Origin of the sequence: Microbacterium enclense, assembly GCA_038182865.1 — a bacterium.
Taxonomy (GTDB): domain Bacteria; phylum Actinomycetota; class Actinomycetes; order Actinomycetales; family Microbacteriaceae; genus Microbacterium; species Microbacterium enclense_B.
This window is the reverse complement of the sequence record CP116226.1, coordinates 2,797,893-2,853,303: the sequence shown is the minus strand read 5'-3', so window position 1 is coordinate 2,853,303 and position 55,411 is coordinate 2,797,893. Positions and strand designations below refer to the sequence as shown.

The following is a 55,411-nucleotide window of genomic DNA, read 5'->3' as shown; positions in this document are numbered from 1 at the left end:
GCCGTGAGCGGGTACCACTGGCGATAATGGTTGCGGATGCCGTCGCGGAGCTCCCGGTAGCTCGCGGTGGCGCCGAACTGCTCGATCCAGGTGTGCTCGTCCGGGGGGACGGCCTGACTCGTCAGCTGCCCGCCGAGCCATTCGTACTCTTCGGTGAGGACGACCTGGCGTCCGTGTCGCGCCGCCGCGAGCGCCGCCGCGACGCCGCCCATCCCCCCGCCGACGACGAGGACTTCGGTGTGCAGTTCGCTCATGGGCGAGCCTCCTGGGCGGGCGCGCTCAGCGTGGCGCCGTCGATGATGGGACATGGGAGAAGGGTTCGCAGTTCGTCGGCCGACGGGTAGTCGTCGTCCGAGAGCAGACGCGCGAGAAGGTGGACCGCGCGCTGCCCGAGCTCGGTGCGCGGGGGGTTCAACCGCGTGAAGCTGACGTCGTCGGGGCTCACGCGCGGCGAGGATCCGAGAGCGATGATGCTCAGGTCGCGCGGGACCTCGTAGCCCTCGTGCAGCGCGCGATCATGCAGGCTCTGCGCCACCTCGGGCGACTCCGCGATCACGAGGGTCGGCTCGAACGTCGTGATCTCGCGCCAGTCCGCCGCGAGGTCGGAGCCGTCGCTGAGGCGATCCGCGAGGACGACGTCGGCACCAGCGGCGGCGTCGAGGACTCCCTGATAGCGATCACGCACCGATTCGCCGTCGCTGTCGAGGCGCAGGTACAGGACGCGGCGGTGCCCCATCGCGAGCGCCCGGCCGACCACCTCGGCGGTCGCCGCGGTGTAGTCGATACCGACGTACGGGATCGCCGGAGTGTCGCGGCGACCGACGGCGACCACGCGGAAGCCCTCGATGACCAGACGCGCGAGCTCGTTCGGATCCATCTCGACACCGAGCAGCAGAACGCCGTCGGCGAGGCGAAGGCGATTGCGCTCGTGGAAGAGACGGCGCCGGCCGTCGACCACCGGGGTGCTGGTGAACAGCAGCAGATCGCTTCCCAGCTCTTCGGCGCCGGCCTCGATGCCGTTCAGCAGCGGCGTGTAGAAGTCGAGGCTCCGGGTCGGGAACGCGGGCTCGTAGGTGAAGACGCCGAGGATGCGGTTGTCGACCCCGGCGAGGCGGCGGGCGGACGGATCCGCGACGTACTTGGTCTCCTCGATCACGCGGAGCACGCGCTCTCGCGTCTCGTCCGGGATGCGGATGTCTCCCCCGGTCCGGTTGTTCAGGACGAGCGAGACCGTCGCCTGGCTCACCCCGGCGAGCTGAGCGATCTGACGCTGAGTGACGCGACGTGACTCCGTGCGGGACATTCGTCCTCCTTGACGCAACCTGATTATGCGGATTATCAGGTGATGAATGCCACAGTAATACGCATTATCGTCATCCCGCAAGTTCTTCCGGCAAGCAACGAAGGTTGACAAGAGCCGACCTGTCAACCTAGGTTGCTCACATGCCCAGCCCCTCCCCCGTCGAACAGGCGAGCGACACCTCGGATCCGTTCGCGGGCCTGCGCGCCATCGCCTCGCTCCGACAACTCACCGACACTCTCGAGCTCCGACAGGTCGAGGCGGCGCTGCGCGCGGGGCTCACCTGGCAGAACATCGCCGACGCCCTCGGCGTCTCGCGCCAAGCCGTCCACAAGAAGTACGCGAAGCGCGTCGACTCGTCGATCGAACTCCCCCGGAGGAAACCGCATGTCTAAGCTGACGACCGCATTCGCAACGACCCACCGACTGTGGGTGGCGTCGATGGAGGAGGCCTCCCGCGGCGGGGGCAAGAACGCCGGCACGGACCACCTGCTTCTCGCTCTCACCCTCGACGACGGCACGGCCGGCCAGGTGCTCCGCGCGTCGGGCGTGACCATCGACCGCGCCCGCGAGGCTGTCGCGACCCAGCACCGCGAGCAGCTCGGCTCGCTCGGCGTCGACGTCGAGCCGGCCATCGCCGGGCCGATCGCTCTCGGCGACCCTGCGGGGTACGACTGGACGGAGCCCGCGCGCACCGTCATGACTCAGGCGACGACGGTCGGCGAGACCGGCGACTCCGTCGCGGTGCTGCGCGCTCTGCTCGACGAGCCGAGCGGGTTCGTCGCGGCGGTGCTCGAGCGTCTCGACACCTCGGCGGCATCCGTCCGCGAGCTCCTCAGCCAGGCCGCAGCTCTCCCTGCCTCGGCTGACGTCGCGACCTCTGACGACCCGTTCCACCGCTCGACGACCGCGTTCATTCCAGCGACCCCGGATGCCACCTGGGCACTCATCTCCGACGCTCGGCGCCTCGTCGAATGGGACGCGGTGGCCGACTCCGTGACCGCCGGTTCCGCCGGTACGTGGGTGGCTCACTCGAAGGAGGGCATGTCGGGCGACCTCGGCCCTCAACACTTCACGGTCGACGCCGATGATTCCCGCCGCGTCGCCCACTGGACGTTCTGGTGGCCGGCCTCGAAGCGTCGCACCAACACTCGTCACGTGATCCTCGCGCTCGAGCCCGCGGCATCTGGGACCTCACTCCGCGTGGACGCGACGTGGGAGACCGCGGGAGCGCGAAGGCGCTGGTGGCTTCCGATCGCGCGGCCGTTCTTCCGCGCCCTGCTGTGGTTCCAGGTCACGCGCGTGGCATCCTCGGTGAGCGCGGCGCTGCGCGGATGACGTGACGAAGCCCGCCCACGCGTGTGCGAGGGCGGGCTTCGTGGGTGGGGACCGGAACTCAGAAGTCCCAGTCGTCGTCTTCCGTCGCCTCGGCCTTGCCGATGACGTACGACGAACCCGACCCCGAGAAGAAGTCGTGGTTCTCATCTGCATTGGGCGAGAGCGCCGACAGGATCGCCGGGTTCACGTTCGTCACGGACGACGGGAACATGGCCTCGTAGCCGAGGTTCATCAGCGCCTTGTTGGCGTTGTAGTGGAGGAACTTCTTCACGTCTTCGCTGAGGCCGACCGCGTCGTACAGGCTCTGGGTGTAGCCCACCTCGTTGTCGTACAGCTCGTAGAGCAGCGAGAACGTGTAGTCCTTGATGTCGTCGCGACGGGCCTGGTCGACCGTCTCGAGACCGCGCTGGAACTTGTAGCCGATGTAGTACCCGTGCACGGCTTCGTCGCGGATGATGAGGCGGATCAGGTCGGCGGTGTTGGTGAGCTTCGCGCGGCTCGACCAGTGCATCGGCAGGTAGAAGCCCGAGTAGAACAGGAACGACTCGAGCAGGGTCGAGGCGACCTTGCGCTTGAGCGGGTCGTCGCCACGGTAGTAGTCCATGACGATGCGCGCCTTCTTCTGAAGGAACTCGTTCTCGGTGGACCAGCGGAACGCCTCGTCGATCTCCTTCGTCGAGCACAACGTCGAGAAGATCGACGAGTAGCTCTTCGCGTGCACCGACTCCATGAACGCGATGTTCGTGTAGACGGCCTCCTCGTGCGGGGTGATCGCGTCGGGGATGAGCGAGACCGCCCCGACCGTGCCCTGGATCGTGTCGAGGAGCGTGAGCCCCGTGAACACGCGCATCGTGAGGGTCTGCTCCTCGGGGGTGAGCGTGTTCCACGACTGGATGTCGTTCGACAGCGGCACCTTCTCGGGGAGCCAGAAGTTGTTCACCAGACGGTTCCAGACCTCGAGGTCTTTATCGTCTTGGATGCGGTTCCAGTTGATGGCCTGCACGTGGTTCAGCAGCTGCAGCTTTTCAGCCATGACGTCGCTTGTCCTCTATCGATGAATGGTCAGCGGGTCAGAGCATGCACGAGACGCACTCGGTCATGTCGGTGCCCTCGAGCGCCAGCTGACGCAGACGGATGTAGTAGATGGTCTTGATGCCCTTGCGCCACGCGTAGATCTGCGCCTTGTTGATGTCGCGGGTGGTGACGGTGTCCTTGAAGAACAGCGTCAGCGACAGGCCCTGGTCGACGTGCTGCGTGGCGGCGGCGTACGTGTCGATGACCTTCTCGTAGCCGATCTCGTACGCGTCCTGGTAGTACTCCAGGTTCTCGTTCGTCATGAACGGCGCCGGGTAGTAGACGCGGCCGAGCTTGCCTTCCTTGCGGATCTCGATCTTCGACGCGATCGGGTGAATCGAGCTCGTGGAGTTGTTGATGTACGAGATCGACCCGGTCGGGGGCACCGCCTGCAGGTTCTGGTTGTAGATGCCGTGAGCCTGAACCGAGGCCTTCAGCTCACGCCAGTCGTCCTGGGTGGGGATCTGAACGCCGGCGAAGAGTTCCTTCGCCTTGGCCGTCTGCGGCTCCCACGCCTGATCGGTGTACTTGTCGAAGAACTCGCCCGACGCGTACGTCGAGTTCTCGAAGCCGTCGAACGCGGTGCCGCGCTCGATCGCGAGGCGGTTCGAGGCGCGCAGCGCGTGGAAGAGCACCGTGTAGAAGTAGATGTTCGTGAAGTCGATGCCCTCTTCGGAGCCGTAGTACACGTGCTCACGAGCGAGGTAACCGTGCAGGTTCATCTGGCCGAGGCCGATGGCGTGCGAGCGGTCGTTGCCGTCTTCGATCGAGCGCACCGACGCGATGTGGCTCTGCACACTGACAGCGGTGAGGGCGCGGATCGCGGTCTCGACCGTCAGGCCGAGGTCGCCGCCGTCCATCGCGAGCGCGATGTTCATCGAGCCGAGGTTGCAGGAGATGTCCTTGCCGATGGTGTCGTACGAGAGGTCCTCGTTGTACGTGGTCGGCGTGTTGACCTGCAGGATCTCCGAGCACAGGTTCGACATGTTGATGCGACCGGCGATCGGGTTGGCCTTGTTCACCGTGTCCTCGAACATGATGTACGGGTAGCCCGACTCGAACTGGATCTCGGCGAGGGTCTGGAAGAACTCGCGCGCGTTGATCTTCGTCTTCTTGATGCGCGGGTCGTCGACCATCTCGCGGTACTTCTCGGTGACCGAGATGTCGCCGAACGGCTTGCCGTAGACCTTCTCGACGTCGTACGGCGAGAAGAGGTACATGTCTTCGCCGTTCTTGGCGAGCTCGAACGTGATGTCGGGGATCACGACACCCAGCGACAGCGTCTTGATACGGATCTTCTCGTCGGCGTTCTCACGCTTGGTGTCGAGGAAGCGCAGGATGTCGGGGTGGTGCGCGTTGAGGTACACGGCGCCGGCGCCCTGACGCGCCCCCAGCTGGTTGGCGTAGCTGAAGCTGTCTTCGAGGAGCTTCATGACGGGGATGATGCCCGACGACTGGTTCTCGATCTGCTTGATCGGCGCACCCGCTTCGCGGATGTTCGACAGCAGGAGGGCCACGCCGCCGCCGCGCTTCGACAGCTGCAGCGCGGAGTTGATGCCGCGGGCGATCGACTCCATGTTGTCTTCGATACGCAGGAGGAAGCACGACACGAGCTCACCGCGCTGCGCCTTGCCCGCGTTGAGGAAGGTCGGGGTCGCGGGCTGGAACCGACCCGAGATGATCTCGTCGACGAGCTGCACGGCGAGACGCTGGTCGCCGTCGGCGAGAGCGAGGGCGGTCATGACGACGCGGTCCTCGAAGCGCTCCAGGTAGCGCTTGCCGTCGAAGGTCTTGAGCGTGTAGCTCGTGTAGTACTTGAAGGCGCCCAGGAAGGTCTCGAAGCGGAACTTCGCGCCGTAGGCGCGGTCGTTCAGCTCCTGGATGAACTCCATCGAGTACTTCTCGAGCACGGTGGGCTCGTAGTACTCCTTCTCGACGAGGTAGTCGAGGCGCTCCTTGAGCGAGTGGAAGAACACCGTGTTCTGGTTGACGTGCTGCAGGAAGTACTCCCGCGCGGCACGCTTGTCGGCGTCGAACTGGATCTTTCCATCGGCGTCGTACAGATTCAGCATCGCGTTCAGGGCGTGGTAATCCAGGCCCTCGAAACGCGCTTCGGTCTTGAAGTCCACGTCGGTCAGCTCAACTTCCACCATCGTTCCAATCCTTCGGTGACGCGCTCGACGTCGTCGGGCGTGCCGAATACTTCCAGCCGATACAGGTGCGGCACGGCGCACTTGCGACTGATGATGTCGCCGGCGAGACAGAACGCCTCACCGAAATTCGTGTTGCCCGCGGAGATGACTCCGCGGATGTTGCGTCGGTTCTGCTCCTCGTTGAGGAAGCGGATGACCTGCTTGGGGACCGCGCCCTTCTCGACGCCTCGGCCGGCACCCCCGCCATAGGTGGGGGTGACCAGCACGAAGGGTTCGTCGATGACGAGGGGCGAATCGGTCGGCCGAAGGGGGATGCGCTGGGCTCGCATGCCCAGCTTCTCGATGAAACGCGCGGTGTTTCCCGACACGCTCGAGAAGTAGACGAGCAGCGGAGCCGTGGTCGCCGACAGGACAGCGCTCATGACGGGGGTCGGTGAGCCTGTCGGAGGGTCACGCCAGGCGCGACGCGAGCTCGTCGATCTTGTCGGGACGGAAGCCCGACCAGTGGTCCTCGTCGGTGATGACGACGGGAGCCTGCAGGTACCCGAGCGACTTGACCTGCTCGAGCGCGGAGGGGTCCTCCGACAGGTCGAGCACGTTGTACTCGATGCCCTTCGAGTCGAGCGCGCGGTAGGTGGCCGTGCACTGAACACACGACGGCTTGGTGTAGACCGTGATCGCCATTTTGTCCTCTTTCTCCCCTGGAAACTCATCTTCCGCACGAGCGGGGCTCGCCGGGACCTCAATACTACATATGGGGACCGACATCAGGTGGAACCACAAGGGGTAGTAGTTACACGAGTGTGATTTTCCACCGCTCTCCCCATATACAACACAGGTTGTCCACGATTTCATCCACAGGTTGCAAGGGTCTTGGGACCCACTCGATGCCCGCCATTACGCGGATCTCGCCGGGTCGACCGGCATCCATCCACAGCTCGCACGCTAGAGGGGGGTTCCGACATTGCACAGGCGGTGGATTTCGGCCTCCGGCGTGTCGCGGCGTGTCGCGTCGGTGACCCCCGAGACGCGCTCCGTCGATGTCGGAGGGGGGAGATAGCGTTGTGCCGTGGCCGGCTACCGCGAACTCCTTCAGACCCCCGGTGTGGGTCGCATCATTGCCGCTCAGCTGACGGCGCGTTTCCCCAACGGCATGACGAGCCTCGCCGTCCTGCTGCACATCGAGCACGTCACCGGTTCCTACGGGGCCGCGGGCCTCGTCCTCGCAGCCACGAGCATCGGCCAGGCCATCTCCGGGCCCGTCACCAGCCGATGGATGGGCATCTGGGGCATGCGCCGCGTCCTGACGGTCACGCTCCTCGTCTGCGCGGCCGCCATCGCGACGCTCGCGCTGATCGAGATGCCGCTGCCCCTGTACATGACGCTGGGACTCATCGCGGGCCTCTCGACGCCGCCGATCCAGTCAGCGGTGCGCACCATCTACCCGAAGATGGTCAATTCGAAGCAGCTCACGCCCCTCTTCTCCCTCGACGCCTCGCTGCAGGAGATCATCTGGGTGCTCGCACCCGTGCTCATCACCCTGGTCGCCACGCAGGTCGGCACCGTGCCCGGCCTCATCCTCGTCGTGGTCATCATGCTCGGCGGGGGCGCGTGGTTCATCCTCAGCCCCGAGGTCGGACGAGTCCGCATTCCCCGCAGTCGCCGGGGTCTGGGCCGCGTGCTCGGCAAGCCCCCGGTGCTGTTGGCGACGGCCACCGGGTTCCTTCTCATCGGAGCGTGCGCCGCCGTCGAGGCCGGAGTCGTCGCCACGTTCGACCACGGTGGTCTCGAGGCCGGCCTGGTCCTCGCCGTCTTCGCGGTCGGCAGCCTCGCGGGCGGGCTCTCGTTCGGTCACATCCCGATCGGCCCGTGGGCGATGGCCCGACGCCTCGCGATCGTCGCCCTCGGCCTGTCCCTCACCATCGTGTCGCTCAACGCCTGGTGGCTGGGCGCCACCCTGCTCGTCGCGGGAGCCGGCATCGCCCCCGCCCTCGCGGTGATGTTCGCCATGACCTCCGCGAGCGTCCGCTTCAGCGAGACGGCCGAGGCCTACGGCTGGATCAGCACCGGTCAGCTGATCGGGGCCGCCGCCGGATCCGCCGTCGCCGGTTTCCTCGTCGACGGCATCGGCCCCCAGGGCGCCTATGTCGCGGCCGCGGCGTTCGCCATCGCCGGTTTCGCGGTGGCGGCGGTGTTCGTCAAAGGCTTCCCCGACCTCCGGCACCGTGATTCGACCCCGATCCCCGACACGGAGCCGGTCGAGACCATCACCTGAGCCGTCGGGACGTCTCTCGCCGCGGTCTGCGCGCCCGTCGGCGATGCCGCTCGCGCAGACCGCGGAAACGCATCCGGAGCCGACGCGGCGACGCTCACTGGATCCGGCGCAACAGCTCCAACACCGCGAGCGCGTACGCGTCGGCCGGTTCGGGGTGGTCGAACACGACGCTCGCGCCGCCCACGGAGATCTCGACCTCGTACGTGTCCGAGAGACGCCGCAGCGACCGGAAGGCCGAACGCAGCATCTCACGCAGCTGCGACTCCGAAGGCAACCACAGCGCGTCCTCCGTGGCCACGGAGTCCAGGGCCCACTCGGTCGTCCCGTTGAAGGCGAGGATGCGCCCCGTCGGGTAGTCGCGCGGCTCGACCGTCATCTCGCTGACCGTGAAGACGTCCGCATCGAACTCCGGCTCGTCGAGCTGGAATCGGTCGCCGGATCGGGGATGCCACACCAGTCCGGCCTCGCGCAGGGCCAGGGCCATCTCGGTCGAGATCATGGCATCCATTCTGCGGGCATCCGCGACCCCGCGGCCGAAGCCGCCCCGCAGCCGGGGCCGCGACGAGAGAATGGATGCCATGACCACCCCGTTCGATCCCACTCGGTTCCTGCCCGACGACCTGCTCGCGCGCATCCGCGAGCGGGCTGCGACGCACGACCGCGACAACACGTTCCCGCAGGACGACCTCGACGACCTGCGGACGGCGGGGTATCTCGGCATCCTGGTCCCGGCCGATCGGGGCGGAGCGGGCCTCTCACTGGCCGAGGCCTCGGTGCTGCAGCAGCGTCTTGCCGGGGCGGCTCCGGCAACGGCTCTCGCGATCAACATGCACCTGGTCTGGACCGGCGTGGCGAAAGTCCTTCGCGACCGGGGAATCGACGATCTCGCCTTCGTGCAGCGGGGGGCGGCAGCCGGCGAGGTGTTCGGCTTCGGTATCAGCGAGGCGGGCAACGACCTCGTGCTCTTCGGCAGCGACACCGACGCGCGGCCCGACGGGGGCGGCGGTTACAGCTTCACCGGCACCAAGATCTTCACCTCGCTCGCGCCCGTGTGGGACCACCTCGGCGTGCACGGACTCGACACCACCTCGGCCGACGCCCCGCGCATGGTGTTCGCGTTCCTCGACCGCAGCGAGCAGGTGGTCACGCGCGACGACTGGGACACCCTCGGCATGCGGGCGACGCAGAGCCGCACCACCGAGTTGCACGGCGCCGAAGCCCCCGCCGACCGGGTGGTGCGTCGCCTCGCCCCGGGGCCCCAGCCCGACCCTCTGGTGTTCGGCATCTTCGCGGTCTTCGAGATCCTCCTCGCGTCGGTGTACACCGGCATCGCGCGACGTGCGCTCGACCTCGCCGTCGAGACCGCGGCATCCCGTCGCTCCAAGAAGAGCGGTACGACCTACGCGAACGACCCCGACATCCGCTGGCGCATCGCCGACATGGCGCTGGGGTACGACGCGTTGCCCCCGCAGTTGGCGTCGCTCAGCACCGACGTCGACACGCTCGTCGATCACGGCGGCCGCTGGTTCTCGCTTCTCGCGGGTGTCAAGCACCGTGCCGTGACGACGGCGAAGGCGGTCGTCGACGACGCGATCCTCGTGGGAGGCGGCTCGACGTACTCCGCGCACAGCGAGCTGAGCCGGCTCTACCGCGATGTCGTAGCGGGCATGTTCCACCCCTCCGACCTCGAGTCCGCGCACTCGGCAGCCGCCACGGCGTGGCTCGGACCGGTGGCGTCGTGATGGCACGCACCCCCACCGCGCTGCTGAGCCCCGCCGACCAGGAACGCCGTCGGGCGCTTCGACGGATGAAGGGCGTCGCGCTCGGCGCGCTGATCGGGATGGCCGTGATCTTCGCGATCGCGTTCGCCTTCCAGCGCGACGTGACGTGGCTGCAGTACGTCCGGGCGGCGGCGGAGGGCGGCATGGTCGGCGCCCTGGCCGATTGGTTCGCGGTGACGGCCCTCTTCCGGCATCCGCTGGGTCTGCCCATCCCCCACACGGCGATCATCCCCCGGCGCAAAGACGAGATCGGTCGCCAGCTGGGCGAGTTCGTCGAGACGAACTTCCTCGAGGGCGACGTGGTGCGCACCAAACTCGAGTCGACGTCCTTGGCCGCGCGGGCCGGCGCGTGGCTCGCCGATCCCGCTCACGCCGACCGGATCGCCGCCGAGGGTGCGACGCTGGCGACGAGTGTGCTCCGCGCGCTCAGCGACGACGACGTCCAGGGACTCATCGAAGACCTCGCCCGCGAGCACCTGCTCTCCCCCGACTGGGGCCCCTCCGTGGGGGGCTGGCTCGAACGGGTCGTCGGTTCCGGGGCGCATCACGGCGCTGTCGACCTCGCGTTCGACAACATCGCCGTGTGGCTCGGCAACAACCGCGAGGTGTTCCAGGGACTCGTGTCGCAGCGCCTTCCCGCGTGGGTCCCGAGCCTGGCCCTGCGCCTGGTCGACGACACGATCTACCGCGAAGCCGTCACCTTCGTCGACGCGGTGCGCGCCGACCCCCGCCACCAGGCGCGCGGCGCCATCGACGGATATCTCACGCGCCTGGCCGACAACCTTCAGCACGACCCGGCGACGATGGTGCGACTCGAAGAGGCCAAGGCCGCGGTCTTCGACAGCCCGCGCGTGCGCCAGCTCGCCGCCGACGCGTGGAACACGGCGAAGACGGGACTGCTCACCGCCCTCGCCGACCCCGAGAGCGCCCTGCGTCGTCGTGCCTCGGCGGCCCTCGCCGAGGTCGGCGGTCGGCTGCTGCGAGACGAGGCCCTGCAGCAGCGCGTGGACGGGTGGGTCATCGACGCGGCGGTGTTCATCGTCGGGCGCTACCGGCACGACATCGCCTCGATCATCACCGACACGGTCGAGCGGTGGGATGCCGAGGAGACCACCGAGAAGATCGAGCTCATGGTCGGCCGCGATCTGCAATACATCCGACTCAACGGCACGATCGTCGGAGCCCTCGCGGGCCTCGCGATCTTCACGATCGCGCACCTCTTCTGGGGGTGAGCGTTCCCGCGACACGAACGGGTCGATAGCCTGAGCGCGTGAGCGACGATCCGGGGCGGCAGGCTCTCTTCTCGTACGGCACCCTGCTGCTGCCCGACGTGCAACTCGACACGTTCGGACGGCACGTGTCGAGCGACGAAGACGCCCTCGCCGGCTACCGGCTCGAATGGACCGACATCGACGACGACCGCGTCGCCGGGCTCTCGGGTCTCGACGCGCATCCGATCCTGCGCCACACGGGCGACCCGCGGGACCGCGTGTTCGGACGCGTCCTCGACCTCACCCCGGAGGAGCTCGACGCGGCCGACGAATACGAGGTGGCGCTGTATCGGCGCACGTCGGTGATCCTCGCCAGCGGGCGCGCCGCCTGGGTCTACATCGCCGCCTGAACCCCGAGCACGCTCCGTGCGGGGAGCGCTACCCCCGCTCGATGTCGGACGCCGCAGATATCGTTGTCAGCGGTGGAATGCCGGCGACGATCCAGGCCGGCGGCACCTGCGTGACGCGGAGGAACGATGATCCAACTGGTGCTGGCGCGGCACGCGAAGTCGGACTGGGCCGACGAAGGTCTCGACGATCACGACCGGCCCCTGAACGACCGGGGGCGACGCGACGCCCCGCTCATGGCGCGGACGGTGAGCCGTCGCGGCGTGCGCCCCGAGGTGCTCCTGTCGAGCACCGCCCTGCGTGCCGCGACGACCGCCGAGGCGTTTGCCGCCGAGTTCGAGGTCGAGGTGACCGAGCGTGCTGATCTCTACCTCGCGGCACCCGCGGGGCTCCTCTCCGCGGCCCGTGAGACCGGAGCGAACGAGGTCATGGTCGTCGCCCACGACCCCGGCATGAGCGCGCTCGTCTCGCGCCTGGCCGACCGCGACGTGCGAATGGTGACGTGCGCCGTGGCGATCTTCACGTGGCACGACGGCACGTGGGACGACGTGGATGCCACGGCGCCCGACGAGTTCGAACTCCTCGCACCGTAGCCCGTCGAGACTCGTCGCCTGCGTGCCTCGCGGGGCACCGCTCAGACGGTGGCCCGCGCCGCCCGCGCAACGTCGCCGGAGGCGACGAGCTCGGTGACCGCCTCGATCTCGGGCGAGACGAACCGGTCGCGGCCGGGGCCGGCGACACGCGTACGGACCAGGGCGCGCACGGCACCGGTGGCCGCGGCGGGCTGGAGCGGGGCACGCAGGTCGAGGGCGCGGCATCCGGTCATGACCTCGATCGCGAGCACCCGGGCGAGTCCGTCGAGCGCTCGACGGAGCTTGCGCGCGGCGGCCCATCCCATCGAGACGTGGTCCTCCTGCATCGCGCTCGAGGGGATGGAGTCCACCGATGCGGGGGCGGCGAGGCGCTTCAGCTCCGACACGATGCCCGCGGCGGCATACTGCGCGATCATGAGGCCGCTGTCGACCCCGACCTCGTCGGCGAGGAACGGCGGGAGGCCGTTGCTGCGAGAGACGTCCAGCGCGCGGTCGGTGCGCCGTTCCGACATCGAGGCCACGTCCGCCACCGCGATCGCGAGGAAGTCGAGGACGTAGGCGACCGGTGCACCGTGGAAGTTGCCGTTCGACTCGACGCGGCCGTCGACCGTGACGACGGGGTTGTCGACGGCCGAGACGAGCTCACGCTCCGCCACCGCCGCGGCGTGCGAGAGCGTGTCGCGCGCCGCGCCGTGCACCTGCGGGGCGCAGCGCAGCGAGTACGCGTCCTGGACACGCGTGCACTCGGGTCCTCGGTGACTCGCCACGATGGGGGAACCGGCGAGGAAGGAGCGCAGGTTCGCGGCCGAGGCCGCCTGTCCGAGCTGGGGGCGCAGTGCCATGAGATCGGCGGCGAACACGGCGTCGGTGCCGAGCTGCGACTCGATCGACAAGGCGGCGGCGACATCGGCCGTCGTCAGCAGCGTCTCGAGGTCGTGGAGAGCGAGCAGCAGCATCCCGAGCATCCCATCGGTGCCGTTGATGAGGGCGAGCCCCTCTTTCTCACGGAGGGCGACGGGGTCGATGCCGGACGCGGCGAGGGCCTCGGCCGCGGGAAGTACCCGGCCCGCGGCGTCGCGGACCTCTCCCTCCCCCATCACCGCGAGCGCGACGTGCGACAGCGGCGCCAGGTCGCCCGAGCAGCCGAGCGATCCGTACTCCCGGACGATCGGGGTGATGCCGGCGTTGAGCAGCGCCGCGTACGTCTCCACGACGACAGGACGAACGCCGGTGCGTCCGGTGGCGAGGGTCTGCAGGCGCAGCAGCATCAGCGCCCGCACCACTTCGCGCTCGACCTCCGCGCCGGTGCCCGCCGCGTGCGAGCGGATGAGACTCGCCTGCAGCTGCGCGCGACGGTCCTCGGCGATGAAGGTCGTCGCCAGAGCCCCGAAGCCGGTCGAGATGCCGTAGTGCGGCTGCGGATCGTCGGCGAGCGCCTCGATGAGCGCACGCGTGTCCGCGACCTGCCGGAGCGCATCCGTGTCGACGACCACCCGGGCATCATGTCGGGCGACCGCGACCACGGCGCTCGGGCTGAGGGGGACGTTTCCGAGGGTGACGGTCTGGCTCATACGCCGATTCCATCGCGTTCGACGACACGCGACGACGGGCATCTGGCATCCTGTGTCTGTCATGCCAGACATTCCGCGCCCACAGGTTCCCGCCGCCGACCAGACGCTGCGGATGCTGTCGTTCCTCGCGCGCCAGCCCGGGCCGGTCGCGGCCCAGACGATCGCGATGGCGCTCGACATCCCCCGGTCGAGCACGTATCACCTCCTCGCCACGCTCGAGCAGCACGGGTACGTCGTGCACCTGCCCGGCGACCGGCGCTGGGGACTCGGCACGGCGGCGTTCGAGCTCGGCGGCGGCTACGCGCGTCAGCAGCCCCTCGCGCGGCTCGGGCGGCCGGTCCTCGCCGCGCTGTCGGATCGCGTCGGCGAGAGCGCGCACCTCGCCGTGCTCGCCGGACGCGATGTGCTCTACATCGTCGAGGAACGCGCGCCGCGCCGCCCCGCGCTCGTGACCGACGTCGGCGTACGGCTCCCGGCTCACCTGGCCGCGACGGGGCGGGCGATGCTCGCCGCACTCCCCCGCGAGCAAGTGCGGGCGTTGATCCCGGATGCCACGGCGCTCACGCAGCGACACGGCACCGGTCCCGCGACTCCGCGCGAACTGCGCGACCTGCTCCGCGAGGTCCGCGCCGCCGGTTTCGCGAGCGAGGACGGGGAGATCACCCCGGGCTTCCGCTCGGTCTCGGCGGCGGTCCTGGATCACGCGGGCTGGCCCGCGGCCGCGGTCGCCATCACGTGGCCCTCGGAGGGCCCCGAGCGCGATGTGTCGGCTCTTGCCGAGGCCGTCACGGCAGCCGCACACGAGCTCGCCCGCCGTATCGGCCGCCCCTCCTAACCCGCGAGCCCGCTCCCCCGTGCCACCCCCGGCCGTGAGCCGATCCCGCGGGGCGGGGGGTCAGCGCACGACGAGGCGCGGCTCCACGAGCACGTGCGCCCCGCCCGCGACGGCCGCGCGCGGGGCGACAACCGTGCCGTTCTCGCCCATCAGCAGATCCAGGGCCCCGGATGCCACGCGCTCGGGCAGCTGCTCGACGCTTGAGAGTCCGAGCGCCTCGGCGGCGGGCGTGTTGTCGAAGCCGACGATGGTGATGTCGTCGCGCCCCGCGAGCGAGGTCGCGAGGTGAGCGCCGATCGCAAGGGAGTCGCTCGCGCACACGATCCCCATGACCCCCGGGTCGGCAGCGAGGCCCGTCGCGACCACATCCCGCGCCGACGAGACGTTCTCCTCGACGACCCACCGTGGCCCCGTGCCGACGGTCTCGCGCCATCCGCGCTCGCGCTCGTCCCCGGTTCCCGAGCCCGACGGCCAGCCGAGGAACGCCACCCGACCCCCACCGCGGGCGCGTGCGTGCGCGGCGGCGGCGCGGGTGCCCGCCGCGCCGTCGACGTCGACCCAGAGGTGAGCGGGCTCTTCGACGTCATCCTCTCCCCAGGGTCGCCCGAACGAGACGAACGGGAGGTTCCGCGCTGTCAGCCACCCCGTGCGGGGGTCGCCGTGGAAGGTACCGGTGACGACGACGGCATCCACCTCTCCGCCTTCGAGCAGGTCGCCCAGGCGAGCGATCTCCTCTTCGGGAGTCCGTGCGGCGTACAGCAGCACGCGCATGTCGCGCTCGCCCGCGCGCTCGGTGAGGGCGTGCACGAAGCGGTCGAGCACGACGCCCGAGATGCCCCCCGCGTAGGGGTCGAGATGGATGCCGATGGTCGAGCTCCGGCGCGTGCGGAGCCGTCGTGCGGCGGCGTGCGGGCGGTAGCCGAGCTCGGCGATCGCCGCTTCGACGCGGAGGCGCGTGGCCTCTTTGACGATGTCGGGGGTGTTCACCACGTTCGACACGGTCTGCCGGGAGACGCCGGCGACGCGCGCGACGTCGTCGACGGTGGGCGCTTTGGCCACGCGACCTCCCTCGTTCGGCGCTGGGGTGGCGGAACCCGCCCGCTCAGGGCGGCCCCACACCGCCAGGGAGTCAGCCTAAGCCGAGCGCTCACCGCTTGACAGGCAGGACCGCCGTTTCGTACCGTGGTCCCATCAAAGTTTGAACGTTCAAACTCTGACCCTCCGATCACATGCGGAGGGGTCGCATGCCTCATCGAAGGAGAGAGACACATGACACGGCACACCCCCCTCGGCCGAGCGCGTACCTGGCTGGGAGCCGGCGCCCTCCTGACCACCGGCGCCCTGGCGCTCACGGCCTGCGGGTCGGGATTCACCGACGCCCCCGGCGACGGAGAGGCCTCCGGCAGCGGAAAGCTCAGCATCCTGATCGGCTCGTCGGGTGATGCCGAGACGAAGGCCGTCACCGACGCCGTCGCCGCCTGGAGCGAACAGTCCGGTGTGCAGGCCGAGGTCCAGATCGCCAACGACCTCCCCCAGCAGCTCTCCCAGGGCTTCGCCGCGGGTTCTCCGCCGGATCTCTTCTACCTCGCGCCCGAAGCCCTCGCCGGCTACGCCGCGAACGGATCCATCGCCGCGTACGGCGACGACCTCTCCAACAAGAGCGACTTCTACCCCTCGCTCGTCGACAACTTCACCATCGAAGGCAGCTTCTTCTGCGCGCCGAAGGACTTCTCCACCCTCGCGCTGATCATCAACACCGATCTGTGGACGGCGGCCGGACTCACGGATGCCGACGTCCCCACGACGTGGGACCAGTTGGCATCCGTCGCCCAGAAGCTCACGACCGATGGCCGCGTCGGCCTGGCGTTCGGGGCCGAGTATCAGCGTGTCGGCGCTTTCATGGCGCAAGCGGGCGGTGGCCTCGTCACGGATGGGAAAGCGACCGCCGACAGCCCCGAGAACGTCGAAGCACTGACCTACGTCAAGACGCACCTGAACGACGGCAGCTTCGCCTTCGCCTCCGACGTCGGCGCCGGCTGGGGCGGCGAGGCCCTTGGCACACAGAAGGCCGCGATGGTCATCGAGGGCAACTGGATCACCGGTGCCATGAAGGCCGACTACCCCGATGTGAAGTACAAGGTGGCCGAGCTCCCCGCCGGCCCCGGCGGCAAGGGCACTCTGCAGTTCACGAACTGCTGGGGCCTCGCCGCCGACAGCGGCAACCAGGAGCAGGCGCGTGCCCTCGTCGAGTACCTGACGAGCACCGACCAGCAGCTGGCGTTCTCGAACGCGTTCGGCCCGATGCCCTCGATCCAGTCCGCCGCGGACGCATGGTCCGAGGCCAACCCCGACCAGACCGCGTTCCTCGCCGGTGCTGAGTACGCCCAGTTCCCGCCGAACATGGCCGGAGCCGCCGACGTCATCACCGACTTCAACGCCCAGCTCGAGTCGCTGAAGACCGGCGACCCGCAAGCGCTGCTGACGACGGCGCAGTCCAACCTCGAGGCCATCACGAAGTAGCCATGAGCGCTCTCACCACCGCGCCGCGTCGCGCCGGATCCTCGTCCTCGGGGATCCGGCGCGGCGAGGCCGCCGCCGGTTGGCTCTTCACCGCCCCCGTGCTGGTCATCCTGGGCGTGTTCCTCCTCGTCCCCGTGCTCATGGCACTGTGGGTGAGCTTCTCGGACTGGACCGGTCGCGGCAGCCCGTTCTCGTCGAACGTGGGCTTCGTCGGCCTCGACAATTACGCCGCCGTCACCACCGGTGGGGGTCTCGCTGAGCGCGACTTCGGAACGGCCTTGCGCAACAACGCCTGGTACGTCCTCCTGGTGGTGCCCCTGCAGACGGCGCTCTCCCTCTTCCTCGCAGTCCTCGTCAATCGCGCGATCCTCCGCGGGCGCGGATTCTTCCGCACCGCGTTCTACTTCCCCTCGGTCACGAGCTCCGTCGCGATCACCGTGCTGTGGCTGTTCCTCTTCTCGTCCTCCGGCGCGATCAACGAGGTGCTGTCCTGGCTCGGCGTCAACGGCCCCAACTGGTTCAGCGATCCTTCCGGCGTCGTGCACAATCTGCTCGCGGCGGTCGGGGTGACCAGCGGACCGGCGTTCCTGACCGGCAACACGACGCTCGGCGTCTCGTGGTGGGACTGGCTCGCCGGTCCGTCGGTGGCGATGTCGGCGTTCATCCTCATGGCCGTGTTCACCACGTCGGGCACGTTCATGCTGCTGTTCATCGCGGGGCTGCAGAACATCGGTGGCGACGTGCAGGAGGCCGCGATGATGGACGGCGCGAACGGCTGGCAACGCTTCTGGCGGGTGACCCTCCCGCAGCTCAAGCCCGTGCTGTTCACGGTGCTGACCCTCGGACTGATCGGCACGTGGCAGGTGTTCGACCAGATCTACACCGGCACGCAGGGCGGCCCCGGCAAGACGACGCTGACCCCCGCGTACCTGAGCTACTCCGCGGCGTTCCTCTCCCAGCAGTGGGGTCAGGGGGCGGCGATCGCCTTCGTGCTGTTCGTCATCATCGTCGCGCTGACGATCTTGCAGCGCTTCGTCCTCCGCGACCGGCCGGTGTCACGCCGACGCCTGCGCCAGTACGAGGTGCCGACCACCGGAGCGTCCGCGGGCGTCGGGAACGACCGCCCCCGCGCGCAGAAGGGAGCGCAGCGATGACCGCCACCGCATCCCCGCAGACGACCGTGCTCGCTGAGCAGCGCTTCGACGGCCCCGCGCGACCGGCGAAGCACCGTCTCTCGCGCAGAGCCCTGGGCTGGCAGGTCGGCCTCTACGCGCTGCTCATCGCGCTGGCGCTCATCTACATCTATCCGTTCCTCGTCCAGGTGTCGACATCGTTCAAGACGGATGCCGGGGCGGCCGCCGACCCGATCTCGCTCGCGCCGCAGCCCTTCACGTGGGCCGCGTACGAGCGCCTCTTCCTCACCTCCGACTTCCCGGTCTGGTTCGGCAACTCCGTCGTGGTCACCGTGTTCGTCACCGCGGGCCGGGTGTTCTTCAACTCGCTCGCCGGCTACGCGCTGGCTCGTCTGCAGTTCCGCGGTCGCGGCATCGTGTTCGCCGGCCTCGTCGGCGTCATGGCCGTGCCGACCGTCGTGCTGCTGATCCCGAAGTTCCTCGTGATCAACCAGCTCGGCATCTACGACTCCTACGCGGGAATGATCCTGCCGTTGCTCGTGGATGCCGCGGGCGTGTTCATCATGAAGAACTTCTTCGAGTCGATCCCGCCGTCGGTCGAAGAGCAGGCCCGCATCGACGGCGCCGGCACGTTCCGCATCTTCTGGTCGGTCGTGCTGCCGATGGCGCGCCCCGCCCTCATCACGATCGTCATCCTGTCGTTCCAGGGGTCGTGGAACGAACTCAGCCACTTCGTCATCTCGACCCAGTCCCCCGAACTCACCACCCTGACCAAGGGCGTCGCCTCTCTCGCAAGCGGTCAGCTCAGCCAGGGAAGCCAGTTCCCCCTCAAGCTCGCGGCCGCGGCCATCATGACGATCCCCGTCGCCGTGGTGTTCTTCATCTTCCAGCGCCGCATCATGAACGCCAGCGAAGGAGCCGTCAAAGAATGACCACCGCCCCCACCACCTCACCGGCCGGGACGACCACGCAGACCCCTCCCCTCCAACCGCTGCTGAACGACGCGCTGATCGTGCTGCGCGCGCCCACTCAGGTGTGGTCCGACGGCACCGGCGACATGGGCGCCGCGCCCGTCCACGGCGTCTATCACGGCGACGTGCGTCACGTCAGCTCCCTGTCCGCCGTGTGCGACGACTCGCCGATCGAGTGGATCTCGACGGCCCCGGACGGCGCGTCGCGTGTGCTGTTCGGCGGGCTCCTTCGCGGTCTCGATGACACCACCCCCGACCCGAAGGTGCGCCTGCTGCGCGACCGGCGCGTCGCCGACGGGCACGTCAGCGAGACGTGGACGCTGCGTTCGCGCGTCGACCGGCCCCTCTCCGCGACGGTGCGCCTGTCGCTCACTCCCGAATTCGCGCAACTGCACGAGGTGAAGTCCGGGCACGCGCGTGCGCGCGACGCGACAGTCACCATCGACGGCGACCACGCGACGGTCGACGCCGGCGCGCAGGGCCTCGAGCTCGTCGTCCCCGGTGCCGCGCTGGCATCCGGTCCCGATGGTCTCGCGGCGACGTGGGCGGTCGAGGTCCCGGCCTTCGGCAGCGCGGAGGTGACGTGGACCCTCACGCTGCGCGATGACGCCCTCGTGGTCGGCGCGGCGACGGCTCCGCCCCGATGGGACGCCGCCACCGTCGCCGCGGGCTCACCCGATCCACGCCTCGGCCGCTGGCTGCGCACGGCGCTCGACGATCTCGACGCCCTCCGGCTCGTGCTCCCCGAGCACCCGGGCGACGAGTTCTTCGCCGCGGGGGCGCCGTGGTTCTTCACGCTGTTCGGCCGCGACTCGATCTGGGCCGCGCGCCTCGCCCTGCCGCTGGACCACGAGATCGCGGCATCCACTCTGCGCGTCCTCGCGCGCCTGCAGGCGACGGACGACGATGCCCAGACGGCGCAGGAGCCGGGCAAGATCCTGCACGAGCTGCGCGCGTCGGCGCTCGAGATTCCCGGCGAGGGGATCGTCCTGCCGCCGAAGTACTACGGCAGCGTCGACTCGACACCGCTGTGGATCTGCCTGCTCGCCGACGCGTGGCGCGCGGGCATGCCCGAGGGCGAGGTCCGCGCCCTGCTGCCGACGTTGCGCGCCGCTCTCGGCTGGATCCGTGACCACGGCGACAGCGACGGCGACGGCTTCCTCGACTACATCGACCGCCTGGGCACGGGCCTGTCGAACCAGGGGTGGAAGGACTCGGGCGATTCGATCCAGTGGCGTGACGGACGCCTCGCCGAGGGGCCGATCGCCCTGTGCGAGGTGCAGGGCTACGCCTACGAGGCCGCTCTCGCCGGCGCCGCCCTGCTGGAGCAGTTCGGGGAGGGGACGGATGCCACCGATGCGGCGTTCTGGCGATCATGGGCCGCCGATCTGAAGGCGCGTTTCGCCGAGACCTATTGGGTCGAGACGCCCGAGGGGCGTTACCCCGCCGTCGCTCTGGACCGGGACAAGAGGCCGGTCGACACGCTGACGAGCAACATCGGACACCTGATCGGCACCGGGATCCTCTCTCCCGACGAAGAGGCGCACGTCGCGCGATTGCTGCTCGGCGAGAGCATGTCGAGCGGGTACGGCGTCCGGACGATGTCGACGGACGCCGCCGGCTACTGGCCCCTGTCGTACCACGGCGGCAGCGTCTGGGTGCACGACACCGCGATCGCCGCGCACGGCATGCTCCGCGCCGGCCTGCGCGACGACGCGCGCGCGGTGGTGGAGGGATTGCTGGATGCCGCCGAGGGCTTCGCGTACCGCGTGCCGGAGCTGCACGCCGGCGACCCGCGCAGCCACAGCTCGGTGCCGACGCCCTACCCCGCCGCGTGTCGCCCGCAGGCGTGGTCGGCGGCCGCCGCGGTGGTGTGCCTGACTGCGCTCGCGCCCGGAGCCCCCGGCACGGCCTGAGTGTCCAGGACACCCGGACGTTCTCGCGACGCGCCCGGGTGTCCTGGACACTCGACGGGCCGGGAGGGGCCGGCCGTCGCGCCCCGGCTCAGTCGACCTTGGCGACCGTTCCGCCCGTCAGGCGCACGAGCTCGTCGAACGTCAGCGGGAACACCGTGTGCGGCGTCCCGCCCGCGGCCCAGATCTCCGGGAACGCGGCCAGCGCCTCGTCGACGATCGTCGTCAACGGTGCCGGGTGTCCGGTGGGCGCGACGCCCCCGATCGGTTGACCGGTCGCCGCGAGGACCTGCTCGGGCGTCGCTCGACGGATGCCACCCCGTCCGATCCGCTCGGCGAGAGCCGCCGTATCGACGCGGTGCGCGCCGCTGGTCATGACGAGAAGCGGCTCGTCGTCGCTCCAGAAGACGAGGCTGTTGGCGATCGCCCCCACCTCGATCTCCAGGGCCGCAGCGGCCAACGCGGCCGTCGATGCGGCATCCGGAAGGACGATGATCGAGCCGGCGATCCCCGCCGCCTCGAGCGAGGCGGCGACGAGGCGGCTCCGGGTAGGGAGAGCGTCGGTCATGCCCGTCAGCCTAGAGCCGCGCCGGACGCACCTCCGCCCCGTCCTGCGGAGTTCCCCACCGACTCGCACGGAGCGCGGACCCGGCGCGGCGTGTCGCCCCTCTTCTCCGCAGGACGGCCCGGCCCCGCGCCCCGATGGACCTCGGCGCTCTCGCGCCCGGAGCGGCGGCGCGTCACAATGGAGGGTGGATGCCGCAAAGCCGCGGCGTCCGTTCAGCGCCATCCACAAGGTGGCCGACGACAAGGAACGCGATGACCCACGCCCTCCCCCTTCCCGATTTCTCCCACGAACGTGTGGAGGTGGTGACGGGAGGCCGCAGTGGCCTCGTCATCACCGTCGCCCTGCATTCGTCGGTGCTCGGTTCCGCTCTCGGCGGTGCTCGCCTGTGGACCTACCCGACCTGGAGCGACGCCCTGGGCGATGCGCTCCGGCTCTCTGCGGCGATGACCCTTAAGAACGCCGCCGCCGGTCTCGACGCGGGAGGCGGCAAGTCGGTCATCGCCCTGGCTCCCGGGACCACGCTGGACGCGGATCGTCGCCGTGCCGCGTTCCTCGATCTCGGTGACGTCGTCGAGAGCCTCGACGGGGCGTACCGCACGGCCGAAGACGTCGGGTCGACCACCGATGACATGCTCGTCGTGAGCGAGCGGACCGCCCACGTCGTGGGACTGCCCGAAGCCGGCGGCGGATCCGGCGAGCCCGCCGGACCGACCAGCCTCGGCGTGTACGCCTCCCTCATCGCGACCCTCGAGCGCGCAACGGGCGCCGCGGACGTCTCCGGTCGACGTATCACCATCGCGGGACTCGGCCAGGTCGGCGGACGCCTCGCCACGCGCCTCTCCGTCGAGGGCGCCGTCCTGACCGTCACCGACGTGAACCCCGCGAAAAAAGCCCTTGCCGCTGATCTGGGCGCCGCCTGGGTGGAACCGCACGAGGCTCACCTCGTCACGAGCGACGTCTTCGTCCCCGCGGGAATCGGCGGAGTGCTCACCGACGAGGTCATCGACGCTCTCGACGCGCGCGCCGTCTGCGGACCGGCGAACAACCCCCTCGCCGATCGATCCGGTGCCGAACGGCTGGCGAGCCGCGGAATCCTCTACGCCCCCGATTTCGTCGTCAACGCCGGCGGCGTGATCTACCTCGACCTCGAGGCGAAGCAACGCGGAACGCGCGACGAGATCATGGCGCGGGTGGCCGGGATCGGCGACACCCTTCGCAGCATCTTCGATGAAGCCGAGTCGCGCGGGGTGACTCCGCTCGCAGCGGCCGAGGGAGTCGCCGCGCAGCGCCTCCGAGACGGCGCTACGTCGAGCGCTCTGGTCTGACTCCAAAAAAGAATCCGGATGCCGCGGGCCGCGGCATCCGGATTCTTCGGGGTCAGTGTGCGGCGTCGTACGCGGCGAGAACGTTCGTCGAAATGCGACCTCGCGAGTTGATCGCGTGTCCGTTCTTCTCCGCCCACGAGCGGACATCGGCGAGGTCTCGCGTCGACGTCGAGCGGCCACGAGATGCGCGGCGCCCCGAGGACAACGACCCGACGGGGCGAGCGGCGGCGGCGAACGGTTCGATTGCTTCTCGCAGCTTCTTCACATTCTTCTGGGAAAGATCGATCTCATAGGCGCGCCCCTCAATCGAGAAATTGATGGTCGCTCCGTCTTCGAGGACGGAACCGTCCAGATCGTCGATCAACTGCGTGATGTGCTTCTTGGCCATGCGCCGATCCTAAGAGGGTCGTTCTCTGGCCAGGATGCAAAACAAAGGAATTTCACCCCTCGACTAACCCGTCGAGTTCACCGCTTCCGGTCGTTCTCCGAAACGGACGCTCCGCCCTCAATGGACGCGATGCGGCGGTCTTCGTCGTGGGTGAGTTCACGCCCGAGGAATTCGTCATCCAAAGGCAGCTGGAGGGCGAAGCGTGCATATGGTGACACGCGCAGGACAGCGTCCTGCACGTCGATTTCGAGAACGTGTCCGCCGATGCGTCGATCGTCGCTGAGAAAATGCAGATGAAGCCCCGCGACCGTGACGCCCTGGTAGATGCGCGGCATCCAGAAACCGACGATCGCCCCACGCACGTCGTGCGAGACCGTTTCGATCTGTTCCGCCGCGACCTCCGCGAGCGGGCGGAAGGGCGGTTCCTGCCGACGCGTCACCCGGGTGCGTACCCGCGAGACGATTCCATCCAGTCGGATGGCGTGGAACAGATTGCGGCTGACCAGGGAGCTCGCGATGACCGCGTCCAGCGCGGTTCCGTCGAGATCTGCCACCGCCTGGGCAGCAGGTTCGCCGAAGGGACACAGGTCGACGAACGGCAGACCCTCATCGTCCTGCATCCGGCGGGGAGGGCCGTCAGCCGTGCATTCGAAGAACTCCCCGTCGACGACGACCACTTCTCCGCCGAGGCCTTCACAGCATCCGATACCGGTATCGCCGAAAGCACGAGCATCACGAACAGCGATGCCGGTCGAATACATTCCCCCGAGAAGCGCGTCGAGAACAGCGAACTGCGTGACGGCACCCGGGTGAACGGCGAGAGGGCGGTCGGCCACCGCCACGATCAGGACTGCGCGGCGGAATACGCCTCGAGGACCGTCGCGGGAACGCGACCTCGATCACTCACGGTGTGCCCGTTGGCGCGGGCCCACTCGCGGACGGCACCGAGGTCCACATCGCTGTCACGGCGGGTCGCGCGAGGGCGGCGGGAGTTCGTCGCCGGGCGCGACACCGACCGCGCGGCATCGACGAACGGGGCGACGGCGTTGTAGAACTTATCGGCATTACGGTTCGACAAATCAATTTCGTACGCACGGCCTTCGACCGAGAAGGTGATCTGCTTTCCTTCACCTTCCTCGAGAACCGAGCCGTCGAGATCGTCAACAAGATGAGTGATGTGCTTGATAGCCATGATGCGTAAAACATTACACCTGTAAGGAATGCCGATGTGCATTGCGTTCTTCCGATACACCCTCTCGTCATGCCTCGACGGGCGATAGGCACGCGCATCGAGAAGCGCTATCCTCCCCGTGGCGTCCGCTCGGAGGACGCCCCGACAGAGAGGGTTGCGCGTGAGCCTATTCCGCACGAAGTCGGTGGAGCAGTCCATCGCCGACACCGATGAGCCGGAGTTCCGTCTCAAGAAATCCCTCACTGCCGTCGACCTCACCGTCTTCGGAGTCGGCGTCGTGATCGGCGCCGGCATCTTCACCCTGACGGGGCGCGCCGCGCACGATGTCGCCGGTCCCGCCGTGGTGATGAGCTTCGTCATCGCCGCGATCGCATGTGGCCTCGCCGCCATGTGTTACGCGGAGTTCGCCTCGACGGTGCCCGTCTCCGGGTCGGCCTACACCTTTTCCTATGCCTCTCTCGGCGAATTGTTCGCCTGGATCATCGGGTGGGATCTGATCCTGGAGATGTTCCTCGGTGCGAGCGTCGTCGCCCAAGGATGGAGCGCCTACCTCAGCACGTTCCTCGAGCAGCTGGGGATCATCCTTCCCGAGGCGATCCGTTCCGGCGGTGTGGTGGACGTGCCCGCAATCCTGCTCGTCCTCGTTCTCGGCGGCCTGATGACCGTCGGCATCAAGGAATCGCTGCGGGTGAACCTGGTGCTCGTCGCGGTGAAGCTCTTCATCGTCCTGTTCGTGATCGTCGCCGGCATCCTGTTCATCAATCCCGCCAACTACGACCCCTTCGTCCCGCCGTCCGCTCCCACGGAAGCGGCATCCGGATGGACGCAGCCCCTGCTGCAGTTCCTCTCCGGAGTGGAGCCGGCGACCTTCGGTGTCGGAGGAATCCTCGCGGGCGCTGCGCTGGTGTTCTTCGCGTACATCGGCTTCGACGTCGTCGCCACCACGGCCGAGGAGACCAAGAACCCGCAACGGGACCTTCCGATCGGCATCATCGCGTCGCTCGTGATCTGCACGGTCCTCTACTGCGCCGTCGCCGTGGTCGTGACCGGAATGGTGCCCTTCGATGAGCTGAACCCGAAGGCCGCACTGGCCGAGGCCTTCGCGACGCGGGGGCAGACGTGGATGGCCACCGTCATCGCCGCCGGCGCCGTCGCCGGTCTCACCACCGTCGTGCTCACGCTGCTCATCGGCGCCACGCGCATCATCTTCGCGATGTCGCGCGATCGTCTGCTGCCTGGGAGCCTGGCCAAGGTGCACCCCCGCTTCCGCACCCCGTGGGTGATCTCGATCGTCGTGACGGTGATCGTCGCCCTCGTCGCGGGTCTCACACCCGTCGGCGTCCTGGAAGAGATGGTCAACATCGGCACGCTCTCCGCGTTCGTGCTCGTGTCGATCGGCGTCGTGGTCCTGCGCCGCAAGCGTCCTGACCTCAAACGCGGCTTCCGCGTCCCGCTGAGCCCGGTGCTGCCGATCGTGTCGGCCGCGATCTGCACGTACCTCATGCTCAACCTCTCGGTCGAGACCTGGCTGCGGTTCCTCATCTGGTTGGCACTGGGCTTCGCGATCTACTTCGCGTACTCGCGCACTCATGCCCGCCTGGCGACGGGCGCACCGCTCGACCCGACCGCGCCGCGCGTCGTCGCTCCGCCCATGGAGTGATCGACCCCGGACGCCGGGACCCTGCCGCCCACGAGACGGCGTGGGTCCCGGCATCCGTCGGAAGAGCCCGCGAGAGCGGATGCCGTATCGGACGGGTTCACCGCAACCCCTCGACCCGTTTCCGACCTCTCAGTAGGCTCTCGGACCGTGACGATTCCCTTCGACGACGCGGCGGCGCAGGCGCTGATCTCGGCCGCCGACACCGCCGCGGACGTCGTCCGCGGTCAGGGCTACGGCCGCCACGGCATCGTGTCGCACACCCTCGATGAGTTCGAGGGAGCCTACGCGCGGGCCTTCGCCGCCGGGTCCGTCGTCGAGGCCGAAGACCGGGGCATGCTGGCCCGGGCGCTCGAGGACCTTTCCGCCCAGGTCGGCGACGCCGCGCGCCGTGCAGCGGACGAACGCGAACGGCTGGAGAACCTGGCCGCGTGGACCGCGCGCGACGCCCAGCGGCAACAGCAGGGCGCGCTGGCCCCCACCAACGTGCTGGTCGCGACCTGGTACGACCCGCGGCCCTCGGACTACCCCGTGTCCCCGCCGAGCGTCTCGGCGTCCTTTCTCGCCCGGGAGCGTTCTCGGGCGGTATCCGACTGCATCGGGGGCGGCCGCACCTCGGCCGACCCGGACCGCCTGAGGTCCTTCGTGTCGACCGTCGCTCCGCTCGACGCCGCGCTCGGCGAGCACCTCAGTGCGGTACGTACCGCGTGGACGGGTTTCACGGCATCCTGCTCGTGGGTCCCGGTCGATCGGGCGACACTGCTGGACGGGTGGCAGCGTCTCCTCGACGAGAACACGACGGACGCCGCGTGGATCGGGGGGATCGCCGATGCGTTCGACCGCGCGGGATCGGGCACGCTGAGCGATCTCGACGTGGCGCTGGCCACTTCCGCCGCGTTCCCCCAGTCCACGCAGGACCTCCTGCTCAGCGGGACGCTCACGACCGAACAGGTCGCCATCGCCTGGGCCGTGCTCGCGCAGAGTCCCTCCGCCGACACCGGTGCTTTCGTCCGACAGTGGGCCGATGTGCTGGGCAGCCTCGACGGACTCCCCGCGCTCGTCCGCGTCGAGGCGAACAAATACCGCGTTCCCGGGCTTCTGCGCGCCGCCGAGATCGAACTCGCAGCCCTCGAGAACAGCGACGACGAAGACGAGCAGTCGCGCGCGGAGGCGATCCGCAACGAGATCGCGTACCTCACGAGCGTGCAGACGGGTGACGTTCAGCTCTATCTCTACGACCGCGACCAGTCGCGCATCGTGGAGATGATCGGCACTCCGGGACCCGACACCACGCGGGCGATCACCTACGTCCCCGGGACCTTCACCGGAATGAATTCGTTCTACACCGGTGGTGTGCAGCAGATCGCGCAGTATCTGACGGCCCAGGTGCCGGGGACCGTCGCCTTCGTCTACAAGGACGGCACATTCCCCGGCGAGCAGAACAACGCGAAAGACCCCGACATCTGGCGCATCCTCGAGGCGAACGACAAGGATGACGCGCGCGACGCGGGCCGACAACTGGCGCAGTTCGAGGAAGGCATGCGTTCGGACCCCTCGCTGAGCGGAGTCGAGCAGATCGGGATCGGCCACAGCTGGGGTGTGGCGAATCTCACCAGTTCCGAGGTGGCGGGATCCGAGTACGACCAGGTGATCTCGCTCGCCGGCGCGGGGATGCTGCCCGAGTGGGAGGCGCGGGACGAGACGACCTACACGGATCTGTCGTACCACGACATTTTGATGCACGCCCAGTCCAAGGGTGTGGTCTGGGACGGGAAGAACCCGCGCAGCAACGACGCCTTCGCGCACGGCCCCTTCTATGTGGGCCCCGACGACGCGGAGCTCGACGGTCGGTTCGTGGACGGCGACGAGTGGGGAATCCTGATGGACAATCACAACCTCATCGCCTCGAACAACGACGACAACAAGCAAGCCCTGGAAGATCTGAGAACGTTGGTCGCGCAGTGAAGCGGAAGAAGCTCTGGATGGCCACGGTCATCGCCCTGGCCGTGACCCTCTCGGGATGTACGACACCGCAGGAACCCGCACAGCAACCGACGCAAGAGGAGACGCCCGTGGCCGACATGACCTGGCAGGACGCGAAGGCAGCGACGCAGGCGACCGAGACGGAGATCGCCGGACGCATTCCCGCCGACGAGGTCGCCAGTGTCGCCCAGCTGCCGGAGGGCACACTCATCTCCTGCGGCGACGGGGGCCACTCCTGGAACGGATCGACCACGGTGACCCTGCGCGACGGGGTCGACGCCGACGAGGTCGTGAGGGCCCTGGAGCCGCAATTCGCCGGCGGCGAGTACGACGTCCGCACCCGCAGCAACATCGCCGGCAAGTACGAGGTGCAGCTCGTCGCACCGGATCGCACCGAGAACTACATCATCGCCGAGGACGTCACCCCCGGGACGGTCCGGATCAGCTCCGCATCCCCCTGCTTCACTCTTCCCGACGGTGTTTATCCGGGCGGCACTTTCTGACACTGTCGGTGTGCGGGCCGACCCCGCCCACCGTGTCAAGCTTCGCGATATGTGCGCGATATGTCCTTCCCTCTAGGGTGAGAAGCGTTTGTCACTGACGATCACCGCTCCGGGGGGTTTCATGGGGATCGCACGCACCTGGGTTTTCCGATCCTGCGTCTACTGCTCGTCGCGCTGGTCGCGGCCGCTCTCATCAAGCTGGCGTTCTTTCCCGACCGCCCGGTCGACGATTCTCCGGCTCTGCCCACGGGGGCGATCGTGGAGCCACGGGTCGCCGCCGCACTCGGCACCATCACCAACGACGTGGTGGTCACCGCCACGGTGGCATCCGACCCCGCCGTCGCTGTGAAGTCGACCGCCGGGGGCACCGTGAACAAGATCTTCATCGCCCAGGGGTCAGGGGTGAATCAAGGCGATGTCATCTTCAACGTGAAGGTGCCGATCGAACGCGATCCCTCCGACAGCGTCGACGAGGAGGGCAAACCGAAGCCCGCGATCTTCCGCTACGAAGACGTCACCGCCCCCGCGGGCGGAACCCTCAGCTCGCTCGCGGTCATCGAGGGCCAGGAGGTCACGGTCGGGATGGCGGCGGGCAATGTCGCTCCGCCGAGCTTCTCGGTGACGGGAACCCTCGAGGCCGCGCAGCAATACCGTCTGCTGAACCGTCCGACGGACGCGACGGTCGCGATCACCGGAGGACCCGCCCCGTTCACGTGCACGAATCTGCGCCTCGTCACCCCGCTCGCTGGGAGCACGGGCGACGGCGAAACCGGCGGCTCGAGCGCGGGTGGCGGGTCATCGACGGGCGGCGGCTCGGGGACGACCGTGACCTGCGCCGTCCCGGGCGAGGTCACCGTGTTCGCCGGCCTCGCCGCCGAGCTGACCATCGCCGGCGGTAAAGCGGAGAACGTGCTCGTCGTCCCCACCACCGCGGTACGCGGCGCGGCACAGAGCGGCACCGTGTGGGTGTCGACCGCCGACGGAGCGACCGAGGAGCGTCCCGTCGCTCTCGGGCTCACGGATGGCACCCAGGTGGAGATCACCCAGGGGCTGAACGAGGGAGACGAGGTCCTGGAGTTCGCTCCGGGCGCCATGGCGGGGACGGGGACGGGAGAGAACTGCACCACGTTCCCCGACGGCACGATGTTCTGCGACGCGGTACCGGCGTCGTGAGCCTGCTGCAGCTCGAAGACGTCACACGCACGGTCATCCCTCCGGACCAGCCCGCGCTCACGATCCTGTCGGGCGTGAACCTGACGATCGAGCCGGGCGACCACGTGTCGATCGTGGGCCGCTCGGGATCGGGCAAGTCGACACTTCTCAACCTGCTGGGACTGCTCGATCTCCCCACGAGCGGTGTGATCACCTTCGACGATCGTCCGGTCAAGAGCTACTCCGGGGCGCGGCGCGACCGCCTCCGTGGGTCCTCGATCGGCTTCGTGTTCCAGCAGTTCAATCTCCTGGGTGGGCGCACCGCGCTCGAAAACGTCACGATGCCGCTGCTGTACTCGTCGGGGCGCACATTCTGGCAGCGCAAGAGGATCGCCGCCGAGATGCTCGACCTGGTGGGGCTCGGGCATCGGCTGAACAGCATGCCCGATCGCCTGTCGGGCGGTGAGCAGCAGCGCGTCGCCATCGCCCGCTCACTGGTGCGCGGGCCGCGCCTCATCCTCGCCGACGAGCCGACCGGAGCGCTCGACCTCGACACCGGACAGAGCGTCATGGAGCTGATCGACGAGGTCGCCGAGCGTACCGGGGCCGCGCAGGTGATCATCACGCACGACCCGATGATCGCGCGGCGCGCGCGTCGACACTTCCGGTTGGATCGCGGCATCCTGACGCCCGTCGACGATCCGGCCTTCGAACCGCAGACCCGCCGGGAGATCCGCGAGATGGCACCGGACCCCTCGCCCGGCGAAGAGATCGCCGACGATCCCGACGTGCTCGAGCTGTTCTCCTCCGAGACGACCGACCGGGCGGAGGCGTGATGCGCGCGCTGACGAGCTTCGTCGGGTCGCTTCTCGAAGCCTGGCAAGAGGTGCGCGTGCACCGCACCCGCGTGCTGCTGTCGCTCATCGGCGTCGCCGTCGCCGTGTGCTCGCTCACGACCGTCGTCGCCCTCGGGGCGATCGTGCAGCAGGCCAACCAGGAACTCAGCGAACGCCAGGGGGGTCGTCCTGCGACCCTGTACGTCTCCGCCTTCCGCCTGAACGGGACGATCGACCCCGAGCAGATGGATGCGGCCTGGTCGGAGATCCTCGACCGGTACGACATCTCCTATGCCTCCCGCGTGCAGGGGTCGGTGCAACTCGTCCCCTTCGCGACGGGCTCGGCGCAGGTCGGAACCCAGGCCGTCGACCAACCGTTCGGCGAGATGCACCGCGTCCGGCTCGTCGAAGGCTCGTGGTTCTCGCCGACCGACGAGGAGCAGCTCGCACCCCGCCTGGTGGTCAACGAGGTCTTCTGGGACCGGATGGGACGGCCACCACTCGAGACACATCCCGTCGTCGCCCTGGGCGGCGATGGCGTCCCGGGGGCGGCATCCGGGATCCCGGCCGGCGGCACGCTCGCCGTCGTCGTCGGCGTGACCCCGGCCAGCACGTGGGAGACCGAGCCCTCGATGTTCATGCTGGCCCGTCACGCCGCGGCTCTGCAGAAAGCCACCGCCGGAGAGCGCGGATCGGCTGCCGCGGAGGCGGATCCCTACAGCGGCGGGGGCGCCCCGCAGAGCCAATACGAGATGTGGGTGCCTCCCGAGCTCGCCGACGCCCTCACATCCGCGGTCACGCGCGACCTGAAAGGCGCGCTCGGCGAGGGGACCGAGGTCAACGTCTCGCGCCAGGACTGGGCGCAGTACGGTGACGACCCGTTCCTTGTGACCAAGCTCGTCGTGATCGGCATCGCCGTCCTCGTGTTGCTGCTGGGGGCGCTCGGGCTGGTCAACATCGCCCTCGTCACGGTGAAGCAGCGGGTGCGGGAGATCGGCATCCGTCGCAGCTTCGGCGCGACGGCGAGCCGCGTGTTCTTCGCGGTGATGATGGAGAGCGTGGTCGCGACGGTCGTGGCCGGTGCCGTGGGGGTCGTGGCGGCGATCCTGCTCGTCCAGTCCCCGGCGACCCGTGACCTCGTCGGGCAGGGCATGGTGAGCGACTTTCCCCCCTTCCCGGTGGATGCCGCGGTCACCGGGCTCATCGCCGCCACGGCCGTGGGGGCTCTCGCGGGTCTGCTGCCAGCCCTCGTCGCCGTTCGTGTGAAGGTCATCGACGCGATCCGCTACTGATGGGGTGAAGGCCGGGGTGAGCGCCCCGGGAGCGGCGCGCGGTCGCACTACGTTCGGGCTGCCCGTTCGTCGCAAGGAGACCCGTGTCGTCGACGTCACTCGCCCCCATCGCCGCCTTCGAAAGCACACGACGCCCCGAAAGACGTCGCGTGCTGCAGCTCGTCCTCGGGGTCGTGCTCTATGCCGTCTCGCAGGTCGCCCTGACGCTCGGCGCCGTGCTCGTGTTCGGGCTGACCAGCGACGGCGAGGGCAGCGCGACGGTCGGAGAGATCCTCTCCGCGCCCGGGCCCGCCGCGCCCGTCGGCTTCCTTCTCGGCGCGGTGGTCAGCGTCCTCGGTTTTTTCGCGATCGTCCGGTTCGTGTCCGGACGTCGAGTCGTGGAGTTCTCCGCCCCCGGCGCCGGTCGGGAGATCGCGTGGGGACTGATCATCGGCGTCGGCATCGTCGCGGCCGCGGTCGCGATCCTCGCCGCGCTCACGGTCTACCGGGTCGTGGACGTGCAGCTCGGGTGGGGCGTCCTGACCGGGCTCATGTTCGGTCTGGGGCCGGCGGTGATGGAGGAGATCTTCTTCCGCGGCATCATCCTGCGCATCCTCGACGACTGGATGGGCTCGTGGGGAGCACTTGCGATCGTCAGCGTGGTCTTCGCATTGGTGCACTCTTTCAGCTCCCCCGCAGGCCCCGTGGCTGCGGTGTTCGTCCTCGTGTCCGCGAGCCTCGTCATCAACATGGCGTGGTTCCTGACTCGGCGGTTGTGGCTGCCGATCGCTCTGCACCTCGGGCTCAACGCCGCGCAGGGCGCGCTGTTCGGCCTGCACGTGTCGGGCAACGACACCGGGCAAGGACTCCTCCGGGCCGACATGGTGGGGCCCGACGTGCTCACCGGCGGGGCCGTGGGCGGCGAGGGGTCCCTGCCGTTCCTCGTCGTCGCCCTGCTCGCGGGCATCGCCATGACGGTCGCCGCCGTCCGGCGCGGCGTGATGCTGCCTCGGCGCCGCAGCGCGTGACGCCCGACTCGTGCCACGACACGCGGGTCTCGCGGGCCGACGGCCGGCGGGATAGGTTCGTGGGGTGACCGACCCCTCGCACGCCGCGCCGCCACCGTCCGCCCTGCCCGACGGGGTGGTTCCCCCGGCAGCGACCGATTCGCTTCCCGCGATGGACATCACCGGTCTGGTGAAGCGCTTCGGCGAGAAGACGGCCGTCGCGGGTCTCGACCTGCGTGTGCCGGCCGGATCGTTCTACGGTTTGGTCGGCCCGAACGGCGCCGGCAAGACGACGACGCTGTCGATGGCGACGGGACTTCTTCGACCGGATGCCGGGACCGTGCGCATCCACGGCGTCGACGTCTGGGCGCAGCCCGTCGAGGCGAAGAAGCTCATCGGCAACCTCGCCGACGGCGTCCGGCTGTTCGATCGCCTCACCGGCGAACAGCTCGTGACCTACACCGGCATGATGTTCGGTCTCCCGCGCGACGAGGTCGCTGCGCGCACCGCCGACCTGATCGCGATCATGGACCTCACGGAAGCCGCCGGCACGCCCGTGGTGGACTACTCCGCGGGTATGACGAAGAAGATCGCGCTCGCGTGCGCGCTGGTGCACGCTCCCCGTCTGCTCGTGCTCGACGAGCCGTTCGAATCCGTCGACCCCGTGTCGGCGGCCAACATCGAGGACATCCTCCGGGGGTACACCGCCTCGGGAGGCACGGTCATCGTGTCGAGCCACTCGATGGATCTCGTGCAGCGCATGTGCGATCACGTCGCGGTCATCGCGCAGGGCCGCCTTCTGGCATCCGGGACCGTCGACGAGGTACGCGGCGCCCAGACGCTGCAGGACCGTTTCGTCGAGCTCGTCGGCGGTCGCCACCACGCGGAGGGGCCGCAGTGGTTGCGACAGTCCTGAAGATCAGGTTCCGCGTCCTGGGCAACAGTCTCGCCCGCAGTCCCATGCAGTTGGTCGGGTTCATCTTCGGCGTGATCGGCGCGCTGTGGATGCTGCTGTTCGCGGCCGTCGGCCTGTTCTTCGCGGGCACTCTCGGCTTCGACGTCGCCCGAGCGATCGTGACGGCCGCCGGGGCCGTGCTCGTGCTGGGGTGGGTGCTCGGTCCGATCTTCGCCACGGGCGTCGACGAGACCCTCGACCCGGCGAAACTCGCTCCGTTCCCGATGACCACGGCGCAGATGATGATTGCGATCACCGCGGGAGGACTCACCGGTGTCGGCGGCATAGCCACGGTGCTGGCGAGCCTGCTCACCTTCCTCGTGTGGGTGCACGAGCCGGTGTCCGCCATCGCGGCGATCGTCTGCGTGCCGATCGGGGTGCTCATCTGCGTCGTCGCCTCGCGCACGGTCGCGGCTCTGGCCTCGGGCATGGGCGGAGGACGCCGCACGCGAGAACTCGTCGGTCTCGTCGCGTTCGCCCTCGTCATCTTCGCCAGCCCGCTGCTGATCGGCATCATGAACGCGGTGCAATCCGCCACCGAGCAAGGCCTCCAACTCACGTCGTTCGTCACCGCGATCTCGTGGACGCCGGTGGGCGCGGCGTGGGCTGTCCCGGGCGACCTGGCGACCGGGTCCTGGCTGACCGCGATCCTGAAGTTCCTCATCGCTCTCGCGACCCTCGCCGTTCTGTGGGTGCTGTGGTTCCGTAACCTGTCGGCCTCCGTCATCGCCCCTCCCACCCGGTCGACGGCGCGACGCACGACGGGGTCGCTCGGCTGGTTCGGCATCATGCCGTCGACCCCGGTGGGCGCGACCTGGGCGCGGTCGCTGACCTCGTGGACGCGCGACATGCGCTATCTGCGGCAGCTCTTGCTGATCCCGTTCGCACCGATCATCGTGCTCCTCTACTCGCAAGGAGACGCCACGGGTCCGTTCTTCGCCCTGTCGGGGTTGCTCGTGGGGTTCTTCGCGGGAGTGCTGCCGTACTCCGACATCTCGTACGACGGCACCGCTTTCGCGACCGTGCTGCAGACGGGGATCCGCGGGCGTGCCGACCGGCTCGGTCGCACCCTCGGCGTCGCCAGCATCGCTGTGCCTCTCGTGGTGATCGCCGATGTGGTGACGGTCGCGATCTCCGGGCGGTGGGAGCTGCTTCCCCCCGTGCTCGGAGCCTCCCTCGGCCTCACGCTCATCGGCTTCGGCGTCAGCGCGGTCAGCTCCGCGTTCCTCGTCGTGCCGACACCGGCACCCGGCGACTCCCCCTTCAAGCGCGTTCCCGGCTCGTCGTTCTCGATGTTCCTGGCGTTCTTCGCGTGCTGGGTTCTCGTCGCGGTCCTCGGCCTACCCACGGTCATCCCGGCGGTGATCGCCACCTTCGCCGGATCGAGCGTCGCCGGCTGGATCGCGTTCGGGATCGGTCCCGTCTTGGGCGCCGCGGTCCTCGCCGCGGGTGTCGTGCTGGGCGGCCGGCGGTTCGACACAAACGGACCGAGTCTGCTCGCGCAGCTGCGGTCGTTTCAGGGGGCCTGAACGAGATCGCCCCTCCCCAACCGAGAGGTCGAGGGTCGAAACGATCTTCGCGTCATGGTCACGGCCGATGGCGCGTCACGGTGACGCCGTTGCCCGGCACCCTCACGCCGAGGGGATCACTCCCAGGGCAGGCAGGATGACATCGTCGATCACCGAGATCACGTAGTCGGGGGTGATGGGCTTCCGCAGCATCAGGGTTCGATAGCAGATCATCGCGGATCCGACGGAGGCGATCATGTCGATGTCACGGTCGGCCGCGACCTCGCCACGCTCGACCGCCCGTCGGATGAGCGTCTTGTTGAGCTCCAGTCGCGGAGTGACCAGTGCTGCTTGTGCGGCCTCGGCGAGCTCGGGCGAGCGCGAGAGCATCGAGACGATACCGGCCATGACCTGGAGCTTCTTCTCTCCCTCTTCGATGGAGAGGGGCTTGACCATCGCCACGAGATCGCCGCGCAGGGTGCCCGTGTCGGGGAGCTGCTGGTGGCGCAAATCGTCGCGCTTCATGCACGCGACAGCATCCAGCACCAGCTCGCCCTTCGACGCCCAGCGCCGATAGACGGTGGCCTTCCCCGCTCGCGCTCGGGCGGCGACCATGTCGATCGTCATGCCGTCGTAGCCCTCCTCGGAGAGAACGTCCAGGGCGGCACCGAGAATGTCGGCATCCCGCGATCGATCGCGCTTGCGACCGGGACCGGACTGCTCGGGAGCGGCGTCGACGGCGTCTGCGTCGACGAGATCCAGCGGCGTCATCGCAGCTGACCACCTCTTCCTCTGTCACGGCGGTGATGCCGGAGTCCCCAGTCTACGCGCAGCGAAAAGATTGTGGAACTGTTTGTTTCCGGAACTGCTTCGTTCCGTATAAGGTGGCGGCCATGACTTCCTCATCGACCCCGGCGCCGCCCTCACGCCGCCGCTGGCTGACGCTCGTCATCGTCGGCCTCGCCCAACTCATGGTCGTGCTCGATGCGACCATCGTGAACATCGCCCTGCCCGCCGCTCAAGCCGACCTCGGTTTCTCGAACGGTGACCGGCAGTGGGTCATCACGGCCTACTCCCTCGCCTTCGGCAGCCTGCTGCTCCTCGGCGGCCGGCTCTCCGACCTGATCGGACGTAAGCTCACCTTCGTCATCGGCCTGATCGGTTTCGCCGTCGCGTCGGCGTGGGCGGGCGCGGCACCCGACTTCACGACCCTGGTCGCCGCTCGCGCCCTTCAGGGTGCCTTCGGGGCTCTCCTCGCCCCGACCGCCCTTGCGGTCCTGACGACGACCTTCACTGTTCCGAAAGAGCGCGCCCGCGCATTCGGCGTGTTCGGGGCGATCGCCGGTGCCGGAGGCGCTGTCGGCCTCCTGCTCGGCGGGGTGCTGACCGAGAAGCTCGACTGGCGCTGGAACCTCTACATCAACGTCGTGATCGCCGTCGTGGCCGTCATCGGAGTGCTCCTCTTCGTTCCGCGCATCGAACGTCACGGGCCGCGACCCCGGCTCGACGTCCCGGGCACGCTCCTGGTCTCGGCGGGTCTGTTCGGTGTGGTGTTCGGCTTCGCGAATGCGGAGACCGACGGATGGGACTCGCCGCTGGCCTGGGGCACCCTCATCGCCGCCGGAGTCCTGCTCGCCGGCTTCGTCGCCTGGCAGAGTCGGGCAGCCCATCCCCTTCTCCCCCTGCAGGTGCTGCGCGACCGCAACCGGGCGGCGGCCTACATCTCCATCCTGGTGGCCGGTGCCGGGATGTTCGGCATCTTCCTTTTCGTGACCTACTTCTTGCAGGTGTCCCTCGCCTTCAGCCCGATCCAGACGGGGTTGGCGTTCCTGCCGATGATCGTCATGCTCGTCCTCGCCGCGCAGCTGTCGACCAACCTCCTCCTCCCCCGCTTCGGTCCGAAGATCATGGTGACGGCCGGAATGACGCTCGGTGTGCTGGGGATGCTGCTCCTCACGCGCCTCGACCTGGACAGCTCGTACGTCGCGAACGTGCTGCCGGCACTCGTGGTCATGGGAACGGCGATGGGCACGATCATGCCCGGCTCGATGCAGACCGCCACGCTCGGGGTCGACCGGCACTTCGCGGGCGTCGCATCCGCGTTGGTGAACACGAGCCAGCAGGTCGGCGGCTCGATCGGAACGGCGATGTTGAACACGATCGCCGCCGCAGCCGCGACCGACTACATCACCGCCCACTCCCCCGCCACCCCCGACGTCGTCGCGAGCGCCGCGGTGGCGAGTTACTCCACGGTGTACTGGTGGGCCGCCGGGATCTTCGCCCTCGGTGCCGTCGTTGCGGGAGCATTGTTCCGCACGCGCTCGTCGACGGCGGCGCTGCTCGCCGACCGCCCGCCTGTGACGGACGAAGCCGCAGAGCCGGTCGTCGCGCACTGACGATTCCGCCCGAGAGCGACACCTCCACCGAGGCGTACGCACAACGGCGCAGGGAGACCCTGCCTGTCGGGTCCGTGCCTCCTCGGCGCGGGCCCGACATCTCAGCGGACGAGAGCCTCGATGCGTTCGACGAAGCGCGCGGGGTCCACGAGGTGCGGATAGTGGGTCGGGGGCTGCCAGATCTCGTGCTCGGTCTGCGAGATCTCCTGCTGTAGCCACGCCGCGTACTCGGGTCCGGCGTCGAGACCGGTGATCACGAGGTACGGGACGTCCGCCGGAATCCGCGTCAGGCTGCTCACCAGTTCCGTCACCTCCTCGGGCGAGTCTTCGAGCAGCGGCCGCCACATCCCGAGGACCACGTCTTGCTTCGGAGACCGGATGCCGTCGACCCGCGCCATCTCGTCGGCACCCAGGCCGCCCGCCATCTGCGCGAACATCCCCTCGATGAACAGGGGGAAGTCCGCTCCGCGCAGCATCGCTTCCGCCTGCTGCACCTGCCCCTGCATGCCCGCGAGCTGAAGGGGCTGATCCACGTTGACGATCGCGCGCGCGGGGAAGAGCGCGCCGTAGGCGGTCGCGACGATGCCGCCCATCGAGTGCCCGACCACCACGGGCAACTCCGCGGGGATCACGTCGTTCTCGGCGAGCTGCGCGAGGGTCTCGTGCACGTCCGCCGCGAGCGTCGGGATGTCGTACGGCGCCTCGACCGCGGAGGCGCCGTGGCCGCGCAGGTCGACCCGAACCACGGTGAAGCTCCCGGTCAGGTCGACCGGATCCCAGCTGCGGCGATCCTCGGTGATGCCATGGAGGAGGACCAGCAGCGGGCCGGAGCCCGACACGTCGTGGGCGAGGATCATGACTTCTCCCTGAGGGGCGAGCGGGCTTTGCCCGAGCCTATCCGGCTCTTCCTGTGGCGCGTGCGGCCGGTCTAGGGTGAGGGCCGAATCCCCGAGCAGAAGGATGCCTCGATGTCGACCTCCCTCGTCGTGTACGTTTCGTTCGCCGGCGCCGCCCGCGAGGCGATGACCTTCTACCAGTCCGTGTTCGGCGGTGAGCTGTCGATCCATACCTTCGCCGACTTCGGCATCCCCGACGCTCCGGCCGACGGCGTCATGCACTCCGAGCTCTCCACCGACGGCTTCACGATCATGGGCGCCGACGGCTTCGACGAGCCCGCCGAGGGCTGGGGCAAGAGCCGGGTGCACGCGGCCTTCATGAGCGACGAGACCGACCGCGTGCGGGGCTTCTACGACCGCTTCGTCGAGCGCGGCGCTCAGGTCACGCAGCCCCTGGAGAAGCAGGTCTGGGGCGACCTCTACGGCGAGATCGTCGACCCGTGGGGCGTGGCCTGGATGTTCAACATCGCGGCGCCCGGCGGGTGGGCCGAGGAAAACGCCGATCAGGAACAGGTGTAGGTCACACCGTCGACGTAGTGCGTTCCCGGACCGAGGTCCGCGCACTGGGCGAACAAGTTTCCGAAGACGGCGATCAGGACGATCAGGACGATGACGGATCCGACCAGGAGCACGGCTCCGACGACGATGCCGATGACCGCGGGAGTGTTCTTGTAACCGGCGCGCGTGGACTGCACGAGCGCGACGATGGAGAGGATGAGCCCGATGAGGTTGAACGGGAACGCGGCGATCAGGCCGATGATGCCGAGCGTCTTTCCCGGGTAGGTCGTTCCGGCGGGGGCGGGCTGCGAGGTGGTCACGGTGGTCTCCTGGGATCGAGGGTGGGGGAAGCGGTGAGAGAGTTCAGCCCCCGAAGAGTCGCCCGAAGAAGCCCTTCTTCTTCGTCCAGCCGTTCTGGTCGAGGAAGGCGTAGAGCGGCTGCTTGATGCGGTCGGTACCGAACGACCATTCGGCGCTGGTGCCGCTGCCCTCGGGGGTGCTGACGTGCGTGCCCGCGACGAATCCCGCGGAGCGGCGGGTCTGCGACCCTCGGAAGGTGGAGGTGCCCCCGCTGAGGTGGAACCCGCCCCCCGCGGTGAACCCGCCCTTGAGCTCGCTCGAGGTCTGCTGCTCGTGCACCTCGTACGTGTTCGTCTCGGGGTCGAGCGTCACCTCGATCGAATACTCCTCGTCGATCTGTCCCGCGCCGAGGAGAGCGATGTAACGCACGTGGGCGACATCCCAGGATCCGACGATCCGGCCGTCATCGACACGGAACACGAACGGAGAATGAGGGCTGTTCAGCTCGCCGACGCGGGCGAGGAGATCGGGTGCGGAGGTGGCCATGCCCGGGGATTGTATCGACGTGCTCACGCGCGGGCGAGGCCTGGCGCGGGGCCGGGAAATCGGCAAGCGCAGGGCACCGGAAACGTAGACGGCGCCCTCCGGGAGGAGAGGCGCCGTCTGGAGAGTGGTGGACCTGAGGGGATTCGAACCCCTGACCTCCTCGATGCGAACGAGGCGCGCTACCAACTGCGCCACAGGCCCTGACAACCCCACAACACTATCACGCTACGGACCGCGAACCCGCCCCCACCGGGAGCCCGGGCGCGTCATGCCGGCAACGGCATGAGGACCCTCACTGTCCTGAAGCGCGCCGCTCGAGGAGCCGGCGAACGTGGTCTTCGATCTCACTGTCGTCGACGTAACCCATCGCCGCATAGGGCGACGCCGCGGTGGCCGGGCGGGCCGTCTCGATCGACGTCGGGGCCTGGGCGGCGGCGATCTCGCGCGCGGCCTCCTCGCGCGCCGCGGCGCGCAGGGCCTCGCGGGCGAGCTGCTCGTCGACCACCGCGGCGGCACGGGAGCCCGCCGAGGCGACGAGCGGCCGCGGGAGTTGGCGCGGCGTCCAGGTCTGACGCGGGGCGGGGGCGGCCGGAGCGAAGTCCTGCACCACCGGGGCGACACGGGCCTCGGCGACGACCGCGGGTCGCACGGCCGTCCGCGAGGCCACCAGCGCGAGTCGGCGAAGGAGAAGGAGGGATGCCACGACCCCCGTCAGGCCCGCGATGAGCAGTACCGCTCCAGCCCCGGTCGCGACCATGACGGTTCCGGCGGCGGCTGCGATGACGCCCGCGAGAGCGAAGACGGAGGTGGCGAGACGGAAGCGGCGGCGAGCACGGGAACGACGCGCTTCGGGCTGCGCCACCGCGGAGGCGCGCTCGACGCGCGCCCGCTCCACGGCGACGGCGCGTTCGGCGCGGGACTTCTCCAACGCGGCGGCGCGCTCGGCGCGGGCGACCTGGACGGCGGCCGCGCGTTCGGCCCGCGCGAGCTCGAGGGCAGCAGCGCGCTGCTCTTTCACGACGTCGCGGTCACGCGCGTTCTCGAGACGAGCGACCTCGAGCCGGGCCTTGGCCTCAGCGAGCTCGATCTCCGCCTTGTGCGCCTGCACCTGGCGCGCGATCTTCTGCTGCTGGTGGGCCGTGCGCGCAGTCAACTCGAGATGGACCTCGCGCGGGGTCTCCGCCGTTTCGGCGAGCACACGGAGGGCCTGGTTGAGGCGGACGGCGTTGCGTTCTGCGGAGGTGAAACGGTGCCGACTCTGCCACGACGGCAGAAGATAGACGAGCCACAGCGCGACCGCGACGAAGACGATCACCCCGCCACCGAGAACCTGTCCACCCATGTGAACACGGTAGGTCACGGCGAGGTCACAGCCCCGCATCCTCGCGCGTGTCGTCGCCGCGGACTCTCAGACCCGGTCGGCCGGGGGAACGCGCGCCGCGTCGGGCGGGACCTGACCGCGCTCGTAGCGGTCGAGCACCCCGTGCGGCACCTCCTCGCGCACGAGCGCGAACGCATAGTGGTCGCGCCAGTCACCGTCGATATGGATGTACCGGCGGCGCAGTCCCTCGTACCGGAAGCCGAGCTTCTCGACCACGCGCAGACTGGCGTGGTTCTCGGGGCGGATGCAGATCTCGACGCGGTGAAGATTCAGCGCCGTGAAGCAGACATCGGTCGCCATAGCCACGCTGATCGTCGTGATGTTGCGTCCGGCGAAGCCCTCGGCGACCCAGTAGCCGATCGTCGCCGATGCGAGCGAGCCACGCGAGACCCCCCAGACATTCAGCTGTCCGGCGACCTCGTCGTCCCACTCCATCACGAAGGGGACGCCGAGGCCGTCACGGTACTGCTGAAGGAGCCGGCGGATGCCCAGCCGCATGTCGAATGACACCGGGCCGTCGGGGCTGGTCGCCTCCCACGGCCGCAGCCACGAGCGGTTGTCGATCAGCTGCTGCTGAAGGACGCGCGCGTCGCGGTTGCGGATGAGACGGATCGACACCTCGCCGTGCCGTCGAGGGACGGTGAGATCCATGGCATCCTGCCGTATCAGGGGGTTCAGAGACCCGCCGCGAACTCCTTGAACCACGGGCGCAGCGCCGGGCCCAGGTCGTCACGGTCGGCGGCGAGCTGAACGATCGCCTTGATGTAGTCGACGCGGTCGCCGGTGTCGTAGCGACGGCCGCGGAAGACCACGCCGTACACTCCCCCGCCGTCGCCGCCACCGTTCGCCAGTTCTTCGAGGGCGTCGGTCAGCTGGATCTCGCCGCCCTTGCCGGGTTCGGTGTGCTCCAGGATGCCGAACACATCGGGCCCGAGGACGTACCGCCCGATGATGGCCAGGTTGGAGGGCGCGTCTTCGGCCTTGGGCTTCTCGACGAGCTGCGTCACCTTGACCACGCCGTCCTCTTCGGTGGGCTCGACCGCGGCGACACCGTAGAGGTGGATGTGCTCGGGGTCGACCTCCATCAACGCGATGACGGTGGCGTTGCGCTTGTCGTACTCCTCCATCATCTTCGTGAGCAGCGGGTCGCGCTCGTCGATGAGGTCGTCGCCGAGGAGAACGGCGAAGGGGTGGTCTCCGACGTGGCTGCGCGCGCGGAGCACTGCGTGGCCGAGGCCCTTGGGCTCGCCCTGACGGACCATGTGCACGTCGGCGAGGTCGGACGAGTGCTCGACCTTGGCGAGCTTGTCGCTGTCGCCCTTCTCGCGCAGCTTCGCCTCGAGCTCGGGCATGGAGTCGAAGTGGTTCGCGATGTTGTTCTTGTTGCGGCCGATGATGATGAGGACGTCATCGATGCCGGCGCCCGTGGCCTCCTCGACCACGTACTGGATGGCCGGCTTGTCGACGACCGGCAACATCTCCTTGGGCATGGCCTTGGTGGCCGGAAGGAAGCGCGTACCGAGTCCTGCGGCCGGGATGACGGCCTTGAAGGGCTTATGAGGCATGCGGATACCCTACTGGTGTCCTGTGACGGCGTCGCGCCGGGACGCGCAATTACACTTACTCCATGCCCGACAGCATCGAGCAGGCCAAGCGCGCATTGCGCGCCGATCTCCGCGAGCGACGCCAGATCCTTTCCGCGCACGCGCGGGAGGTCGCCGCCGACGGCATCAAAGCCCAGCTCGACTCGCTGGTCGAACGTCTCGGTGCGCGCAGCATCTCGTGTTTCCTCTCGACGACGACCGAACCCGGCACGCGCGCTTTCGTCACCGACGCGGTGGCACGTGGCATCCGGGTGCTCCTGCCGATCACGCGCGAAGACGGTCTGCTGGACTGGGCGGTCGCGACGCCCGACGCCGACATCTCCGAGGGGCTGTTCGGACTCCCCGAGCCCGTGGGCGACGTTCTGGGGCCGATCGCGGTCAACGACGTCGACCTGCTGATCATCCCCGCTGCGGCCGTCGACCGCAGCGGCATGCGCCTCGGCTGGGGTCGCGGCTACTTCGACAAGACCCTCGGCTCGATGGAGAAGTGCCCTCCCGTCTACGCCGTCATCTTCGACTCCGAGTTCGTCGACGATGTCCCACGCGACGTGCACGACCAGCCCGTCTCGGGCGTCGTGACCCCCACGCGCACGGTACGCATCCCCGACACCCCCGCCTGACACCCGAAAGAAGCCCATGCCCACCTACTCGTATGCCTGCAAACAGTGCGGACACCGTTTCGACGCCGTGCAGTCCTTCTCCGACGCCGCCCTCACCGAGTGCCCCGAGTGCGGAGGCGACCTTCGCAAGCAGTACGGCTCCATCGGTGTGACCTTCAACGGCTCGGGCTTCTACCGCACCGACTCACGGGGTTCGTCGAGCACCGGTTCGTCGAGCACCGGTTCGTCCAGCGGTGGGTCGAGCAGCTCGACGAGCGCAAGCGGTGGCGGATCGTCCACGACATCGTCATCATCGACTTCGACGGCGTCCTCGTCGTCGTCCTGACACCTCGCACCACGACCCCCGGGAGACCAGCGTGATCAAAGGATTCAAAGAGTTCATCCTCCGCGGCAACGTGATCGATCTGGCGGTCGCGGTCGTCATCGGCGCGGCCTTCACGGCGGTGGTCAATGCGATCGTGAGCGCGATCATCAACCCGCTGGTCGAGATCTTCTACAAGCCCAACGAGAACGGTGACCTCGGACCGACGATCACCGGGATCTACGGCCAGCAGGTGACCTTCCCCCTCGGCGGCCTGCTGACGGCGATCATCAGCTTCTTCGCCGTGGCCATCGTGGTCTACCTCGTCTTCGTCTATCCCATGAACCGGTGGAAGGCGATCGCCGCCGCCCGCGCCGGTGTCGGCGACGCGGCATCCGAGGAGCCGAAGCTCCCGACCGAGCAGGAGCTGCTCGTGCAGATCCGCGACCTGCTGGAGCGCCAGAACAAAGCCTGACGGCGTTCGTGACCGGGCCCGCGCTGCGTTTCAGCGCGGGCCCGTCCCGTCAGTAGTGCGGCGGCACGTCGCGCAGCATGCGGTCGTCATTGGGACCGGATGCCGCCGGCCCGGGGCTCGCGCCCCGCTGAGGATCATCGGCCGGTGCCGGCTCCGCCGTCGTGCCCGGCGCCGGCAGCAGTCTCGCGCGGCGGGATCCGCGGACCCGGACGATGGGTTGACGCTCCTCGCGCGGAGCGCTGCCATCCTGCGCGCGCTCGGGTTCCGGTTCGACCGCGGTTCCCACGACTCAGCCGGGCAGGTCGAGGGGCTCGGTGGTCGAGCCGGGCTCCGCCGAGTCGTCGGGGGCGATACCGAGCAGCTCCGCGATCCGGGATGCCACCCCCGCGGGGTCGCTGTACAGGTCGAAGGCATGGACGCGCACGTAGTGCCATCCGAGGCGCCGCAGGATCTGCGGGCGGAGCCGCAGGGTCTCCCGCAGCGATTCGCCGATCGTCTCGGGATCGCTCTCGGCGACGACCGCCTTGCCACCGTGACGGGCGACGAGCGGCAGGAGACCGCGGTAGTCGAGGTCGACCTCGACACCGAGGGCGCGGAGTTCGCGCGCGAGAGCTCGTGTGAGCGGATCGGCGAGGTCCTCGAGGCGGCTCTCCCGGCCCCGCGAGGCAACGGAGCCGAGGATCCCCATGAGGGTCGCCGCGCCGTGCTCGAGACGTCCGTCGTCGAACGCCGAGGGCCGGATGGACGAGACGATCACCATCGAGCGCCGCGCGCGCGTCATCCCGACCGTGAGAAGTCGCTCGCCGTCCGGTGTCGAGAGGTCACCGAAGTCGCTCAGCACGCGGCCGTGACGGGTCAGACCGAAGCCGAGGGAGAACACCACGCGGTCGCGGCTCTCGGCCACCGACTCCTCGAGGGTGAGCACGGCGAAGGGCTCGGCGGCATCCCGTGACACGAAGGCGGCCACATCGGAGCGGCCGGCCAACGCCGCCTCGACGGAGGCGCGCACGCGCTCGGCGTGCGTGCGACTCGCGGTGACGACCATGAGCGACTCGGAGGCCCGGTTGACCGCGTGCTCCACGACGATGCTGACGACGCGGGCGACCTCGGCATCCGGGCTCTCGACCGCACCGCTGACCGGGTGGGGCGCGCCCACACCGTTCTCGACGTAGTCGACGCTGAGGCTCCCCCGACCGAGGTACGACCCGGCCCACGGGAGCGAGACGATCTCGCCGCCGTAGAACGCGTCGTTCACGAGTTGAGCGAGGTCTTCGCCGCCCGCGCGGTAGCTGCGGGTGAGCGTCTCGACGGGAAGGAGCTCGGCGACGCGCTCGAACACCGAGATCTCGTCGAACGGCACGTCGTCGGCCTCGTCGGGCACGGGCGCGATCGAGGCGCTCACCCGGAAGGGCGTGGGCTTCTGCACGACGGGGTCGCCGAACAGGACCACCTGGCGGGCACGGCGGAGCGCGGGCGCCGCCTCCGCGAGGCAGAGGGCCGCCGCGTCGGCGATGATCACGACGTCGAAAGCGAGATCGGTCGGGACGTCGGGCACCTCGTAGGGCGAGGCGAGCCACACCGGCGCGAGCGTGCGCAGCAGCGTGGGAGCGGCATCCGAGATCTCGGTCGCGGTGTGCAGGCCGTCCTTCAAGGACCGCTTCAGAGCGGCAGCCTCGTCAGGGTGGTCGACGATGCCGATGCGCCACTGCTTCGCGAGCTCGGCGGCCAACAGCGGTCCCGCCGCAGCGGCGTGCGCCTCGTCGACGAGCCGGAAGTCGCGCTCGAGACGATCCACGACCGCCGTGTTGGCACCGAGGAGCGCGCGATCGGTGCGCAGGAGGTGTTCGAGGGCGGATTGCCACCACGCGAACTCGAGCTCGTCGCCGACCCGTTCCTCCGGAACGTGGCGCACAGACAGCTCCACGAGAAGCGGTTCGAGTCCGAGGCGGGCGAGCTCCGACCGCAACTGCGCGCGCTCGACGAGATTGTCGAAGAACGTCGACTCGGCGGCGAGCCCCGCGAGCGTGCGGACGAGTTCGTGGACGGGGAGCGTCGCGAGGCGCTCGGACCCCTGACGTCCGAGAATCTGGTCGAGTTCGCCGAGCAGGGCATCGACGCGCTGCCACGCGACGTGCACGTCGGCGAGCCCCAGCGGCACCTCGGGCGTCACGCCCGCTTCGACGACACGCTGCCACTCGGTGCGCTGCTGCTGAATGCGCACGAGCGCCTCGTACATGTCCGTCACGTGGACGCCCGGGCGCACGTACTCCTTCGACAGGCGCTTCAGGCGGCGGCGGTTGGGGCCGCTCATCGGCGAGGCGTCGCGGCGGGGCGAGTGCGCATCGATCAGCTCACCGAGGGGGCGTTCGAAGACGCTCGGGCTGAACCGGTCGAGCGACTCGCGGATCCCCTGCAGAAGCTTGAGGTAGGCGCCGAGCTCGGACACCGTCTGGAACGGGCGCATGCGCGTCTGCGCGATGAGCTCGTATCCGCGCTCGAGCAGGCGGGGCACATCGTGCGTGTGGAGCTTGCCCGCGAGATCGTGGGCGGCGCGCGCGTCTTCGGTCCGCGTGAAGCTGACGCCGTACCACGGGGAGTCGTCGGGGCCGAAGCGGAACTCACCCAGTCGGGCGGCCATCGCCAGAGCGCGCGCGGCGGCGTCGCGACGACCGGCGAGCCGTTCGAGGGTCGCCAGGTCGAAACGCGCCGCGGTGGAGGGCGGCGGGGAGGTGGATGCCAGGGCCGTCAGCGCGCGCAGCACGTCGAGAGCGGAGACACCCAGGGCCAGATGCGGCTCGGTCACGGCCGAGCGGTAGTCCCGCAGCACGGTACGCAGGCGGACGAGCGCGTCGTCGATCTCGGCGACCTTCGGCTGCTCCGCCTTCTCGTTACGGCCGATCGCGCGGATCAGATCGCGGCGCACGTGGTTGGGCGAGACCGCGAGGCCGGTGAGTCCGACGCCCGCCAGGCGATGCCGGATGCCGTCGAGGGTCGAGCGACGCGCGCTGACCACGAGGACGCGCTTCCCGTCGTGAACGAGCTGACCGACGGCGTTGATGACCGTCTGGGTGCCACCGGTTCCGGGGAGCGTGTGAACGGCGAGCGAGTGCCCGGCCACGATGCGCGCGAGGACGCGCTCCTGCTCGGCATCGGCGTCGAGCAGCAGGGTGTCGGCTGCGGGTGTGCGCTCGTCGGGGCTCACGACGACGGGATCGTCGCGCCGGACCGTGATGCGCGCGCGGTCGTCGGCGTGGCCGGCGAGAGCGTTCAGCAGGGTGTCATCGAGGTGCTGGGTGTCACGCGCCATCCCCGAAGCGACATCGGCGAACGACGAGATGACGAGGCGGGGGTGCACCACGAACGTCGGAACGTGCGTGGTGAGGCGACGGATGTGGTCGATCACCGGCTGCGGTTTGAACACGCCCTGGTCGTAGGCGAGGCCCGCGAGAGCCGTGCTGTCGATGTGGATGCCGAGGTGCGTGCGGAACGCGCGGGCGAGCTCGGGATTCATCACGAACGCCCCGTGGAGCTTGAGCTCGAAATCTCCGTTGTGTCGACGGATGGCGAGCGGACGCAGGAGGACGGGCGACGACCACTCCACTCCCCCGATCTTCCATGCGGCGAGACCGACGGCGAGATGAACGGGTTCGAGACCTCGCGCGGTGCGCAGCTCGACGTTCTTGGCCGTGATGCGCTCGGCGGCGAGTCGGGCCGTACGCAGGGCGACCTCGTCGCGGAAGAGGTTCGACAGCAGGGTCGCGCGTCCGGTGATGAACTGCGGCAGGGATCCGGGGTGCGCTTTGGTGATGTCGATGCCGGCGTCGAGCGCGTCGTCGAAGCGCAGGAGCGTCGAGCGACCGCCGAGGGCCGCGGCTTCCGACCGGATGCGGTCGCGTTCGGGGTCGGCGACGTGGCGCACCACGATGCCGGGTTCCGACAGTCGCAGCTCGCCCGGATCGACGGTCGACGCGGGCACGTCTCCGTCGACACCGCTCACGGTGCCATCCTCAGCTCGCCACACACCTGCCAGACTAAGCCGGGCACCTGAGGATCGGGCGTAGCCGGTGCGGGTTTCGCGGGAATCCGCGACACGCCGTCGGATCGGCTGTTCCTCCCGAGGGTGCTGTTTCGCGAGTTCGTCCCCCGCGGGCCTTCTGTCCGCCGCGGGCCGTCTCGCCGCTCACGAGGATGAACGCATGAACACCGTCACCAGCACCGAGTACGACAGTCCGGTCGGCCCGATCCTCCTCACCTTCGTCGGCGACGCGCTCGTCCGATTCGATGTCGCTCACGACGGCATCGACCTCGCGCGGGCCGAGATCTCCCAACGGCTCGGGGTGGTTCCGGAGCCCGATCCCGAGGTCGGTGCGGCGCTCGCATCACAGCTCGATGAGTACTTCGACGGCGCACGGCGCCGGTTCGACCTTCGACTCGACTGGCGCCTCGTGCAGGGTTTCACCCGCGCGGCCCTGGAGGCGACGCTCGACGTCCCGTATGGAGAGGTCGCCTCCTACGGCGAGGTCGCCATCCTCGCCGGAGCGCCCGGAGCCGCTCGCGCCGTGGGCACCGCGTGCGCGAAGAGCCCGTTCTCCATCGTCGTCCCGGTACACCGCGTGGTGCGGGCCGACGGGTCGATCGGCGAGTACGGCGGTCACCCCGACGTCAAGGAGTACCTGCTGTCGCTCGAGAACGAGGTCGTGCTGCGGGATGGTCTGCACGAGAGCGCGTGATGGTCGGCCCCCAGAGGTTCGTCGGGGCGCTCGCGCGACGCGAAAGGGCCCGGCCCCCTCGGCTCACGCCGACGGGACCGGGCCCGGAGCGTCAGTGGTTCGACGCCTTCTCGGCGCCGAAACCGGTGAGCGAACGGACGTCCATCTCGGCCGCCTTCCGCGCGTCCTCGACCCTGCTCGAGGTGATCGAGCCCAGCCAGCCGAGCAGGAAGCCCAACGGGATCGACACGATGCCCGGGTTGTTCAGCGGCCAGATCGCCACGCCCGTGTTGACGAACACGCTCGTGGGCGTGCCCCAGAACACCGGCGACAGGAGAATCAGCACCAGAGCCGATCCCAGCCCGCCGTACATGCTCCACACGGCACCGCGCGTGCTGAAGCGCCGCCAGAAGAGCGAGTACAGGATCGTCGGGAGGTTCGCCGACGCGGCGACCGCGAACGCCAGGGCGACCAGGAACGCCACGTTCTGCCCCTGGACCCCGATGCCTCCGATGATCGCGAGGATCCCGATGACGATGACTGTTCGCCGCGCGACCTTGACCTCCCCGTCCGGCGGGACGTTCCCCTTCTTCACGACGCTGGCATAGATGTCGTGCGCGAACGAGGCCGCCGCGGTGATCGTGAGTCCCGCGACCACCGCCAGAATCGTCGCGAACGCCACCGCCGAGATGAAGCCGAGCAGGATCGGCCCGCCGAGAGCCAGGGCAAGCAGCGGAGCCGCGGCGTTCACGCCTCCCGGCGCCGCGAGGATGGCATCCGGACCCACGAGCGCACCGGCGCCGTAACCGAGCACGAGCGTGAGGATGTAGAAGAGCCCGATGAGCCAGATGGCCCACACCACCGAGCGACGGGCTTCCTTCGCCGTCGGCACCGTGTAGAAACGCATGAGCACGTGCGGCAGCCCCGCCGTGCCGAGCACCAGCGCGAGAGCCAGCGAGATGAAATCCCACGGATTCTTGCCGTATTGGAGCCCCGGAGCGAGCACGGCCTCACCCTTCGGGGAAGCCGCGACGGCCGCCTCCAGCAGCGTGTTCAGGTTGAACCCGTTGATCGCGAGCACCCACACCGTCATCACCACGGCCCCGCCGATGAGCAGGAACGCCTTGACGATCTGCACCCAGGTGGTGCCCTTCATCCCGCCGATGAGCACATACACGATCATCAGGACGCCGACCACGGCGACCACGATCGACTGGCCCACCCGCTCCGTGATGCCCAGCAGCAGTGACACGAGACCGCCGGCTCCCGCCATCTGCGCGAGGAGATAGAAGAAGCACACCGCCAACGTCGTGATAGCCGCCGCCATGCGCACCGGCCGCTCCTGCAACCGGAACGACAGCACGTCGGCCATCGTGAACTTGCCGGTGTTGCGCATGAGCTCCGCCACCAGCAGCAGGGCGACCAGCCAGGCGACGAGGAACCCGATGGAATAGAGGAAGCCGTCGTACCCGTTGATCGCGATGGCGCCGACGATGCCGAGGAACGAGGCGGCGGAGAGATAGTCGCCCGCGATCGCGAAACCGTTCTGCGGCCCCGTGAACGAGCGACCCGCGGCGTAGTAGTCGGCCGCGGTCTTGCTGTTGCGGCTGGCCCGGATGACAATGAACAGCGTCACCGCGACGAAGGCGCCGAAGATCGAGATGTTCAAGACCGGATTGTTCTCCACCGTCTGAACCGCGGCGTGGACCGTGCCGAAGACCTCGTTCACTTCGCCCCCCGCTCCGTGCGCTCGAGGTCTTCACGCAGGTCCTCGGCGATCGGGTCGAGTCGCCTATTGGCGTAGGCGACGTAGCCCATGGTGATGGCGAACGTCGTCACGAACTGTCCGAGTCCGAACAGCAACCCGACCGTGACCGCCCCGAACACCGGCTGCGCCATGAACGCCGGAGCGAACGACGACAGCAGAACGTAGACGAAGTACCAGACGAGGAACGCGACCGCGAGCGGGAAGATGAAGCTTCGCTGACGCCTCTTCAACTCGCGGAACGGCGCGGACTCCTCGACCGCGATGTAATCGACGGCGCCCCCGGGAGCGGGGTCGATCCTTCTGTCCGTCATGTGGCCTCCTTGCCTCATGGGACCGGTGCAGCACTGCACCGATAGGGGGATGATCACCGGGATGGTGGTAGCGCTCCCGGTGGTAGGGTCGACGCTACGAAAGGCGGCGACGAGGCCGTCACCCCCGGAAGTAGGTAGTTCTCGTGGGAGCACCGACCGTTCTTCGCGACGACGCGACCCTCGTGTCGCACGCGGTCGCCGAGCTCGCACGACGCACCCATTTCCCCCTGGCTTTCGGCGGGCTCGAGCACGACGGAGCCGTGCACGTCACGACCATCGTCGGAGCGCGAACGCGCAGCATCGAAGGACTCGTCGTCCGAGCGGAACGCGGGCTCGGCGGCCGAGCGCTCGTCGAACGCCGCCCCCGCATGACGCTGGACTACCGCACCGCCCGCTCGATCACCCACGACTACGACCGCGCGATCCTCGGCGAGGGCATCGCGACGTTGTTCGCCGTTCCCGTGCTCGTGCGCGGCAGTGCCCGCGGCGTGCTGTACTGCGGCTCGTGGGCGCAGGCCCCCGTCGGCGAGCTCGAGGCACGGCCCGCGTTCGACGTCGCGGGAGAGCTGGGGACCGAGCTCCGCGTCCGTGAAGAGGTCGATCGCCGCCTCTCCACGACGCCGACGAGCGAGAACGGCCTGAGCGCGGGCGTGCGCGAGGAGATCCGCGAGAGCTACGCGCAATTGCGCAGCATCGCCGCCACCGTCGGCGATGACGATGTGCGGCGACGTCTCGAAGAACTCGAAGCGCGCTTAGCCGCCCTCACCGGCGACGCGCCGAGCTCGCGCGACGACACCGACATCCACCTGTCACGTCGCGAGATCGACGTTCTCGCCTGCGCGGCGGTGGGATCGACGAACGGTGAGATCGCGGCATCCCTCCGCCTGCGCGAGACCACCGTCAAGTCGTACCTGGCATCGGCGATGGCCAAGCTCGACGCCTCCACCCGGCACGCCGCCGTCGCGCGCGCACGGCGAGCGGGGCTGCTCCCCTGACCCTCGCACGGGACCTCTGCGCTCGGTGAGAATCCCCTGGAAATGGATGCCAGAGGTTGAGAGCAGCGGCGATTCTCGGCATCGTGGCTGGCTCCTGTCGTCGACAAAGAAGGAGAGCCACGACATGCTCACGCTCACCGAAGAAGCCACGACCGCCGTCAAGACCATCACCGCGCAGTACCCGGATGCCACTCAGGGCGGGGTGCGCATCGAGGGCGCCGGGTCGCCCGAGTCGCAGTTCAAGCTGTCGGTGGTCGATTCCCCCGAGCCCACCGACGCCGTCGTGGAGAACGCCGGAGCACGGGTGTTCCTCGACTCCGACGCAGCCGCCGTGCTCGACGACCGCGTGCTGGACGCGCAGATCGATCCGCAGGGTTCCGTCCAGTTCGCGGTGACCTCCGCGGCCTGACACCCGCGCCGTTTCGACGAAGCCCCGGCCGCGTGCCGGGGCTTCGTCGTGTCTCAGCCCCGGCGGTGGCTAGTCACCCGCGTGGAAAGACTCGAGGCGCCCGAGGAGATGCTCCAGCGTCGCCAGCTCGTCGGGAGTGAGCGCCTGGAAGAAGCTGTCGCGTCCGCGACGCAGGCTCGGCTGCAGGGCGGCCCACCACTCGCGTCCGGCAGGGGTGAGGCTGAGCAGCCGGGATCGGGCGTCATCGGGGTTCTGCCGAACCTGCACCCACCCCTCGGCGACGAGATCCTTGACCGTCGCGCTGATGTTGCGCGGGTCGACAGCGGCGGCCACGGCGACCTCCCCCTGGGTGCGCTCACCTTCGACCAACGCGGCCATCGCGGTGAACTGAGCGGTCGTCACCCCGCGCTCCGCCAGGTAGGCATGCCACGCCTTCTCGGCGCGTCTCCCGAGCGTAGCGAGGAGAAAACTCGCTCCGTGACGGTACTTGACACTCTTCGAAGTGTTCATGAAATATGAGTATATGCCTTCCCTGCCACTCCGCCCGCCCGCCGGACACAACACCATCAACCCGTTCGCCATCGTTCCCGACGCCCTCGCGTTCATCCGCTTCGTCGAGTCGGTCTTCGGCGGCAAGGAGGCTGAACACGTTCGCACGCCGGATCGTGACGGGTCCCTCATCCACGCCGAGGTCGTGGTCGGCGACTCCACGATCATGGTCTGCGACCGGAAAGACGAGTGGCCGTTCACGCCCGCTCTTCTGCAGATCTATGTGACCGACGCTCGAGCGTGCCTCGAGGAAGCCATCCGACACGGGGCGCGGGTCGTCACGCCCGTGTCCGACTTCTACGGCGGCTACCGCCTCGCGCGCCTGCTCGACCCGTGGGACAACCTGTGGTGGCTCTACGAGCCGACCGCACCCGCCCCGCCGGTCACGCGGACCAGCGAAACGGACTGGCACGACCGCAAGCCGAGCCTCGTCTACACCTCCCTCATGGCCACGATGCGCACCCTCGGCCGCCACGAGAACGACGGCTAGGCGCCGCGACCGCCCCCACTCAGCCGCGGAAGACGACGATCTCGTCGTTCGCGGTGTCGTAGACGAACTGCAGGGCGGTGCCGGCCGGGAAATCGGTCTGTCGACGTTCGGGCGAATCCTCGCGGAGCAGGATCGTGGACGTCGCCGGGAAGACGCCGGCCCCGCACACCCCCATCGAGAACTCGCCGTCGTACGAGAAGCCGCCCCCACCGCTGGCGTCGAGGAGAACGGGCTGCCAGACCGCCATACACCGGGCCGCCCCCTCGGTGCTGCGGTACGAGGGCTGAGTGATCACCCGAAACCCCTGGAACTCCTCGTAGGCCGTGACCTCGCCGGTGATCCCGACCGTCAGCGAGCTCGGCACCTCGAAGTCCGGGTCCGGCGCGAGGCGCGCGATCTGGGTCGCCCCCGCCTGCAAGGGGTCGGTCTGCACGCGCTGCACGAGCACCAACGCCGTGACGAGGGTCGCCAGCACGAGGCCGGCCGCACCGAGCACGATCACGGTCGACCGGCGCAGACGCGGGAGCGTGAGCCGCGGCCCGTCGGGAGCGGCATCCGGGATCTGTTCCTCCGCGGCAGGGACCGGCTCCTCGGGAGCCGGGAGCTCTTCGGGAGCGACCGCACGCTCCTCCAACTCGATCAGACGTCGGAGCGCCTCGGGATCGGCCTCGATGTCGGCCGACGGCGAGTAGGCCCGGCGTCGGAGCTGCGCGAGTTCGGCTTCTTCGTCGATCGACATGAGCCGATTCAACCAACAAGTGACCTCGGTGTCGTGCGTTGCCGTCCGGAAGGGAGCGTGGGGCCGGGCGGTGCGTCGTCAGCTCGCGTCGCGCAATGCGCGCGCGCGGCGCCGATGCCACACGATCGGCGCGCGGTCGCTGTGCGGTACGACGCTCTCGACCCGCAGCACGATGAGCTCGTGATCCCCCGCGGGATATCGATGCGCGACGGTGCATTCGAGCCAGACCGGGGAGCCCGCGAGCAGGATGGCGCCCGTAGGCATCGTGGCGAACGGCACATCGTCGAGACGGCGTGCCTTGTCGCGAGATGCCAGCTGCCGGGTCTTCTCCGCGTGCTCCTCGCCGAGCACCGACACCCCCAGGTGCGTCGCCCGGGAGAGATCGGGCCAGGTCGTGGACGATCGCTGCACGGCGAACGACACCATCGGCGGCGAGTAGGAGACCCCCGCGGCGAACGACGAGACGATCATGACGGTGTCGACGCCGTCCACCACCGCCGCCACGGCCGCCACTCCGGCCGGCACGTGCGCGAAGGCCGCTTCGACGTCAGCAGCGAGGGGGGCGGACGCCGTGCTCATCGCGTCCCTCCCGCCGCACGACGCGGCTCGGGGCCGCACCCCGGTACGCCCTCGCCCCGGGGGCCTCCGGGGAAGGCGATCCCGACCTGCTCCGCTTCGACCCGCGCGGGCGTCGACGGCCGGGCGTCTCTCGTGGACATGACACTTCTCAATCGCCCGTTCCTCTCGCGTGTTCGTGCCCGGGCGCCAACCGCGCCCGGATCGCCCGCTCGTCACCGCGCATCGCCTCGATGAGCGTGCCCGCGTCGGGGTACCGACGCTGAGAGCGCAGTCGCTGTTCGACGCGGACGGCTGCGTGCAGGCCGTACAGGTCGCCGTCGAAGTCGAGCACATGAACCTCCACGCGCCGCTCGCCGTCGGTGAAGGTCTCGTTCGTCCCGACCGACACGAGGGCGGGTCGTTCCGCCGGCCAGGAGCGTTCCCG

At 69.1% G+C, this 55,411-nt stretch carries 58 protein-coding genes and 1 tRNA gene (2 of these 59 only partly in view); 31 read left to right on the top strand and 28 right to left on the bottom strand.

Features of this window, described 5'->3' with window-relative positions:
- Together PIR02_13470 and PIR02_13465 are read right to left on the bottom strand one after the other, a co-directional pair.
- Window positions 1-254: the 5' end (the start) of an FAD-dependent oxidoreductase gene (locus PIR02_13470; protein WZH35772.1), read on the bottom strand. It extends 1,345 nt beyond the left edge of the window; 254 of the gene's 1,599 nt are visible here — the first part of the coding sequence; the start codon lies at window positions 252-254; the stop codon falls past the left edge of the window.
- Window positions 251-1,303, bottom strand: a complete 1,053-nt coding sequence (locus PIR02_13465; protein WZH35771.1) for a LacI family DNA-binding transcriptional regulator — start codon at window positions 1,301-1,303, stop codon at window positions 251-253. The genes PIR02_13470 and PIR02_13465 overlap by 4 nt, the downstream gene beginning before the upstream one ends.
- 140 nt (window positions 1,304-1,443) lie before the next feature.
- Between PIR02_13465 and PIR02_13460 the strand changes: the two genes are divergently transcribed.
- Together PIR02_13460 and PIR02_13455 are read left to right on the top strand one after the other, a co-directional pair.
- A complete protein-coding gene (locus PIR02_13460; GenBank protein ID WZH35770.1) occupies window positions 1,444-1,695 on the top strand; it encodes a hypothetical protein in 252 nt (83 codons plus the stop codon).
- Complete coding sequence (locus PIR02_13455; protein WZH35769.1) at window positions 1,688-2,638, top strand: Clp protease N-terminal domain-containing protein; 951 nt, start codon at window positions 1,688-1,690, stop codon at window positions 2,636-2,638. Before PIR02_13460 ends, PIR02_13455 begins: the two co-directional genes overlap by 8 nt.
- Before the next feature lie 58 nt (window positions 2,639-2,696).
- On the opposite strand, the gene nrdF is transcribed toward PIR02_13455, so the two are convergent.
- From nrdF to nrdH, 4 genes are read right to left on the bottom strand one after another with little or no spacing between them, the layout of a single operon-like run.
- On the bottom strand, window positions 2,697-3,671 hold the full coding sequence (nrdF, locus tag PIR02_13450; GenBank protein WZH35768.1) for a class 1b ribonucleoside-diphosphate reductase subunit beta: 975 nt from the start codon (window positions 3,669-3,671) through the stop codon (window positions 2,697-2,699).
- Window positions 3,672-3,708: 37 nt separating this feature from the next.
- Entirely contained in the window at window positions 3,709-5,865 is a 2,157-nt protein-coding gene (gene nrdE / locus PIR02_13445) for a class 1b ribonucleoside-diphosphate reductase subunit alpha (GenBank protein WZH35767.1), read from the bottom strand.
- The gene (nrdI, locus tag PIR02_13440; protein ID WZH35766.1) at window positions 5,847-6,287 is read right to left on the bottom strand and encodes a class Ib ribonucleoside-diphosphate reductase assembly flavoprotein NrdI; all 441 of its coding nucleotides are present in this window, start codon (window positions 6,285-6,287) and stop codon (window positions 5,847-5,849) included. The genes nrdE and nrdI overlap by 19 nt, the downstream gene beginning before the upstream one ends.
- 28 nt (window positions 6,288-6,315) lie before the next feature.
- Window positions 6,316-6,549: a glutaredoxin-like protein NrdH gene (gene nrdH / locus PIR02_13435; GenBank protein ID WZH35765.1), complete on the bottom strand. Its 234-nt coding sequence runs from the start codon at window positions 6,547-6,549 to the stop codon at window positions 6,316-6,318.
- Between the two features lie 385 nt (window positions 6,550-6,934).
- Between nrdH and PIR02_13430 the strand changes: the two genes are divergently transcribed.
- Window positions 6,935-8,140 carry an MFS transporter gene (locus PIR02_13430; protein ID WZH35764.1) on the top strand — a complete coding sequence of 402 codons (1,206 nt, stop codon included), beginning with the start codon at window positions 6,935-6,937 and terminating at the stop codon, window positions 8,138-8,140.
- Between the two features lie 94 nt (window positions 8,141-8,234).
- Here the strand turns inward: PIR02_13430 and PIR02_13425 are convergent, their stop codons facing one another.
- Window positions 8,235-8,639, bottom strand: a complete 405-nt coding sequence (locus PIR02_13425; protein WZH39008.1) for a pilus assembly protein CpaE — start codon at window positions 8,637-8,639, stop codon at window positions 8,235-8,237.
- A gap of 79 nt (window positions 8,640-8,718) precedes the next feature.
- On the opposite strand from PIR02_13425, the gene PIR02_13420 reads away from it, so the two are divergent.
- The 4 genes from PIR02_13420 (at window position 8,719) to PIR02_13405 (ending at window position 12,133) form a co-directional block, all read left to right on the top strand.
- Window positions 8,719-9,882, top strand: a complete 1,164-nt coding sequence (locus PIR02_13420) for an acyl-CoA/acyl-ACP dehydrogenase (GenBank protein ID WZH35763.1) — start codon at window positions 8,719-8,721, stop codon at window positions 9,880-9,882.
- Complete coding sequence (locus PIR02_13415) at window positions 9,882-11,153, top strand: DUF445 domain-containing protein (protein ID WZH39007.1); 1,272 nt, start codon at window positions 9,882-9,884, stop codon at window positions 11,151-11,153. The genes PIR02_13420 and PIR02_13415 overlap by 1 nt, the downstream gene beginning before the upstream one ends.
- A 38-nt stretch (window positions 11,154-11,191) precedes the next feature.
- Complete coding sequence (locus PIR02_13410; GenBank protein ID WZH35762.1) at window positions 11,192-11,542, top strand: gamma-glutamylcyclotransferase; 351 nt, start codon at window positions 11,192-11,194, stop codon at window positions 11,540-11,542.
- Between the two features lie 126 nt (window positions 11,543-11,668).
- Entirely contained in the window at window positions 11,669-12,133 is a 465-nt protein-coding gene (locus tag PIR02_13405) for a histidine phosphatase family protein (protein WZH35761.1), read from the top strand.
- Window positions 12,134-12,174: 41 nt separating this feature from the next.
- Here the strand turns inward: PIR02_13405 and hutH are convergent, their stop codons facing one another.
- Window positions 12,175-13,704 carry a histidine ammonia-lyase gene (hutH, locus tag PIR02_13400; protein ID WZH35760.1) on the bottom strand — a complete coding sequence of 510 codons (1,530 nt, stop codon included), beginning with the start codon at window positions 13,702-13,704 and terminating at the stop codon, window positions 12,175-12,177.
- A 61-nt stretch (window positions 13,705-13,765) separates the two neighbouring features.
- Here hutH and PIR02_13395 point away from each other — a divergent pair, with 61 nt between their 5' ends.
- Window positions 13,766-14,539, top strand: coding sequence for an IclR family transcriptional regulator (locus tag PIR02_13395; protein ID WZH35759.1), 774 nt, complete (start codon window positions 13,766-13,768; stop codon window positions 14,537-14,539).
- Between the two features lie 60 nt (window positions 14,540-14,599).
- On the opposite strand, the gene PIR02_13390 is transcribed toward PIR02_13395, so the two are convergent.
- A complete protein-coding gene (locus tag PIR02_13390) occupies window positions 14,600-15,598 on the bottom strand; it encodes a LacI family DNA-binding transcriptional regulator (GenBank protein ID WZH35758.1) in 999 nt (332 codons plus the stop codon).
- Between the two features lie 210 nt (window positions 15,599-15,808).
- Here PIR02_13390 and PIR02_13385 point away from each other — a divergent pair, with 210 nt between their 5' ends.
- From PIR02_13385 to PIR02_13370, 4 genes are read left to right on the top strand one after another with little or no spacing between them, the layout of a single operon-like run.
- A complete protein-coding gene (locus tag PIR02_13385) occupies window positions 15,809-17,059 on the top strand; it encodes an extracellular solute-binding protein (protein ID WZH35757.1) in 1,251 nt (416 codons plus the stop codon).
- A 2-nt stretch (window positions 17,060-17,061) separates the two neighbouring features.
- Window positions 17,062-18,213, top strand: coding sequence for a sugar ABC transporter permease (locus tag PIR02_13380; protein WZH35756.1), 1,152 nt, complete (start codon window positions 17,062-17,064; stop codon window positions 18,211-18,213).
- On the top strand, window positions 18,210-19,124 hold the full coding sequence (locus PIR02_13375; GenBank protein WZH35755.1) for a carbohydrate ABC transporter permease: 915 nt from the start codon (window positions 18,210-18,212) through the stop codon (window positions 19,122-19,124). The genes PIR02_13380 and PIR02_13375 overlap by 4 nt, the downstream gene beginning before the upstream one ends.
- Window positions 19,121-21,079, top strand: coding sequence for a glycogen debranching N-terminal domain-containing protein (locus tag PIR02_13370; GenBank protein WZH35754.1), 1,959 nt, complete (start codon window positions 19,121-19,123; stop codon window positions 21,077-21,079). The genes PIR02_13375 and PIR02_13370 overlap by 4 nt, the downstream gene beginning before the upstream one ends.
- A gap of 88 nt (window positions 21,080-21,167) precedes the next feature.
- On the opposite strand, the gene PIR02_13365 is transcribed toward PIR02_13370, so the two are convergent.
- Complete coding sequence (locus PIR02_13365; GenBank protein WZH35753.1) at window positions 21,168-21,644, bottom strand: YbaK/EbsC family protein; 477 nt, start codon at window positions 21,642-21,644, stop codon at window positions 21,168-21,170.
- 251 nt (window positions 21,645-21,895) lie between these two features.
- Here PIR02_13365 and PIR02_13360 point away from each other — a divergent pair, with 251 nt between their 5' ends.
- Entirely contained in the window at window positions 21,896-22,969 is a 1,074-nt protein-coding gene (locus PIR02_13360) for a Glu/Leu/Phe/Val dehydrogenase dimerization domain-containing protein (protein WZH35752.1), read from the top strand.
- Window positions 22,970-23,021: 52 nt separating this feature from the next.
- Here PIR02_13360 and PIR02_13355 read toward each other — a convergent pair whose 3' ends face one another.
- The 3 genes from PIR02_13355 to PIR02_13345 all read right to left on the bottom strand — a co-directional run bounded on the left by PIR02_13355 (window position 23,022) and on the right by PIR02_13345 (window position 24,549).
- Window positions 23,022-23,357 carry an Lsr2 family protein gene (locus PIR02_13355; protein WZH35751.1) on the bottom strand — a complete coding sequence of 112 codons (336 nt, stop codon included), beginning with the start codon at window positions 23,355-23,357 and terminating at the stop codon, window positions 23,022-23,024.
- A 77-nt stretch (window positions 23,358-23,434) separates the two neighbouring features.
- On the bottom strand, window positions 23,435-24,193 hold the full coding sequence (gene budA, locus PIR02_13350; GenBank protein WZH35750.1) for an acetolactate decarboxylase: 759 nt from the start codon (window positions 24,191-24,193) through the stop codon (window positions 23,435-23,437).
- An 8-nt stretch (window positions 24,194-24,201) separates the two neighbouring features.
- The gene (locus PIR02_13345; protein ID WZH39006.1) at window positions 24,202-24,549 is read right to left on the bottom strand and encodes an Lsr2 family protein; all 348 of its coding nucleotides are present in this window, start codon (window positions 24,547-24,549) and stop codon (window positions 24,202-24,204) included.
- Window positions 24,550-24,709: 160 nt separating this feature from the next.
- Here PIR02_13345 and PIR02_13340 point away from each other — a divergent pair, with 160 nt between their 5' ends.
- The 9 genes from PIR02_13340 to PIR02_13300 all read left to right on the top strand — a co-directional run bounded on the left by PIR02_13340 (window position 24,710) and on the right by PIR02_13300 (window position 35,442).
- Complete coding sequence (locus PIR02_13340; GenBank protein ID WZH35749.1) at window positions 24,710-26,209, top strand: amino acid permease; 1,500 nt, start codon at window positions 24,710-24,712, stop codon at window positions 26,207-26,209.
- A gap of 147 nt (window positions 26,210-26,356) precedes the next feature.
- Window positions 26,357-28,171, top strand: a complete 1,815-nt coding sequence (locus tag PIR02_13335) for a hypothetical protein (protein WZH35748.1) — start codon at window positions 26,357-26,359, stop codon at window positions 28,169-28,171.
- 17 nt (window positions 28,172-28,188) lie between these two features.
- Window positions 28,189-28,692, top strand: coding sequence for a hypothetical protein (locus PIR02_13330; protein WZH35747.1), 504 nt, complete (start codon window positions 28,189-28,191; stop codon window positions 28,690-28,692).
- 258 nt (window positions 28,693-28,950) lie between these two features.
- Entirely contained in the window at window positions 28,951-29,865 is a 915-nt protein-coding gene (locus PIR02_13325; GenBank protein WZH35746.1) for an efflux RND transporter periplasmic adaptor subunit, read from the top strand.
- The gene (locus PIR02_13320) at window positions 29,862-30,680 is read left to right on the top strand and encodes an ABC transporter ATP-binding protein (protein WZH35745.1); all 819 of its coding nucleotides are present in this window, start codon (window positions 29,862-29,864) and stop codon (window positions 30,678-30,680) included. The genes PIR02_13325 and PIR02_13320 overlap by 4 nt, the downstream gene beginning before the upstream one ends.
- Window positions 30,680-31,972 carry an ABC transporter permease gene (locus PIR02_13315; GenBank protein ID WZH35744.1) on the top strand — a complete coding sequence of 431 codons (1,293 nt, stop codon included), beginning with the start codon at window positions 30,680-30,682 and terminating at the stop codon, window positions 31,970-31,972. The genes PIR02_13320 and PIR02_13315 overlap by 1 nt, the downstream gene beginning before the upstream one ends.
- A gap of 149 nt (window positions 31,973-32,121) precedes the next feature.
- Window positions 32,122-32,979, top strand: a complete 858-nt coding sequence (locus tag PIR02_13310) for a CPBP family intramembrane metalloprotease (protein ID WZH35743.1) — start codon at window positions 32,122-32,124, stop codon at window positions 32,977-32,979.
- Window positions 32,980-33,130: 151 nt separating this feature from the next.
- On the top strand, window positions 33,131-33,874 hold the full coding sequence (locus PIR02_13305) for an ABC transporter ATP-binding protein (GenBank protein WZH39005.1): 744 nt from the start codon (window positions 33,131-33,133) through the stop codon (window positions 33,872-33,874).
- Complete coding sequence (locus PIR02_13300; GenBank protein WZH35742.1) at window positions 33,856-35,442, top strand: hypothetical protein; 1,587 nt, start codon at window positions 33,856-33,858, stop codon at window positions 35,440-35,442. Before PIR02_13305 ends, PIR02_13300 begins: the two co-directional genes overlap by 19 nt.
- A gap of 102 nt (window positions 35,443-35,544) precedes the next feature.
- Here the strand turns inward: PIR02_13300 and PIR02_13295 are convergent, their stop codons facing one another.
- Window positions 35,545-36,192, bottom strand: coding sequence for a TetR/AcrR family transcriptional regulator (locus PIR02_13295; GenBank protein ID WZH35741.1), 648 nt, complete (start codon window positions 36,190-36,192; stop codon window positions 35,545-35,547).
- A gap of 122 nt (window positions 36,193-36,314) precedes the next feature.
- Here PIR02_13295 and PIR02_13290 point away from each other — a divergent pair, with 122 nt between their 5' ends.
- Window positions 36,315-37,817: an MFS transporter gene (locus tag PIR02_13290; protein ID WZH35740.1), complete on the top strand. Its 1,503-nt coding sequence runs from the start codon at window positions 36,315-36,317 to the stop codon at window positions 37,815-37,817.
- Window positions 37,818-37,918: 101 nt separating this feature from the next.
- On the opposite strand, the gene PIR02_13285 is transcribed toward PIR02_13290, so the two are convergent.
- Window positions 37,919-38,674: an alpha/beta hydrolase gene (locus tag PIR02_13285; protein ID WZH35739.1), complete on the bottom strand. Its 756-nt coding sequence runs from the start codon at window positions 38,672-38,674 to the stop codon at window positions 37,919-37,921.
- A 111-nt stretch (window positions 38,675-38,785) separates the two neighbouring features.
- Between PIR02_13285 and PIR02_13280 the strand changes: the two genes are divergently transcribed.
- Entirely contained in the window at window positions 38,786-39,232 is a 447-nt protein-coding gene (locus tag PIR02_13280) for a VOC family protein (GenBank protein WZH35738.1), read from the top strand.
- Here PIR02_13280 and PIR02_13275 read toward each other — a convergent pair.
- From PIR02_13275 to galU, 6 genes are all read right to left on the bottom strand, one after another.
- On the bottom strand, window positions 39,217-39,531 hold the full coding sequence (locus PIR02_13275) for a hypothetical protein (GenBank protein ID WZH35737.1): 315 nt from the start codon (window positions 39,529-39,531) through the stop codon (window positions 39,217-39,219). The two genes, PIR02_13280 and PIR02_13275, sit on opposite strands and share 16 nt — an antisense overlap.
- 43 nt (window positions 39,532-39,574) lie before the next feature.
- A complete protein-coding gene (locus tag PIR02_13270; protein ID WZH35736.1) occupies window positions 39,575-40,057 on the bottom strand; it encodes a hypothetical protein in 483 nt (160 codons plus the stop codon).
- A 125-nt stretch (window positions 40,058-40,182) separates the two neighbouring features.
- Window positions 40,183-40,258: transfer RNA gene (locus tag PIR02_13265), tRNA-Ala, on the bottom strand.
- A 91-nt stretch (window positions 40,259-40,349) separates the two neighbouring features.
- Complete coding sequence (locus tag PIR02_13260; protein WZH35735.1) at window positions 40,350-41,399, bottom strand: large exoprotein; 1,050 nt, start codon at window positions 41,397-41,399, stop codon at window positions 40,350-40,352.
- A 66-nt stretch (window positions 41,400-41,465) separates the two neighbouring features.
- Window positions 41,466-42,089 carry a GNAT family protein gene (locus PIR02_13255; GenBank protein WZH35734.1) on the bottom strand — a complete coding sequence of 208 codons (624 nt, stop codon included), beginning with the start codon at window positions 42,087-42,089 and terminating at the stop codon, window positions 41,466-41,468.
- Window positions 42,090-42,112: 23 nt separating this feature from the next.
- The gene (gene galU, locus PIR02_13250; protein ID WZH35733.1) at window positions 42,113-43,003 is read right to left on the bottom strand and encodes a UTP--glucose-1-phosphate uridylyltransferase GalU; all 891 of its coding nucleotides are present in this window, start codon (window positions 43,001-43,003) and stop codon (window positions 42,113-42,115) included.
- Between the two features lie 62 nt (window positions 43,004-43,065).
- On the opposite strand from galU, the gene PIR02_13245 reads away from it, so the two are divergent.
- Genes PIR02_13245 through mscL form a run of 3 tightly spaced genes read left to right on the top strand, consistent with a single transcriptional unit; the run spans window position 43,066 to window position 44,438 of the window.
- A complete protein-coding gene (locus tag PIR02_13245) occupies window positions 43,066-43,662 on the top strand; it encodes a 5-formyltetrahydrofolate cyclo-ligase (protein WZH35732.1) in 597 nt (198 codons plus the stop codon).
- 16 nt (window positions 43,663-43,678) lie between these two features.
- Window positions 43,679-43,987 (top strand): zinc ribbon domain-containing protein, encoded by a 309-nt coding sequence (locus PIR02_13240; protein ID WZH35731.1) that lies wholly within the window; start codon window positions 43,679-43,681, stop codon window positions 43,985-43,987.
- A 31-nt stretch (window positions 43,988-44,018) separates the two neighbouring features.
- Window positions 44,019-44,438: a large conductance mechanosensitive channel protein MscL gene (mscL, locus tag PIR02_13235; protein WZH35730.1), complete on the top strand. Its 420-nt coding sequence runs from the start codon at window positions 44,019-44,021 to the stop codon at window positions 44,436-44,438.
- 289 nt (window positions 44,439-44,727) lie between these two features.
- Here the strand turns inward: mscL and PIR02_13230 are convergent, their stop codons facing one another.
- Window positions 44,728-48,435 (bottom strand): AAA family ATPase, encoded by a 3,708-nt coding sequence (locus tag PIR02_13230; protein ID WZH35729.1) that lies wholly within the window; start codon window positions 48,433-48,435, stop codon window positions 44,728-44,730.
- Between the two features lie 199 nt (window positions 48,436-48,634).
- Between PIR02_13230 and PIR02_13225 the strand changes: the two genes are divergently transcribed.
- The gene (locus PIR02_13225) at window positions 48,635-49,168 is read left to right on the top strand and encodes a methylated-DNA--[protein]-cysteine S-methyltransferase (GenBank protein WZH35728.1); all 534 of its coding nucleotides are present in this window, start codon (window positions 48,635-48,637) and stop codon (window positions 49,166-49,168) included.
- 91 nt (window positions 49,169-49,259) lie between these two features.
- Here the strand turns inward: PIR02_13225 and PIR02_13220 are convergent, their stop codons facing one another.
- On the bottom strand, window positions 49,260-50,876 hold the full coding sequence (locus tag PIR02_13220; GenBank protein ID WZH35727.1) for a cation acetate symporter: 1,617 nt from the start codon (window positions 50,874-50,876) through the stop codon (window positions 49,260-49,262).
- Window positions 50,873-51,226, bottom strand: a complete 354-nt coding sequence (locus tag PIR02_13215; protein WZH35726.1) for a DUF485 domain-containing protein — start codon at window positions 51,224-51,226, stop codon at window positions 50,873-50,875. Before PIR02_13215 ends, PIR02_13220 begins: the two co-directional genes overlap by 4 nt.
- 143 nt (window positions 51,227-51,369) lie before the next feature.
- Here PIR02_13215 and PIR02_13210 point away from each other — a divergent pair, with 143 nt between their 5' ends.
- Both PIR02_13210 and PIR02_13205 read left to right on the top strand, forming a co-directional pair.
- A complete protein-coding gene (locus PIR02_13210; protein ID WZH35725.1) occupies window positions 51,370-52,221 on the top strand; it encodes a helix-turn-helix transcriptional regulator in 852 nt (283 codons plus the stop codon).
- 124 nt (window positions 52,222-52,345) lie between these two features.
- Window positions 52,346-52,630 (top strand): Fe-S cluster assembly protein HesB, encoded by a 285-nt coding sequence (locus PIR02_13205; GenBank protein WZH35724.1) that lies wholly within the window; start codon window positions 52,346-52,348, stop codon window positions 52,628-52,630.
- Window positions 52,631-52,699: 69 nt separating this feature from the next.
- On the opposite strand, the gene PIR02_13200 is transcribed toward PIR02_13205, so the two are convergent.
- A complete protein-coding gene (locus PIR02_13200) occupies window positions 52,700-53,140 on the bottom strand; it encodes a MarR family transcriptional regulator (protein WZH35723.1) in 441 nt (146 codons plus the stop codon).
- 13 nt (window positions 53,141-53,153) lie between these two features.
- On the opposite strand from PIR02_13200, the gene PIR02_13195 reads away from it, so the two are divergent.
- Entirely contained in the window at window positions 53,154-53,669 is a 516-nt protein-coding gene (locus PIR02_13195) for a VOC family protein (protein WZH35722.1), read from the top strand.
- A gap of 19 nt (window positions 53,670-53,688) precedes the next feature.
- On the opposite strand, the gene PIR02_13190 is transcribed toward PIR02_13195, so the two are convergent.
- The 3 genes from PIR02_13190 to PIR02_13180 all read right to left on the bottom strand — a co-directional run.
- On the bottom strand, window positions 53,689-54,408 hold the full coding sequence (locus tag PIR02_13190; protein ID WZH35721.1) for a hypothetical protein: 720 nt from the start codon (window positions 54,406-54,408) through the stop codon (window positions 53,689-53,691).
- A gap of 78 nt (window positions 54,409-54,486) precedes the next feature.
- Complete coding sequence (locus tag PIR02_13185; protein ID WZH35720.1) at window positions 54,487-54,987, bottom strand: flavin reductase family protein; 501 nt, start codon at window positions 54,985-54,987, stop codon at window positions 54,487-54,489.
- Between the two features lie 148 nt (window positions 54,988-55,135).
- Window positions 55,136-55,411 carry the 3' end of an MDR family MFS transporter gene (locus PIR02_13180; protein ID WZH35719.1) on the bottom strand. Its footprint extends 1,488 nt past the window's final position, so 276 of the gene's 1,764 nt are visible here — the last part of the coding sequence; its start codon lies off the right edge, out of view; it ends in the stop codon at window positions 55,136-55,138.

What these genes read in the sequence shown, in the direction of transcription:
- PIR02_13365 (WZH35753.1), bottom strand. Translation starts at nt 21,644, where the DNA reads ATGACCGACGCTCTCCCTACCCGGAGCCGCCTCGTCGCCGCCTCGCTC.
- PIR02_13280 (WZH35738.1), top strand. Translation starts at nt 38,786, where the DNA reads ATGTCGACCTCCCTCGTCGTGTACGTTTCGTTCGCCGGCGCCGCCCGC.
- PIR02_13295 (WZH35741.1), bottom strand. Translation starts at nt 36,192, where the DNA reads ATGACGCCGCTGGATCTCGTCGACGCAGACGCCGTCGACGCCGCTCCC.
- PIR02_13245 (WZH35732.1), top strand. Translation starts at nt 43,066, where the DNA reads ATGCCCGACAGCATCGAGCAGGCCAAGCGCGCATTGCGCGCCGATCTC.
- PIR02_13240 (WZH35731.1), top strand. Translation starts at nt 43,679, where the DNA reads ATGCCCACCTACTCGTATGCCTGCAAACAGTGCGGACACCGTTTCGAC.
- PIR02_13460 (WZH35770.1), top strand. Translation starts at nt 1,444, where the DNA reads ATGCCCAGCCCCTCCCCCGTCGAACAGGCGAGCGACACCTCGGATCCG.
- PIR02_13260 (WZH35735.1), bottom strand. Translation starts at nt 41,399, where the DNA reads ATGGGTGGACAGGTTCTCGGTGGCGGGGTGATCGTCTTCGTCGCGGTC.
- PIR02_13285 (WZH35739.1), bottom strand. Translation starts at nt 38,674, where the DNA reads ATGATCCTCGCCCACGACGTGTCGGGCTCCGGCCCGCTGCTGGTCCTC.
- nrdE (WZH35767.1), bottom strand. Translation starts at nt 5,865, where the DNA reads ATGGTGGAAGTTGAGCTGACCGACGTGGACTTCAAGACCGAAGCGCGT.
- PIR02_13200 (WZH35723.1), bottom strand. Translation starts at nt 53,140, where the DNA reads ATGAACACTTCGAAGAGTGTCAAGTACCGTCACGGAGCGAGTTTTCTC.
- PIR02_13385 (WZH35757.1), top strand. Translation starts at nt 15,809, where the DNA reads ATGACACGGCACACCCCCCTCGGCCGAGCGCGTACCTGGCTGGGAGCC.
- PIR02_13360 (WZH35752.1), top strand. Translation starts at nt 21,896, where the DNA reads ATGACCCACGCCCTCCCCCTTCCCGATTTCTCCCACGAACGTGTGGAG.
- PIR02_13420 (WZH35763.1), top strand. Translation starts at nt 8,719, where the DNA reads ATGACCACCCCGTTCGATCCCACTCGGTTCCTGCCCGACGACCTGCTC.
- PIR02_13270 (WZH35736.1), bottom strand. Translation starts at nt 40,057, where the DNA reads ATGGCCACCTCCGCACCCGATCTCCTCGCCCGCGTCGGCGAGCTGAAC.
- PIR02_13455 (WZH35769.1), top strand. Translation starts at nt 1,688, where the DNA reads ATGTCTAAGCTGACGACCGCATTCGCAACGACCCACCGACTGTGGGTG.
- PIR02_13425 (WZH39008.1), bottom strand. Translation starts at nt 8,639, where the DNA reads ATGATCTCGACCGAGATGGCCCTGGCCCTGCGCGAGGCCGGACTGGTG.
- PIR02_13380 (WZH35756.1), top strand. Translation starts at nt 17,062, where the DNA reads ATGAGCGCTCTCACCACCGCGCCGCGTCGCGCCGGATCCTCGTCCTCG.
- galU (WZH35733.1), bottom strand. Translation starts at nt 43,003, where the DNA reads ATGCCTCATAAGCCCTTCAAGGCCGTCATCCCGGCCGCAGGACTCGGT.
- PIR02_13345 (WZH39006.1), bottom strand. Translation starts at nt 24,549, where the DNA reads ATGGCTATCAAGCACATCACTCATCTTGTTGACGATCTCGACGGCTCG.
- PIR02_13290 (WZH35740.1), top strand. Translation starts at nt 36,315, where the DNA reads ATGACTTCCTCATCGACCCCGGCGCCGCCCTCACGCCGCCGCTGGCTG.
- PIR02_13190 (WZH35721.1), bottom strand. Translation starts at nt 54,408, where the DNA reads ATGTCGATCGACGAAGAAGCCGAACTCGCGCAGCTCCGACGCCGGGCC.
- PIR02_13255 (WZH35734.1), bottom strand. Translation starts at nt 42,089, where the DNA reads ATGGATCTCACCGTCCCTCGACGGCACGGCGAGGTGTCGATCCGTCTC.
- nrdF (WZH35768.1), bottom strand. Translation starts at nt 3,671, where the DNA reads ATGGCTGAAAAGCTGCAGCTGCTGAACCACGTGCAGGCCATCAACTGG.
- PIR02_13205 (WZH35724.1), top strand. Translation starts at nt 52,346, where the DNA reads ATGCTCACGCTCACCGAAGAAGCCACGACCGCCGTCAAGACCATCACC.
- PIR02_13415 (WZH39007.1), top strand. Translation starts at nt 9,882, where the DNA reads ATGGCACGCACCCCCACCGCGCTGCTGAGCCCCGCCGACCAGGAACGC.
- PIR02_13225 (WZH35728.1), top strand. Translation starts at nt 48,635, where the DNA reads ATGAACACCGTCACCAGCACCGAGTACGACAGTCCGGTCGGCCCGATC.
- PIR02_13330 (WZH35747.1), top strand. Translation starts at nt 28,189, where the DNA reads ATGGCCACGGTCATCGCCCTGGCCGTGACCCTCTCGGGATGTACGACA.
- PIR02_13305 (WZH39005.1), top strand. Translation starts at nt 33,131, where the DNA reads ATGGACATCACCGGTCTGGTGAAGCGCTTCGGCGAGAAGACGGCCGTC.
- PIR02_13355 (WZH35751.1), bottom strand. Translation starts at nt 23,357, where the DNA reads ATGGCCAAGAAGCACATCACGCAGTTGATCGACGATCTGGACGGTTCC.
- nrdI (WZH35766.1), bottom strand. Translation starts at nt 6,287, where the DNA reads ATGAGCGCTGTCCTGTCGGCGACCACGGCTCCGCTGCTCGTCTACTTC.
- PIR02_13215 (WZH35726.1), bottom strand. Translation starts at nt 51,226, where the DNA reads ATGACGGACAGAAGGATCGACCCCGCTCCCGGGGGCGCCGTCGATTAC.
- PIR02_13405 (WZH35761.1), top strand. Translation starts at nt 11,669, where the DNA reads ATGATCCAACTGGTGCTGGCGCGGCACGCGAAGTCGGACTGGGCCGAC.
- PIR02_13465 (WZH35771.1), bottom strand. Translation starts at nt 1,303, where the DNA reads ATGTCCCGCACGGAGTCACGTCGCGTCACTCAGCGTCAGATCGCTCAG.
- PIR02_13185 (WZH35720.1), bottom strand. Translation starts at nt 54,987, where the DNA reads ATGAGCACGGCGTCCGCCCCCCTCGCTGCTGACGTCGAAGCGGCCTTC.
- PIR02_13315 (WZH35744.1), top strand. Translation starts at nt 30,680, where the DNA reads ATGCGCGCGCTGACGAGCTTCGTCGGGTCGCTTCTCGAAGCCTGGCAA.
- PIR02_13370 (WZH35754.1), top strand. Translation starts at nt 19,121, where the DNA reads ATGACCACCGCCCCCACCACCTCACCGGCCGGGACGACCACGCAGACC.
- nrdH (WZH35765.1), bottom strand. Translation starts at nt 6,549, where the DNA reads ATGGCGATCACGGTCTACACCAAGCCGTCGTGTGTTCAGTGCACGGCC.
- hutH (WZH35760.1), bottom strand. Translation starts at nt 13,704, where the DNA reads ATGAGCCAGACCGTCACCCTCGGAAACGTCCCCCTCAGCCCGAGCGCC.
- PIR02_13395 (WZH35759.1), top strand. Translation starts at nt 13,766, where the DNA reads ATGCCAGACATTCCGCGCCCACAGGTTCCCGCCGCCGACCAGACGCTG.
- PIR02_13195 (WZH35722.1), top strand. Translation starts at nt 53,154, where the DNA reads ATGCCTTCCCTGCCACTCCGCCCGCCCGCCGGACACAACACCATCAAC.
- PIR02_13375 (WZH35755.1), top strand. Translation starts at nt 18,210, where the DNA reads ATGACCGCCACCGCATCCCCGCAGACGACCGTGCTCGCTGAGCAGCGC.